Source organism: Pseudomonas sp. LFS044, assembly GCF_047978245.1.
Lineage (GTDB): Bacteria > Pseudomonadota > Gammaproteobacteria > Pseudomonadales > Pseudomonadaceae > Aquipseudomonas.
In genome coordinates this window covers 56,938-112,505 of record NZ_JBFPFX010000014.1, presented here as the reverse complement: position 1 = coordinate 112,505, position 55,568 = coordinate 56,938, and the positions used below count along the sequence as shown (strand labels likewise).

General features: G+C 63.8%; 54 protein-coding genes (2 of these 54 only partly in view). 24 read left to right on the top strand and 30 right to left on the bottom strand.

Annotation, left to right across the window (positions count from 1 at the left end):
- The 6 genes from rpsF to ACNQPL_RS14085 form a co-directional block, all read left to right on the top strand.
- Positions 1–191 carry the 3' portion of a 30S ribosomal protein S6 gene (rpsF, locus tag ACNQPL_RS14110; protein ID WP_346614796.1) on the top strand. It extends 235 nt beyond the left edge of the window, so the window shows 191 of its 426 coding nt (coding positions 236–426); the start codon falls outside the window, past its left edge; it ends in the stop codon at positions 189–191.
- Positions 192–219: 28 nt separating this feature from the next.
- A complete protein-coding gene (gene rpsR / locus ACNQPL_RS14105; protein WP_003249563.1) occupies positions 220–450 on the top strand; it encodes a 30S ribosomal protein S18 in 231 nt (76 codons plus the stop codon).
- A gap of 33 nt (positions 451–483) precedes the next feature.
- Entirely contained in the window at positions 484–1,347 is an 864-nt protein-coding gene (locus ACNQPL_RS14100; RefSeq protein ID WP_346614795.1) for a hypothetical protein, read from the top strand.
- A 20-nt stretch (positions 1,348–1,367) separates the two neighbouring features.
- A complete protein-coding gene (rplI, locus tag ACNQPL_RS14095) occupies positions 1,368–1,814 on the top strand; it encodes a 50S ribosomal protein L9 (RefSeq protein WP_012316464.1) in 447 nt (148 codons plus the stop codon).
- A 113-nt stretch (positions 1,815–1,927) separates the two neighbouring features.
- Positions 1,928–3,325: a replicative DNA helicase gene (gene dnaB, locus ACNQPL_RS14090; RefSeq protein WP_346614794.1), complete on the top strand. Its 1,398-nt coding sequence runs from the start codon at positions 1,928–1,930 to the stop codon at positions 3,323–3,325.
- A gap of 108 nt (positions 3,326–3,433) precedes the next feature.
- Positions 3,434–5,737 (top strand): YgiQ family radical SAM protein, encoded by a 2,304-nt coding sequence (locus ACNQPL_RS14085; RefSeq protein WP_416467072.1) that lies wholly within the window; start codon positions 3,434–3,436, stop codon positions 5,735–5,737.
- Positions 5,738–5,855: 118 nt separating this feature from the next.
- Here the strand turns inward: ACNQPL_RS14085 and ACNQPL_RS14080 are convergent, their stop codons facing one another.
- Positions 5,856–6,443 (bottom strand): TIGR00730 family Rossman fold protein, encoded by a 588-nt coding sequence (locus tag ACNQPL_RS14080; protein WP_416467071.1) that lies wholly within the window; start codon positions 6,441–6,443, stop codon positions 5,856–5,858.
- 348 nt (positions 6,444–6,791) lie between these two features.
- Between ACNQPL_RS14080 and azu the strand changes: the two genes are divergently transcribed.
- Positions 6,792–7,241 carry an azurin gene (gene azu, locus ACNQPL_RS14075; RefSeq protein ID WP_346614840.1) on the top strand — a complete coding sequence of 150 codons (450 nt, stop codon included), beginning with the start codon at positions 6,792–6,794 and terminating at the stop codon, positions 7,239–7,241.
- A 119-nt stretch (positions 7,242–7,360) separates the two neighbouring features.
- Here the strand turns inward: azu and nadE are convergent, their stop codons facing one another.
- Both nadE and pncB read right to left on the bottom strand, forming a co-directional pair.
- Positions 7,361–8,188 (bottom strand): ammonia-dependent NAD(+) synthetase, encoded by an 828-nt coding sequence (nadE, locus tag ACNQPL_RS14070; protein ID WP_416467070.1) that lies wholly within the window; start codon positions 8,186–8,188, stop codon positions 7,361–7,363.
- Between the two features lie 3 nt (positions 8,189–8,191).
- Positions 8,192–9,400 (bottom strand): nicotinate phosphoribosyltransferase, encoded by a 1,209-nt coding sequence (gene pncB, locus ACNQPL_RS14065; protein WP_416467069.1) that lies wholly within the window; start codon positions 9,398–9,400, stop codon positions 8,192–8,194.
- A gap of 526 nt (positions 9,401–9,926) precedes the next feature.
- Between pncB and ACNQPL_RS14060 the strand changes: the two genes are divergently transcribed.
- From ACNQPL_RS14060 to ACNQPL_RS14035, 6 genes are all read left to right on the top strand, one after another.
- On the top strand, positions 9,927–11,063 hold the full coding sequence (locus ACNQPL_RS14060) for a branched-chain amino acid ABC transporter substrate-binding protein (RefSeq protein WP_346614789.1): 1,137 nt from the start codon (positions 9,927–9,929) through the stop codon (positions 11,061–11,063).
- Between the two features lie 154 nt (positions 11,064–11,217).
- The gene (locus ACNQPL_RS14055; protein WP_016501863.1) at positions 11,218–12,132 is read left to right on the top strand and encodes an ABC transporter permease subunit; all 915 of its coding nucleotides are present in this window, start codon (positions 11,218–11,220) and stop codon (positions 12,130–12,132) included.
- A gap of 2 nt (positions 12,133–12,134) precedes the next feature.
- Positions 12,135–13,436, top strand: coding sequence for a high-affinity branched-chain amino acid ABC transporter permease LivM (gene livM / locus ACNQPL_RS14050; protein ID WP_346614788.1), 1,302 nt, complete (start codon positions 12,135–12,137; stop codon positions 13,434–13,436).
- Entirely contained in the window at positions 13,433–14,308 is an 876-nt protein-coding gene (locus tag ACNQPL_RS14045; RefSeq protein ID WP_346614787.1) for an ABC transporter ATP-binding protein, read from the top strand. Before livM ends, ACNQPL_RS14045 begins: the two co-directional genes overlap by 4 nt.
- Entirely contained in the window at positions 14,305–15,021 is a 717-nt protein-coding gene (locus ACNQPL_RS14040; RefSeq protein WP_346614786.1) for an ABC transporter ATP-binding protein, read from the top strand. Before ACNQPL_RS14045 ends, ACNQPL_RS14040 begins: the two co-directional genes overlap by 4 nt.
- A gap of 605 nt (positions 15,022–15,626) precedes the next feature.
- A complete protein-coding gene (locus tag ACNQPL_RS14035; RefSeq protein WP_346614839.1) occupies positions 15,627–16,394 on the top strand; it encodes an SDR family oxidoreductase in 768 nt (255 codons plus the stop codon).
- A gap of 265 nt (positions 16,395–16,659) precedes the next feature.
- Here the strand turns inward: ACNQPL_RS14035 and ACNQPL_RS14030 are convergent, their stop codons facing one another.
- The 3 genes from ACNQPL_RS14030 to ACNQPL_RS14020 all read right to left on the bottom strand — a co-directional run bounded on the left by ACNQPL_RS14030 (position 16,660) and on the right by ACNQPL_RS14020 (position 19,060).
- Positions 16,660–17,757, bottom strand: coding sequence for an AGE family epimerase/isomerase (locus ACNQPL_RS14030; protein WP_416467068.1), 1,098 nt, complete (start codon positions 17,755–17,757; stop codon positions 16,660–16,662).
- A 50-nt stretch (positions 17,758–17,807) separates the two neighbouring features.
- Positions 17,808–18,440 carry a TetR family transcriptional regulator gene (locus ACNQPL_RS14025; protein WP_346614784.1) on the bottom strand — a complete coding sequence of 211 codons (633 nt, stop codon included), beginning with the start codon at positions 18,438–18,440 and terminating at the stop codon, positions 17,808–17,810.
- A gap of 122 nt (positions 18,441–18,562) precedes the next feature.
- Positions 18,563–19,060 carry a phage infection protein gene (locus ACNQPL_RS14020; protein ID WP_416467067.1) on the bottom strand — a complete coding sequence of 166 codons (498 nt, stop codon included), beginning with the start codon at positions 19,058–19,060 and terminating at the stop codon, positions 18,563–18,565.
- A 342-nt stretch (positions 19,061–19,402) separates the two neighbouring features.
- Between ACNQPL_RS14020 and ACNQPL_RS14015 the strand changes: the two genes are divergently transcribed.
- Entirely contained in the window at positions 19,403–21,469 is a 2,067-nt protein-coding gene (locus ACNQPL_RS14015) for an AsmA family protein (RefSeq protein ID WP_416467066.1), read from the top strand.
- 134 nt (positions 21,470–21,603) lie between these two features.
- Here ACNQPL_RS14015 and ACNQPL_RS14010 read toward each other — a convergent pair whose 3' ends face one another.
- Complete coding sequence (locus ACNQPL_RS14010; RefSeq protein WP_346614781.1) at positions 21,604–22,134, bottom strand: ferritin-like domain-containing protein; 531 nt, start codon at positions 22,132–22,134, stop codon at positions 21,604–21,606.
- Positions 22,135–22,182: 48 nt separating this feature from the next.
- Positions 22,183–22,524, bottom strand: coding sequence for an osmotically-inducible lipoprotein OsmE (gene osmE / locus ACNQPL_RS14005; protein ID WP_346614780.1), 342 nt, complete (start codon positions 22,522–22,524; stop codon positions 22,183–22,185).
- Positions 22,525–22,647: 123 nt separating this feature from the next.
- Here osmE and ACNQPL_RS14000 point away from each other — a divergent pair, with 123 nt between their 5' ends.
- On the top strand, positions 22,648–23,538 hold the full coding sequence (locus tag ACNQPL_RS14000) for an alpha/beta fold hydrolase (protein WP_416467065.1): 891 nt from the start codon (positions 22,648–22,650) through the stop codon (positions 23,536–23,538).
- Here ACNQPL_RS14000 and ACNQPL_RS13995 read toward each other — a convergent pair.
- Complete coding sequence (locus ACNQPL_RS13995; protein ID WP_416467064.1) at positions 23,519–24,412, bottom strand: DMT family transporter; 894 nt, start codon at positions 24,410–24,412, stop codon at positions 23,519–23,521. The genes ACNQPL_RS14000 and ACNQPL_RS13995 overlap by 20 nt on opposite strands.
- Positions 24,413–24,543: 131 nt before the next feature.
- Between ACNQPL_RS13995 and ACNQPL_RS13990 the strand changes: the two genes are divergently transcribed.
- The 3 genes from ACNQPL_RS13990 to ACNQPL_RS13980 all read left to right on the top strand — a co-directional run bounded on the left by ACNQPL_RS13990 (position 24,544) and on the right by ACNQPL_RS13980 (position 26,758).
- The gene (locus ACNQPL_RS13990; RefSeq protein WP_416467063.1) at positions 24,544–25,332 is read left to right on the top strand and encodes an AraC family transcriptional regulator; all 789 of its coding nucleotides are present in this window, start codon (positions 24,544–24,546) and stop codon (positions 25,330–25,332) included.
- 63 nt (positions 25,333–25,395) lie between these two features.
- Entirely contained in the window at positions 25,396–25,680 is a 285-nt protein-coding gene (locus tag ACNQPL_RS13985) for a PsiF family protein (RefSeq protein WP_416467062.1), read from the top strand.
- A gap of 70 nt (positions 25,681–25,750) precedes the next feature.
- Positions 25,751–26,758, top strand: coding sequence for a hypothetical protein (locus tag ACNQPL_RS13980; protein WP_346614775.1), 1,008 nt, complete (start codon positions 25,751–25,753; stop codon positions 26,756–26,758).
- Between the two features lie 112 nt (positions 26,759–26,870).
- Here the strand turns inward: ACNQPL_RS13980 and ACNQPL_RS13975 are convergent, their stop codons facing one another.
- On the bottom strand, positions 26,871–28,142 hold the full coding sequence (locus ACNQPL_RS13975; protein WP_416467061.1) for an Hsp70 family protein: 1,272 nt from the start codon (positions 28,140–28,142) through the stop codon (positions 26,871–26,873).
- 163 nt (positions 28,143–28,305) lie between these two features.
- Between ACNQPL_RS13975 and cbpA the strand changes: the two genes are divergently transcribed.
- Both cbpA and ACNQPL_RS13965 read left to right on the top strand, forming a co-directional pair.
- Complete coding sequence (cbpA, locus tag ACNQPL_RS13970; protein WP_346614773.1) at positions 28,306–29,268, top strand: curved DNA-binding protein; 963 nt, start codon at positions 28,306–28,308, stop codon at positions 29,266–29,268.
- A 2-nt stretch (positions 29,269–29,270) separates the two neighbouring features.
- Entirely contained in the window at positions 29,271–29,576 is a 306-nt protein-coding gene (locus ACNQPL_RS13965) for a chaperone modulator CbpM (protein WP_346614772.1), read from the top strand.
- A 114-nt stretch (positions 29,577–29,690) separates the two neighbouring features.
- On the opposite strand, the gene ACNQPL_RS13960 is transcribed toward ACNQPL_RS13965, so the two are convergent.
- The 17 genes from ACNQPL_RS13960 to cbiE all read right to left on the bottom strand — a co-directional run bounded on the left by ACNQPL_RS13960 (position 29,691) and on the right by cbiE (position 47,241).
- On the bottom strand, positions 29,691–30,206 hold the full coding sequence (locus ACNQPL_RS13960) for a GNAT family N-acetyltransferase (RefSeq protein WP_387522478.1): 516 nt from the start codon (positions 30,204–30,206) through the stop codon (positions 29,691–29,693).
- Between the two features lie 31 nt (positions 30,207–30,237).
- Positions 30,238–30,936 (bottom strand): urea ABC transporter ATP-binding subunit UrtE, encoded by a 699-nt coding sequence (gene urtE / locus ACNQPL_RS13955; protein ID WP_387522476.1) that lies wholly within the window; start codon positions 30,934–30,936, stop codon positions 30,238–30,240.
- 18 nt (positions 30,937–30,954) lie between these two features.
- The gene (gene urtD / locus ACNQPL_RS13950; RefSeq protein WP_416467060.1) at positions 30,955–31,812 is read right to left on the bottom strand and encodes an urea ABC transporter ATP-binding protein UrtD; all 858 of its coding nucleotides are present in this window, start codon (positions 31,810–31,812) and stop codon (positions 30,955–30,957) included.
- Positions 31,809–32,888: an urea ABC transporter permease subunit UrtC gene (gene urtC / locus ACNQPL_RS13945; protein ID WP_416467059.1), complete on the bottom strand. Its 1,080-nt coding sequence runs from the start codon at positions 32,886–32,888 to the stop codon at positions 31,809–31,811. The genes urtD and urtC overlap by 4 nt, the downstream gene beginning before the upstream one ends.
- Positions 32,888–34,375 (bottom strand): urea ABC transporter permease subunit UrtB, encoded by a 1,488-nt coding sequence (gene urtB, locus ACNQPL_RS13940; RefSeq protein ID WP_416467058.1) that lies wholly within the window; start codon positions 34,373–34,375, stop codon positions 32,888–32,890. Before urtB ends, urtC begins: the two co-directional genes overlap by 1 nt.
- 111 nt (positions 34,376–34,486) lie before the next feature.
- Complete coding sequence (gene urtA, locus ACNQPL_RS13935; RefSeq protein WP_346614766.1) at positions 34,487–35,752, bottom strand: urea ABC transporter substrate-binding protein; 1,266 nt, start codon at positions 35,750–35,752, stop codon at positions 34,487–34,489.
- 287 nt (positions 35,753–36,039) lie between these two features.
- Complete coding sequence (gene cycA, locus ACNQPL_RS13930; RefSeq protein WP_416467057.1) at positions 36,040–37,446, bottom strand: D-serine/D-alanine/glycine transporter; 1,407 nt, start codon at positions 37,444–37,446, stop codon at positions 36,040–36,042.
- Between the two features lie 212 nt (positions 37,447–37,658).
- The gene (locus tag ACNQPL_RS13925; protein ID WP_346614764.1) at positions 37,659–39,026 is read right to left on the bottom strand and encodes a PepSY domain-containing protein; all 1,368 of its coding nucleotides are present in this window, start codon (positions 39,024–39,026) and stop codon (positions 37,659–37,661) included.
- A 58-nt stretch (positions 39,027–39,084) separates the two neighbouring features.
- Positions 39,085–41,151 carry a TonB-dependent copper receptor gene (locus ACNQPL_RS13920; RefSeq protein WP_416467056.1) on the bottom strand — a complete coding sequence of 689 codons (2,067 nt, stop codon included), beginning with the start codon at positions 41,149–41,151 and terminating at the stop codon, positions 39,085–39,087.
- A 66-nt stretch (positions 41,152–41,217) separates the two neighbouring features.
- Positions 41,218–41,646 (bottom strand): DUF2946 domain-containing protein, encoded by a 429-nt coding sequence (locus tag ACNQPL_RS13915; RefSeq protein WP_416467055.1) that lies wholly within the window; start codon positions 41,644–41,646, stop codon positions 41,218–41,220.
- Between the two features lie 26 nt (positions 41,647–41,672).
- Positions 41,673–42,158 (bottom strand): copper chaperone PCu(A)C, encoded by a 486-nt coding sequence (locus ACNQPL_RS13910; protein WP_346614761.1) that lies wholly within the window; start codon positions 42,156–42,158, stop codon positions 41,673–41,675.
- A 48-nt stretch (positions 42,159–42,206) separates the two neighbouring features.
- Entirely contained in the window at positions 42,207–42,596 is a 390-nt protein-coding gene (locus tag ACNQPL_RS13905) for a DUF2946 domain-containing protein (RefSeq protein ID WP_416467054.1), read from the bottom strand.
- A gap of 122 nt (positions 42,597–42,718) precedes the next feature.
- Positions 42,719–43,573 (bottom strand): SPFH domain-containing protein, encoded by an 855-nt coding sequence (locus ACNQPL_RS13900; RefSeq protein WP_346614759.1) that lies wholly within the window; start codon positions 43,571–43,573, stop codon positions 42,719–42,721.
- Positions 43,574–43,612: 39 nt separating this feature from the next.
- A complete protein-coding gene (locus ACNQPL_RS13895; protein ID WP_346614758.1) occupies positions 43,613–44,050 on the bottom strand; it encodes an NfeD family protein in 438 nt (145 codons plus the stop codon).
- Positions 44,051–44,217: 167 nt separating this feature from the next.
- Entirely contained in the window at positions 44,218–44,946 is a 729-nt protein-coding gene (locus ACNQPL_RS13890; RefSeq protein ID WP_346614757.1) for a cobalt-precorrin-6A reductase, read from the bottom strand.
- Entirely contained in the window at positions 44,943–46,037 is a 1,095-nt protein-coding gene (locus ACNQPL_RS13885; RefSeq protein ID WP_416467053.1) for a cobalt-precorrin-5B (C(1))-methyltransferase, read from the bottom strand. Before ACNQPL_RS13885 ends, ACNQPL_RS13890 begins: the two co-directional genes overlap by 4 nt.
- Entirely contained in the window at positions 46,030–47,241 is a 1,212-nt protein-coding gene (cbiE, locus tag ACNQPL_RS13880) for a precorrin-6y C5,15-methyltransferase (decarboxylating) subunit CbiE (RefSeq protein WP_416467052.1), read from the bottom strand. Before cbiE ends, ACNQPL_RS13885 begins: the two co-directional genes overlap by 8 nt.
- A gap of 142 nt (positions 47,242–47,383) precedes the next feature.
- Between cbiE and cobG the strand changes: the two genes are divergently transcribed.
- From cobG to cobJ, 4 genes are read left to right on the top strand one after another with little or no spacing between them, the layout of a single operon-like run.
- Complete coding sequence (gene cobG / locus ACNQPL_RS13875; RefSeq protein WP_416467051.1) at positions 47,384–48,715, top strand: precorrin-3B synthase; 1,332 nt, start codon at positions 47,384–47,386, stop codon at positions 48,713–48,715.
- Positions 48,708–49,334: a precorrin-8X methylmutase gene (locus tag ACNQPL_RS13870; RefSeq protein ID WP_346614753.1), complete on the top strand. Its 627-nt coding sequence runs from the start codon at positions 48,708–48,710 to the stop codon at positions 49,332–49,334. The genes cobG and ACNQPL_RS13870 overlap by 8 nt, the downstream gene beginning before the upstream one ends.
- Entirely contained in the window at positions 49,331–50,065 is a 735-nt protein-coding gene (locus tag ACNQPL_RS13865; protein ID WP_416467050.1) for a precorrin-2 C(20)-methyltransferase, read from the top strand. Before ACNQPL_RS13870 ends, ACNQPL_RS13865 begins: the two co-directional genes overlap by 4 nt.
- Entirely contained in the window at positions 50,053–51,759 is a 1,707-nt protein-coding gene (cobJ, locus tag ACNQPL_RS13860; protein WP_416467049.1) for a precorrin-3B C(17)-methyltransferase, read from the top strand. The genes ACNQPL_RS13865 and cobJ overlap by 13 nt, the downstream gene beginning before the upstream one ends.
- 9 nt (positions 51,760–51,768) lie before the next feature.
- Here the strand turns inward: cobJ and ACNQPL_RS13855 are convergent, their stop codons facing one another.
- From ACNQPL_RS13855 to purD, 3 genes are all read right to left on the bottom strand, one after another.
- Positions 51,769–52,365, bottom strand: a complete 597-nt coding sequence (locus ACNQPL_RS13855; RefSeq protein ID WP_346614750.1) for a MarC family protein — start codon at positions 52,363–52,365, stop codon at positions 51,769–51,771.
- A 29-nt stretch (positions 52,366–52,394) separates the two neighbouring features.
- Entirely contained in the window at positions 52,395–55,166 is a 2,772-nt protein-coding gene (locus ACNQPL_RS13850; protein WP_416467048.1) for a response regulator, read from the bottom strand.
- Positions 55,167–55,301: 135 nt separating this feature from the next.
- On the bottom strand, positions 55,302–55,568 hold the 3' portion of the coding sequence (purD, locus tag ACNQPL_RS13845) for a phosphoribosylamine--glycine ligase (protein WP_346614748.1). Its footprint extends 1,029 nt past the window's final position; only the last 267 of its 1,296 coding nucleotides appear in the window; its start codon lies off the right edge, out of view — the gene reads right to left on this strand; it ends in the stop codon at positions 55,302–55,304.

Genomic DNA, 55,568 nt, shown 5'->3' with positions numbered 1-55,568 from the left:
GCTACAACGATGCCGTGATCCGTAACCTGGTCATCCGTCGCGACGAAGCCGTAACCGGTCAGTCCGAGATGCTCAAGGCAGAAGAGAACCGCAGCGAGCGCCGTGAGCGTCGTGAGCGTCCTGAGCATTCTGACTCCGCCGACGGCGATGACAGCAATGACAGCGACTCCAGCGATAACGCTGACGAGTAATCCACGGACCTTTTGAGGAGCCTATTACATGGCACGTTTCTTCCGTCGTCGTAAATTCTGCCGCTTCACTGCTGAAGACGTGAAAGAGATCGACTTCAAAGATCTCAACACCCTGAAAGCTTACGTATCCGAAACCGGCAAGATCGTTCCAAGCCGTATCACCGGTACCAAAGCTCGTTATCAGCGTCAGCTGGCTACCGCTATCAAGCGCGCCCGCTTCCTGGCCCTGCTGCCCTACACCGACAGCCACGGCCGCTGAGACCGGGCCGTCGACAAGAAGTAAGGGATAAGCATGCGAGCGTTGGCTGATTTCATCATGCGCGGTCGTGTGCAGGCCACCCTGGTGGTGGTCGTGAGTGCGGTATTACCGCTGCTGTTCTGGTTGAGTGCCGCTGCCGGCAGCCTTGTGCTGCTGCGGCGCGGGTTCAAGGATGCTTCAACGGTCATCGCGTTCGGCCTTGTGCCGGCGGTGGCCATCTGGGCCTTCGGTGATCCAAGTACCTTGCTGGTGCTGTTGGGAACACTGGGGCTGGCCGCTTTGTTGCGTGCCGGGCATTCCTGGAGCCGGGTGTTGTTGTCCAGTGTTGTGCTGGGGCTGGTCTACAGCCTCATCCTGGACGCGGTACTGCGCGAAACCTTCGCCGTGTTGGCCAAGGCGCTTTCCGAAGCGCTGCCGCAAGTCGAAGGCAAGCCAGTGATTCCCGGTGAGCTGATCGGCCCTGTGCTGGTCGCTTCCACAGCGGTGATGCTGCAGTTGTTCAGCGTGCTGGCTTTGATGCTGGCGCGTTATTGGCAAGCAGCGTTGTACAACCCTGGAGGCTTCGGTCGCGAATTTCGCGCGCTGAAGTTGCCGCGGGCAGTCATGCTGGCTCTGGTTGCCGCGATGGTGTTGGGCCCGTTCATCGGCCCGCAGTTCATCGTCCTGGCTTCCGCGTCCAGCCTGGTGCTCGTCCTGGCCGGCATCGCCTTGATGCATGGGCTGGTGGCGCAGGGGCGACTGGCCGGTTTCTGGCTGGTTGGCATGTACGTGACGTTGCCGCTGATCATGCAGCTGATTTATCCGTTGCTCGTGGTTCTGGCCATTGTCGACAGCCTGATTGATTTTCGCGGTCGCAAGTCCCCTCAGGGGGATGATTCCGCGAACGGTGAAGGTTAAAAGTTAAGAGGTTTTACCAAATGGAACTGATCCTGCTGGAAAAAGTCGCTAACCTGGGCAACCTGGGCGACAAAGTAAAAGTTAAGGCTGGTTACGGCCGTAACTTCCTGCTGCCATTCGGCAAGGCCACCGTTGCCAACGCCGCCAACCTGGCTGCGTTCGAAGAGCGTCGCGCCGAGCTGGAAAAAGCAGCAGCTGACCGTAAATCGTCGGCTGAAAGCCGCGCTGCCCAACTGGCCGAGCTGGAAGTGACCATCACTGCCACCGCTGGCGACGAAGGCAAGCTGTTCGGTTCGATCGGCACCCACGACATCGCTGACGCCCTGACCGCCTCCGGCGTTGAAGTGGCCAAAGCTGAAGTTCGTCTGCCGAACGGCACCATCCGTCAGGTTGGCGAATACGACGTAGCCGTGCACCTGCACAGCGACGTTGAAGCCACCGTACGTGTGGTCGTCGTAGCTGCCTAAGCTGCGCTGACTGGCTGGCCCCTGGCGGGCTTGCCGGTTAACATCGGGCACGGTCCTGTTCTTTACAGGCCGTGCCCTTTGTCTTTTTCATCCTCCAGAATTCTTTCGTGGCCATGAACGAGATCACCAATCCCGACCAGCTAGACCTGCAAACCGCTGCCCTCAAGGTGCCGCCGCATTCCATCGAGGCCGAACAGGCCGTGCTCGGTGGCCTGATGCTGGACAACAACGCCTGGGAGCGGGTGCTGGATCAGGTTTCGGATGGCGATTTCTATCGGCATGACCACCGCCTTATCTTCCGTGCCGTGCACAAGCTGGCGGACGCCAACCAGCCGTTCGACGTCGTCACCCTGCACGAGCAACTGGACAAGGAAGGCCTGTCGACCCAGGTCGGCGGCCTGGCGTACCTGGCCGAGCTGGCCAAGAACACGCCATCGGTGGCCAACATCAAGGCGTACGCCGCGATCATTCGCGAGCGGGCCACGTTGCGCCAGCTGATCAGCATCAGTACCGACATCGCCGACAACGCTTTCAACCCGCAGGGGCGCAACGCCGAAGAAATCCTCGACGACGCCGAGCGGCAGATCTTCCAGATCGCCGAGGCGCGGCCGAAGACCGGTGGCCCGGTGGGGGTCAACGAGCTGTTGACCAAGGCCATCGACCGGATCGACACGCTGTTCAACTCCGACAGCGATATCACCGGCGTCTCCACCGGCTACACCGACCTGGACGAGAAGACCAGCGGCCTGCAGGCGGCCGACCTGATCATCGTTGCTGGTCGTCCGTCGATGGGCAAGACCACCTTCGCCATGAACCTGGTGGAAAACGCCGTGCTGCGGACCGACAAGGCCGTGCTGGTGTTCTCCCTCGAGATGCCAGGTGAGTCGCTGATCATGCGTATGCTTTCGTCCCTGGGCCGTATCGACCAGACCAAGGTGCGTTCCGGCCAACTGGACGATGACGACTGGCCGCGCCTGACCTCGGCGGTCAACCTGCTCAACGACCGCAAGCTGTTCATCGACGATACCGCTGGCATCAGCCCGTCGGAGATGCGCGCGCGCACCCGCCGCCTGGCGCGTGAGCACGGCGAGATCGGCATGATCATGGTCGACTACCTGCAGCTGATGCAGATCCCAGGTTCGGCCGGTGACAACCGTACCAACGAAATTTCCGAGATCTCCCGCTCGCTCAAGGCCCTGGCCAAGGAATTCAACTGCCCGGTCATCGCCCTGTCGCAGCTCAACCGCTCCCTCGAGCAGCGGCCGAACAAGCGCCCGGTGAACTCCGACTTGCGTGAATCCGGTGCAATCGAGCAGGACGCCGACGTGATCATGTTCGTGTACCGGGATGAGGTGTACCACCCGGAGACCGAGCACAAGGGGATTGCCGAAATCATCATCGGCAAGCAGCGTAACGGCCCCATCGGCTTCATCCGCCTGGCGTTCATTGGCAAGTACACCCGCTTCGAGAACCTCGCGCCGGGTATGTACAACTTCGACGACGACGAATAATCCGGGCAGGCCTGATCCATGAATCCGACCTCTGTCGTCGGATTTGGTCAAAATTTGTGCTATATTCCGCGCCCGCGATTTCCCTGAACACCAAAACCGGTCACTGACATGCAAGCAGCCAAACCACTCTACGACTATCCCAAGTACTGGGCCGAATGCTTCGGGCCAGCACCTTTCCTGCCAATGAGCAGGGAGGAGATGGATCTGCTCGGCTGGGATTCCTGCGACATCATCATCGTGACCGGTGACGCCTACGTCGACCACGCGTCGTTCGGCATGGCCATCATCGGCCGCCTGCTGGAAGCCCAGGGCTTCCGTGTGGGCATCATTGCCCAGCCGAACTGGCAGTCGAAAGACGACTTCATGAAGCTTGGCGAGCCGAACCTGTTCTTCGGTGTCGCCGCGGGCAACATGGACTCGATGATCAACCGCTACACCGCGGACAAGAAAATCCGCTCCGATGACGCCTACACGCCTGGCGGCCTGGCCGGCAAACGCCCGGACCGCGCCAGCCTGGTGTACAGCCAGCGCTGCAAGGAAGCCTACAAGCACGTGCCGATCGTGCTGGGCGGCATCGAAGCGTCGCTGCGCCGCATCGCCCACTACGATTACTGGCAGGACAAGGTCCGCCACTCGATCCTGATCGACGCCAGCGCCGACATTCTGCTGTACGGCAACGCCGAGCGGGCGATCGTCGAGGTGGCCCAGCGCCTGTCCCAGGGCGAGAGCATCGAGCGCATCACCGATGTGCGCGGCACGGCATTCGTGCGCCGTGACACGCCAGAGGGCTGGTACGAGATCGACTCCACCCGCATCGACCGCCCAGGCCGCGTCGACAAGATCATCAACCCGTACGTCAACACCCAGGACACCCAGGCCTGCGCCATCGAGCAGGCCAAGGGCGACCAGGAAGACCCGAACGAAGCCAAGGTCGTGCAGATTCTCGACAGCCCGAGCGTGACCCGGGAAAAGTCGGTGATCCGCCTGCCTTCGTTCGAAAAGGTGCGTAACGACCCGGTACTCTATGCCCACGCCAACCGCGTGCTGCACCTGGAGACCAACCCGGGCAACGCCCGCGCCCTGGTGCAGAAGCATGGCGAAGTGGATGTGTGGTTCAACCCGCCACCCATCCCCATGACCACCGAAGAAATGGACTACGTGTTCGGCATGCCGTACGCCCGTGTGCCGCACCCGGCCTACGGCAAGGAGCGCATCCCGGCCTACGAAATGATCCGCTTCTCGGTGAACATCATGCGTGGCTGCTTTGGTGGCTGCACCTTCTGCTCGATCACCGAGCACGAAGGCCGCATCATCCAGAACCGCTCGCACGAGTCGATCCTGCACGAAATCGAAGAGATGCGTGACAAGGTGCCGGGCTTCACCGGGGTGGTCTCCGACCTTGGCGGCCCGACCGCCAACATGTACCGCATCGCCTGCAAGAGCCACGACATCGAGAAGCACTGCCGCAAGCCGTCGTGCGTGTTCCCGGGTATCTGCGAAAACCTCAACACCGACCACAGCTCGCTGATCGAGTTGTACCGCAAGGCACGTGCCTTGCCGGGTGTGAAGAAGATCCTGATTGCCTCGGGCCTGCGTTACGACCTGGCCGTGGAATCGCCGGAGTACGTCAAGGAACTGGTCACCCACCACGTGGGCGGCTACCTGAAGATTGCCCCCGAGCACACCGAGCGTGGCCCGCTCGACAAGATGATGAAGCCCGGCATCGGCACCTATGACCGCTTCAAGCGCATGTTCGAGAAGTTCTCGAAAGAGGCGGGCAAAGAGCAGTACCTGATTCCGTACTTCATCGCCGCGCACCCGGGCACCACCGACGAAGACATGATGAACCTGGCCCTGTGGCTCAAGGGCAACGGCTTCCGCGCCGACCAGGTGCAGGCGTTCTACCCGTCGCCCATGGCGTCGGCCACCGCCATGTACCACTCGGGCAAGAACCCGCTGCGCAAGGTGACATACAAGAGCGAAGGCGTGGAAATCGTCAAGAGCGAGGAGCAGCGCCGCCTGCACAAGGCGTTCCTGCGCTACCACGACCCGAAGGGCTGGCCGATGCTGCGTGAGGCGCTGGAGCGCATGGGGCGTGCCGACTTGATCGGCCCGGGCAAGCACCAGCTGATCCCGCTGCACCAGCCGCAGACCGACAGCTACCAGAGTGCCCGGCGCAAAAACTCGACGCCGGCCGGTAGCCACAAGGTGGCCAAGGAGCAGAAGATCCTCACCCAGCACACCGGCTTGCCACCGCGTGGCAGCGATGGCAGCCAGCCGTGGGACAAGCGCGAGAAGGCCAAGGCCGAAGCGTTCGCCCGCAATCAGCAGGCGGCCAAAGAGCGCAAGGAAGCGGCCAAAGGTGGCGGCGGCAAGGGTAAGAAGCCGCGTCAGCCGGTCATCCCGCGCTGATAGTGGGGGCCGCTTTGCGGCCCATCGCAGGCAAGCCAGCTCCCACAGGCACAGCGCAAGCCCTGTAGGAGCTGGCTTGCCTGCGATGGACCGCAAAGCGGTCCCGGGATATCAGCCTTCAATCAGGTTGCTTGTCGACCCACTTGGGCAGCACCGGCGCCTCGAACCGCTCCATCCCGTTCAGCAGCGCATCGGCCTGCTGTTCAAGCAGCAACATAGCCCGATGCTGCGGCCGCACGAAGCCCTCTTCAACGATATGGTCGAGGAACCCGCCCAGCTTCTCGTAGAAGCCATTCACATCCAGTAAGCCCAGCGGCTTGGCGTGATACCCCAGCTGGCCCCAGGTCCACACCTCGAACAACTCCTCCAGCGTGCCCAGGCCCCCTGGCAGGGCGATGAAGGCGTCGCTCAGCTCGGCCATGCGTGCCTTGCGCGCGTGCATGCCGTCCACGACCTCCAGGCGGGTCAGGCCACGGTGGCCGATTTCGGCGTTCATCAGGCTTTGGGGGATGATCCCGATCACTTCGCCACCCGCCGCCATGGCCGCGTCGGCAACGGTGCCCATCAGGCCGACAGCGCCACCGCCATACACCAGCGTCAGGCCGCGGCGGGCGATGGCCTGGCCGAGGGCGATGGCCGCTTCTCGGTAGGCGGGGTTGGCGCCGATGCTGGCACCGCAGAACACACAAACGGAACGTACAGGCATTGCTCATCTCCAGTCACATGCGTGCACAGGGTAAGGCCGATGCCTGCCGGTTCCAAGGCCGGCTTCACTCGGGGCGCGAGAACTCGCAGATCGCGCCACTGGCGCCGTGGGCGTACGCGGCAAGCAGGCTGTTCATGAAACTTGAGAGGGACATTGCGGTTGCTCCTAAATGAGAGGTTGTCCCATCGTCTATTAAAAGGGCATGATGTGCCCTTAGATTGGTTGTATACAATCCATTGAACAATTCAACTGGCTGGCCACTTGACACCCCTTTGATGCACATCAGCAAGGGGGGCAGGGGTTTCAGGCAGTCTCGCAATTGATAAAACCCTGCCAAGGAGATTCATGATGTTTGCGAAAGCTGTAGCGGTATCCCTGCTGACCCTCGCCAGCGCCTCTGTCTTCGCAGCCGAGTGCTCGGTAACGGTCGAATCGACGGACCAGATGTCCTATACCACCAAGGAATTCACCGTCGACAAGAGCTGCAAGGAATTCACCGTCAAACTGACCCACTCCGGCAACCTGCCGAAGAACGTGATGGGCCACAACCTGGTGATCAGCAAGACTGCCGACATGCAGGCCATTGCCACTGAAGGCATGACCCAGGGCATCGACAAAGGCTACTTGAAGGAAGACAACGCCAACATCATCGCCCACACCGCGATGATCGGCGCGCCAGAGAAAGAAACCGAAGTGAAGTTCGACACTTCCAAGCTGGAAGCGGGTGGCGATTACAGCTTCTTCTGCACCTTCCCGGGCCACATCTCGATGATGAAAGGCAAGGTTGTCGTCAAGTAATGACTTGATGCAGGGGAGGGCTTAGCCCTCCATTCGCGGGACAAGCGCGCTCACACAGGTACGCCACTCATCGATATCAAGTGGGGTACCTGTGGGAGCGGGCTTGTCCCGCGAAGCTTTTACGGGGCGAACGGCAGTTCGCGCTTGTGCTGGGTCTTGCGGTAGGTAGCCACGATGATATCGAACGCCGCCTGATCCACCGGCTGCCCCTGCAGGAAGGCATCGATCTGCTGGTAGGTCACGCCATGCGAGGCCTCGTCTGGCTTGCCCGGCTCCAGGTCTTCGAGGTCCGCTGTCGGCACTTTCTCCACCAGCGCTTCGGGTGCGCCAAAGCTGCGCGCAATCGCTCGTACCTGGTTTTTCACCAAGCCGCTCAGCGGCGCCAGGTCGCAGGCTCCGTCACCAAACTTGGTAAAGAAGCCCATCACGGCCTCGGCGGCGTGGTCGGTACCGATCACCAGGCCCGCGCGGGCGCCGGCGATGGTGTACTGGGCAACCATTCGGGTACGTGCCTTGACGTTGCCCACCACAAAGTCCACCAACGTCGGCGAGCCGTTCTTCAACGCCTCCACTTCAGCCGCCAATGCCCGCACCGCCGGGGCGATATCAACGGTGTGCACTTCATCGGCCTTGATCACGTCCAGGCACGCCTGGGCGTCATGCTCGTCATGCTGCACCTGATACGGCAGGCGCACGGCGATGAAGGTGTACGCCTTGTCACCGGTCTCTGCGCGCAGTTCGTTGATGGCGCGCTGGGCGAGCAGGGCGGCGGTCAGTGAGTCGACACCACCGCTGATGCCCAGCACCAGGGTCTTGAGCCGGGCATTGGCCAGGCAGTCCTTGATGAACGCCACGCGCCGGGCGACTTCGGCGTCGAGCGCAGCAGCGTCGGCGAACGGCGGCTGCACCTTGAGCGCCTGGGCAATCTCTTGCTGAACGGCTTGCATCGGTTACTCCTTGCTGCTGGGGATTTTGAATACGTGACGCATGTAGGCGACGAAGTTCTCATCGCGGCACTGTGTCTTGGCGGCTTCGTCGGAGATCTTCGCCACCGGCGAGCCGTTGCAGTCGGTCATTTTAAGCACGATGTTCATCGGCGCCACGCCAGGGATATCACAGGTCAGGTTGGTGCCGATGCCAAAGCTGACGTTGATGCGCCCGCGCAGGGCACGGAAGATTTCCAGCGAACGGGTCAGGTTCAAGCCATCGGAGAACACCAGGGTCTTGGTCATCGGGTCGATGCCCAGCTTCTGGTAATGGGCGATGGCCTTTTCCGCCCAGGCTACCGGCTCGCCCGAGTCATGGCGCAGGCCGTCGAACAGCTTGGCGAAGTACAAGTCGAAATCGCCCAGGAAGGCATCCATGGTGATGCAGTCGGTCAGGGCAATGCCGAGCAAACCGCGGTACTCGCGGACCCAGCAGTCGAGCGCGGCGATCTGGCTGTCGATCAGCCGCGGGCCCAGCTGCTGATGGGCCATGATCCATTCGTGGGCCATGGTGCCCAGCGGCTTGATATCCAGTTTCCATGCCAGGTCGACGTTGCTGGTGCCGACGAAACGTGCCGGGAAGTCGTCGCGTAGCACCCGCACCACGTCTTCCTGCACCCGGCCGGAAAAACGTCGACGGGTGCCAAAGTCAGCCACCTGCAGTTCATCCAGCTCGTCGGCGCTGGCATGGGCCTGCAGCCAGTCGAACTTGCGGTACAGATGGTCTCGAGCCTCGGCCAGGCGCATGCGCGGATGCAGGTGGCGGTTGCGCACTTCGCTGATGATCGCCAGCAGCGGCACTTCGAAGAGGATCACATGCAGCCAGGGGCCTTTCAGGCGCAGGCTGAGCTGGTCGTTCTCGATGCCGAGCTGTACATAGCGCAGGTTGAAGCGGAACAGGCGCAGAAAGCGCAGGAAGTCGGGCTTCAGGAAGCTGATGCGTTCGAGGAAGGCCAGCTGGCCATCATCGAGGGTGAGTTCGCTGAGCCGTTCGAGCTGGTTGCGGATTTCACCGAGGTAGGGGCGCAGGTCCTCGCCATTGCGGCAGCGAAATTCCCATTCCACGTCGGCGTCGGGGTAGTTGTGCAGCACGCCCTGCATCATGGTGAGCTTGTAGAAGTCGGTGTCGAGCAGGTTGTGCACGATGCGCTCGGCGAATGCGCTCTCGCTCATCAAGGGTGGCTCCGGAAGCGGCGAATGGCGGCCATTGTGCCAGCCTTTTCGATGTTGATGTGTCTGTACCGGCCCCATTGCCGGCAAGCCGACTCACTCGGCTACGTCTGAACCTTTGAGTCATGCAGGCATCCTGTGGGAGCCGGCTTGCCGGCGATGGGGCCATAACAGGCAAAACAGGTGTTTTTTCGTGCACCAGCTAGCCTTGAAACAGTGCTGCCTGTAGCAGTCGCGCACCAGCGGTGTGCACTTCGGTGACGTCGGCTGTTACAGGGAGGTTGCACGTAAACACTTGCCAGGGTTGCAATGATGGCACAGGGCGGTTGCTCCTTGTCTGTACGTGTGGTGGCGCCTGCCGCGTGGCAGACGGTTGCACGCTCAATAAAGGAAAGGGCTGTCGGTCGCCTCGCTGCCCCCCGCACAGTGTGTTTTCCCGGAAGACAAAACCTATGGCACGGCCCTTGCTCGGAGCACAGGGCTGAGAAGTTGTAGTGCCAACCAAAAAAAACTCTAGGAGCACCACCTCATGTCGCAGACGTTTTACAAGAAAGGTTTCCTGGCACTGGCCGTGGCAACGGCACTGGGTGTTTCTTCGTATGTTCAGGCCGACGTCAAGATCGGTGTCGCGGGCCCCATGACCGGGGCGAACGCAGCGTTTGGCGAGCAGTACATGAAAGGTGCGCAGGCAGCGGCCGACAAGATCAACGCCGCCGGCGGCGTCAACGGCGAGAAAATCGTCCTGGTGGCAGGCGATGACGCCTGCGAACCGAAGCAGGCCGTGGCCGTGGCCAACCGGTTGGCCGACCAGGACAAGGTGATCGGCGTGGTGGGGCATTTCTGTTCTTCCAACACCATTCCGGCGTCCGAGGTGTATGACGAAGCGGGCATCATCGCCATTACCCCGGGCTCGACCAACCCACAAGTGACCGAACGCGGCCTGAGCGCCATGTTCCGCATGTGCGGGCGTGACGACCAGCAGGGCATCGTGGCCGGTGACTACATCGTCGACGTGCTCAAGGGCAAGAAGGTCGCGGTGCTGCACGACAAGGACACCTACGGCCAGGGCCTCGCCGATGCGACCAAGGCGCAGCTCGAGAAGCGCGGCGTCAAGCCGGTGCTGTATGAGGGCCTGACCCGTGGCGAGAAAGACTTCAGCGCCGTGGTTACCAAAATCCGCTCCACCGGTGCCGACGTGGTCTACTTCGGCGGCCTGCACCCGGAAGCCGGCCCGCTGGTCCGCCAGCTGCGCGAGCAGGGCCTCAAAGACGTCAAGTTCATGTCCGATGACGGCATCGTCACCGACGAGCTGGTGTCCACCGCCGGCGGCAAGCAGTACGTCGATGGCGTGTACATGACCTTCGGCGCCGACCCACGCCTGCTGCCAGACAGCAAGGCCGTGGTGGAAGAGTTCCGCAAAGGCGGTACCGAGCCTGAGGGCTACACCTTGTATGCGTACGCTTCGGTACAAGCGCTGGCCGCAGCCTTCAATGGCTCCAAATCCAACAAAGGCGAAGACGCCGCCAAGTGGCTGAAGGCCAACCCGGTGCAGACCGTGATGGGCGAGAAGAAGTGGGACAGCAAGGGCGACCTGACCGTGTCCGACTACGTGGTCTACCAGTGGGACAAGGACGGCAAGTACCACCAGCTGGAAAAACAAAAATAACAACGGCAGCCCGCCCGGGCGCAGGCCCGGGCCAATGCCCCTGCGGTACCTGTCTTTATTCGGAGATCTGCACGGTTCTGCACTGCGGGGGCCGCTTTATCCGTGGCCTGCCGTGGTCGTCGCCTGTGCAGTCTCACTCAGGTGAGATTGCGTTATGGATGGTATTTTCCTGCAGCAACTGGTCAACGGCCTTACCCTCGGGTCGGTCTATGGCCTGATCGCCATCGGCTACACAATGGTCTATGGCATCATCGGCATGATCAACTTCGCGCACGGCGAGGTGTATATGATTTCCGCGTACCTCGCGGCAATCAGCCTGGCACTGCTGGCCTATTTCGGCGTCGAATCGTTCCCGCTGCTTATGCTGGGGACGCTGTTGTTCACCGTCGTCGTCACGGGCGTCTATGGCTTCACCATCGAACGCATCGCCTACAAACCCCTGCGCAACTCCACCCGCCTGGCGCCGCTGATCAGTGCCATCGGCATCTCGTTGATCCTGCAGAACTACGCGCAGATCAGCCAGGGCGCCCGCCAGCAAGGCGTACCGACCCTGCTCGAAGGGGCCTGGCGCGTCGAAGTGGGCACCGGCTTCGTGCAATTGACCTACACCAAGATCTTCATCCTGATCGCCGCATTCGTCGGCATGGGCCTGCTGACCTATGTGATCAAGTACACCAAGCTCGGCCGCATGTGCCGTGCCACACAGCAAGACCGCAAGATGGCATCGATCCTCGGCATCAACACCGACCGGGTGATTTCCTACGTGTTCGTCATCGGTGCGGTGATGGCCGCGCTGGCCGGCGTGCTGATCACCATGAACTACGGCACCTTCGACTTCTATGCCGGCTTCATCATCGGCATCAAGGCATTTACCGCCGCAGTGCTCGGCGGTATCGGCTCACTACCTGGCGCCATGCTTGGCGGGATCATCCTGGGTATTTCCGAGTCGCTGTTCTCTGGCCTGATCAACTCCGACTACAAGGACGTGTTCAGCTTCTCGCTGCTGGTGATGATCCTTATCTTCCGCCCACAAGGCCTGCTGGGTCGCCCGCTCGTGGCTAAGGTGTGAACATGTCCACTGCCAAAACTGCTCCTGTTGCCGAAACCAACGGTTTCGATCTCAAACGCAGCCTGCTGGAGACGATCGTCGCCGGCCTGCTGGCACTTATCGTGTTTGGCCCGGTCGTCGGCGTGGTGCTCGATGGCTACACCTTCAATGCCGAACCGCGCCGCGTGGCGTGGTTGGTTGGCGGGGTGATGGTCGGGCGTTTTCTGCTCAGCCTGTATTTTCAGAGCGCAGCGGGCAAACGCATGCTGCAAGGCTTCGACAGCGGTGGCTCGGGCGTGCATGTCAACGCGCCGGACTACAAGTCGCGGCTGCGCTACATCATTCCGGCGCTGGTGGTGATTGCCATCGTCTTCCCGATCTTCGCCAACAAGTACCTTTTGACTGTCGTCATACTCGGCCTGATCTACGTGCTGCTGGGCCTTGGGCTGAACATCGTGGTCGGCCTGGCCGGCCTGCTCGACCTGGGCTACGTGGCGTTCTACGCCATCGGCGCCTACGGCCTGGCGCTGGGTTACCAGTACCTTGGCCTGGGGTTCTGGAGCGTGCTGCCACTGGCGGCCATCGCTGCGGCGCTGGCGGGGTGCATACTCGGCTTCCCGGTGCTGCGCATGCACGGTGACTACCTGGCGATTGTGACGCTGGGCTTTGGCGAGATCATCCGCCTGGTGCTGAACAACTGGTTGTCGTTCACCGGCGGGCCGAACGGCATGCCGGCACCGTCGCCGACCTTCTTCGGCCTGGAGTTTGGCCGCCGGGCCAAGGATGGCGGGGTGCCGATCCACGAGTTCCTCGGCATCGATTACAACGCCAACCTGAAGTTCGTGTTCATCTACGCCGTGCTGTTCCTGGTGGTACTGGCAGTGCTGTACATCAAGCACCGGCTCACCCGCATGCCAGTCGGGCGCGCCTGGGAAGCGCTGCGCGAAGACGAAATCGCCTGCCGCTCGATGGGCCTGAACCATGTGCTGGTCAAGCTTTCGGCCTTCACCCTCGGTGCCTCCACCGCCGGCCTGGCCGGGGTGTTCTTTGCCACCTACCAGGGCTTCGTCAACCCGTCCTCGTTCACCTTCTTCGAGTCGGCGCTGATCCTCGCCATCGTCGTGCTCGGGGGTATGGGCTCGACGGTGGGTGTGGTGATTGCCGCATTCGTGCTGACCGTGGCGCCCGAGCTGCTGCGCAGCTTCTCCGAGTACCGCGTGCTGCTGTTCGGCGTGCTGATGGTGCTGATGATGATCTGGCGACCGCGTGGGCTGATCCGCATCAGCCGTACCGGTGTGGTCCCGCGTAAAGGAGTGGCGCCATGAGCGACGAAATCATTCTCTCGGTCGACAACCTGATGATGCAGTTTGGTGGCATCAAGGCGCTCAGCGATGTCAGCCTCAAGGTCAAGCGCAACCAGATCTTCGCCCTGATCGGCCCCAACGGTGCCGGCAAGACCACGGTGTTCAACTGCCTAACCGGGTTCTACAAGGCCAGCGGCGGGCGCATTGAGCTGAACGTGCGCGGCAACCACACCAACGTCATCCAGCTGCTCGGCGAGCGCTTCCGGGCTGCCGACTTCGTGTCGCCGGCGCGCTTTGCCAACCGCATGTACTACAAGATGTTCGGCGGTACCCACCTGGTCAACCGCGCCGGGCTGGCGCGCACGTTCCAGAACATTCGCCTGTTCAAGGAAATGTCGGTGGTGGAAAACCTGCTGGTGGCCCAGCACATGTGGGTCAACCGCAACCTGCTGGCAGGTGTGCTCAACACCAAGGGCTACCGCAAGGCCGAAAGTGACGCCTTGGACCACGCCTTCTACTGGCTTGAAGTGGTTGACCTGGTCGACTGCGCCAACCGCCTGGCCGGCGAGTTGTCGTACGGCCAGCAGCGCCGCCTGGAAATTGCCCGGGCCATGTGCACGCGGCCGAAGATCATCTGCCTGGACGAGCCGGCTGCCGGCCTCAACCCGCAGGAGACCGAGGCCTTGAGCCGCATGATCCGCGTGCTGCGTGACGAGCACGACATCACCGTGGTGCTGATCGAACACGACATGGGCATGGTCATGAGTATCTCCGACCACATTGTCGTGCTCGACCACGGCAACGTGATCGCCGAAGGCGCGCCGCAGGATATCCGCCACAACCCGACGGTGATCGCCGCCTACCTGGGTGCTGACGAAGAGGAACTGGTATGACTGCACCCATTCTCGAACTGCAGGACCTGGACGTGTTCTACGGGCCGATCCAGGCGCTGAAAAAGGTTTCGATGCACATCAACGAAGGGGAGACGGTCAGCCTGATCGGCGCCAACGGCGCTGGCAAGTCGACGCTGTTGATGTCGATTTTCGGCCAGCCGCGCGCGTCCTCTGGGCATATCGTCTACCGAGGCACCGACATCACCCGCAAGTCATCGCACTACATCGCCTCCAACGGCATCGCCCAGTCGCCGGAAGGCCGCCGAGTGTTCCCCGACATGACCGTCGAGGAAAACCTGATGATGGGCACCATCCCCATCGGCGACAAATATGCCAACGAGGATATGCAGCGCATGTTCGAGCTGTTCCCGCGGCTGAAGGAGCGCCGCAACCAGCGCGCCATGACCATGTCCGGCGGTGAGCAGCAGATGCTGGCCATCGCCCGCGCACTGATGAGCCGGCCCAAGCTGCTGCTGCTCGACGAGCCGTCGCTGGGGCTGGCGCCGATCGTGGTCAAGCAGATCTTCGCCACCCTGCGCGAACTGGCGAAGACGGGGATGACCATTTTCCTGGTGGAACAGAACGCCAACCATGCCTTGAAGCTGTCGGACCGGGCTTATGTGATGGTCAACGGGCAAATCCGCATGACCGGCACAGGGCAGGAGTTGCTGGTAAACGAAGAGGTGCGCAACGCTTACCTCGGCGGGCACTGAGTTATACCCAGGGGAGCGCAGGCTGCTCCCCTGGCGTCGATGCACATGTGGACAACTTGTCGCACATCTTTCCCGAAGCTCTCCACATTCCCCTCGCAAGCCATTGTTTCCACAGGCTGTGCTTTTCCACGGATAATGTGGAGCCGCCTGTGGAAAACATGGTGGCATGTCGCTGCATCCCTTTGAATTCAATAGCTGCAGGGGTTTGATCATAATTTGATCATGAGGCCCTTGTGGATGATTTTCTGAGTGTTTTCTATACAGCAAGGATCGCCTGGCACCGCGCCGTACTCCTGTGGATAACTCTGTGAAAAACCCTTGGACAGACCGCTGCAGGCGGCATGCTTGAAAGCCTTGCGCCATCAGTTCAAAGGTTGGGGGAGACCGCAATACGCTGAAAGGGTTCCGCTACCAGGACAAGTTGCCCCCAATCCGTGGGGAAAGCCTTGTGGATAACATGCGCATAGCTACCGCCAAGGCCTCTGCCACGGGGCTTTGCGGATAATGTACAAAAAATGACCATATCATTGAGCGGCTTGCTGACAGCGCCGGGCGCGGGCATGCTGCAAACCCTGCCGACGACAATCCACTGCGAGGAACAGAGCATGACGTCCACCGTATTCATCACTGGCGCGACTTCCGGTTTTGGCGAGGCGACCGCTCGCCTGTTCGCCGACGCCGGCTGGAAGCTGGTCCTCACCGGTCGCCGCAAGGAGCGCCTGGACGCCCTGTGCGCCGAACTGTCGGCCAAGACCGAGGTGCATGGCCTGGTGCTCGATGTGCGTGACCGCAAGGCCATGGAGCAGGCCATCGCCAACCTGCCGGCCGGCTTCGACAAGCTGCGCGGCCTGGTCAACAACGCAGGCCTGGCGCTGGGCGTGGATGCGGCGCAGAACTGCAGCCTGGACGACTGGGAAACCATGGTCGACACCAACATCAAGGGCCTGATGTACACCACCCGCCTGCTGCTGCCACGCCTGATCGCACACGGCCGTGGGGCGTCGATCCTCAATGTGGGTTCGGTGGCGGGCAATTACCCGTACCCAGGCAGCAATGTGTACGGCGGCACCAAGGCATTCGTCGGCCAGTTCTCGCTGAGCTTGCGCTGCGACCTGCGCGGTACTGGCGTACGCGTCAGCAACATCGAGCCGGGGCTGTGCGAGAGCGAATTCTCGCTGGTACGTTTCGGTGGGGACCAGGCCAAGTACGACGCGACCTACGCGGGTGCCGAGCCGATCCAGCCGCAGGACATTGCCGAGACCATCTTCTGGATCATGAACCAGCCGGCGCACATCAACATCAACAGCCTCGAGTTGATGCCGGTGAGCCAGGACTGGGCTGGGTTCTCGATCGACCGCTCGGCCAAGGGCTGATCTGAAAGCTGCTGGCACTCGTGGAGCGGCCTCGCCGCGGCGTCGGACCGGTCGGAAAGGGCTGCAGAGCGGCCCAATCGCCGGCAAGCCGGCTCCCACAGAACAAACGCTAACTTACTGATTTGGCGGGGCTCCTGTAGGAGCGGCTTCAGCCGCGAACACCGGCGAAGCCGGTGCCATCCACCGCCTGCTTCGCGGCTGAAGCCGCTCCCAAAGAGTAAGCGGCGCCGCAACTCCTGTGGGAGCCGGCTTGCCGGCGAATGCGTCAGGCCAAGCGCTGCAAGCCTTCCAGGCAGGTCGCCAGGTGATAAGGCGTAGTCGAAGGCATGTCATGCCGGCTGACGGCGCCCTCACCATCCCGGCATTCATACCAGCCACCCTCATGCAGGAACCGTTGTTCCATTGCCTGCAACTGCTCAGCAAGCTTCGCTTCGCTTCCCGGGCGCAACGCCAGCGCTCGAAGGTACTCAGCCTGCGCCCAGACCCGCTGGGTGGCGTCGATCACCGTGCCATCCACATCCAGCATCGCCAGCACGGCGGCATGCTTCACACCGTACCGTTGCGCATAGCCGAATGCCCGGTCGATGGACGCATGCAGCGGCGTACCGCGCAGCAGCGTCGAGGTTTCGAGCAGGTAGAACCACTCGAACTGATGCCCCGGCTCGAACCAGTTATCCACAGCGCCACGCGGTTTTTCCAGCATCAGCCCATGTTGCGGTTCGATGAAGTGCGCCTGCAGGGCTTCGCACAGCGCCAGCAACGCCTGTTGCACGCCCTCATCCTCACGCACGGCGATGACCTGCAGAAAGGCTTCTGCCAAATGCATCTGCGGGTTCTGCAAGGGCCCGCTGCCGAGGTCTGACCAGTCTTCACCCAGGCTCGCCTCGTAAAGGCCATCATCGCGGGCGAACTGCTCGCTGACGATCTCCAACGCTGCATTCAGCGCCGATTCCACCAACCCTTCTCGTACCTTGCCCCAGTAATGCGCGCAGGCAAACACGATGAACGCGTGGGTATAGAGGTCCTTGCGCCGGTCCAGCGGTTTGCCGTCGGCATCGATGCTGTAGAACCAGCCGCCGTGTTCGGCGTCGTGGAAGTGCTGCTGCAGGGAGCGGAACAGCGCCGCTGCCCGCTCTGCCGCGCCCGGTTGCTCGATGCGGCTGCTGAACAGGTACAACTGGCGTGCGCAGGCCATCGCCCGGTAACGCTGCACGGGCAGTGGCCGGTGCTGGGCATCCAGCGCCTCGTAGGGCAGGGCCATTTCGGCGTTCCAGCCCGGGCCTTGCCACAGCGGCACGATGCGCTCGGCGAAGTGCTGGTTGAAGCGGGCCAGTTCGGGCGGAGTGGGGCGGGGGTCGGACATGAATGCGCTCGTCACAATCGGGCAGTGCGCCATGGTAGCAGAACTGCGCTTCAGCCCGGGTTGCCCAGGCCCTGCCAATGCCGCGCACCGACGAAGATGAAGCGCAGTTGCTGGGTGATCTTCTCGCGCGCGCTCAGTGCCTGTGGATAACCTTGCTGCGGGTCATCGATCAATTCAGGCAGGGTGGCAAATACCGTCTTCACCACCAGGTCGGCCATCACCGCCAAGGCCGCGTTGTCCAGGTGCTGCCAGCGTTTCATGCGCGCAAGGTCTGTGGACAGGTCGTTGCTGATGCCCTGGCGCAGGCGGGCAATGGCCTGGCGTACCGCCTGCGAACCACCGTACTGCTCGCGGGCGAGGAAGAGGAACTGCGCGCGGTGGGCGGCGACCACGTCGAGGAAGATACGCACCGAGGCATCGGTAATGCCGCCCAGTTCGAATTCGTTGTGCCGCACCAGGCGGATGGTCTGACGGAAGGTGTCATCGACTTCGGCCACCAGGGCCAGGCCCAGTGCGTCCATGTCGGGGAAATGCCGGTAGAAACCGGTGGGCACGATGCCGGCGGCCTTGGCCACTTCGCGCAGGCTGATGCTGCCGAAGCCGCGGCCGCTCTCCATGAGCTGGCAAGCCGCATCGAGCAGGGCCTGGCGGGTCTGTAGCTTCTGTTCGGCGCGCGGCAGCATGGTGCAGGATTCTGTGACAGTGAAGCTGGGCACTCTAGTTAAAAAAACAAAGCCCGGTCAATGGACCGGGCTTGGAGGGGAACAGGCGCAAAGCTGCAAGTTGTTCTTTTCGGCCATGGTGATCAGCTCACACGGCTGATTTCGACCAGGCGATCCGAGCCACCTTCAGCAACGCGGCCACTTTGTTCGATCAGGCGATCCGAACCACCTTCAGCAACGCGGCCCCTTTGTTCGATCAGGCGATCCGAACCACCTTCGGCAACGCGGCCACTTTGTTCGATCAGGCGATCCGAACCACCTTCGGCAACGCGGCCACTTTGTTCGATCAGGCGATCCGAACCGCCTTCAGCAACGCGGCCACTTTGTTCGATCAGGCGATCCGAGCCGCCTTCGGCAACGCGGCCACTTTGTTCGATCAGGCGATCCGAGCCACCTTCGGCAACACGGCCAGCGCGTTCCTGCAGGCGCTCGGCGCCACCTTCGGCAACGGTTTTCAGCGGTTGGGCGATTTCAGCGGCGCTGGAGCGCGATTCCGCAGTCAGGTGTTGGTCGGCAGCTGGCAAGGCGAAGGCGTTGGCAGCAAGAAGGGACAGGGTCAGGGTCAGCAGGTGGCGTTTCATGATTTCGGTGCTCCTCTCGGGGGCTGGAAAGTGGGTACGAAGCCAATGCTACGCCCGGTAACGCCAGAGAGAAGTTCATACGGGTAATGGTAACAATCGACGTTATTGATAGCGCACCGCGAGCGCTCTAGGCTGCAGATTTCGGGATGGTAAGTGGCTGTTTGCCAGCAGTGTTTCCCTGGTGGGCGATGCGGCTGTCCTTAGCGAGAGCCGAACCGGAAGCCAGGAAAAACTTCGCTATCATGGCCGCAATCGATAAAACCCAGAGGGTTTTCATCAGTCCGAAACAATGAGTGCCCTTGTTGCGCCCGTTTTGCGCCAAGCCGTCAGGAGAATCACGCAATGACGCGTCCCGCCAGAATCCTCGTCTGGACCTTAACCAGCCTGCTGACCCTGCTGGCAATATTGGTGGTGGTAATCGCCACTTTCGACTGGAACCGCGTCAAGCCGTTGCTCAACGAGAAGGTCTCCGAAGCCTTGCACCGGCCCTTCGCGATCAATGGCAACCTCGCCGTGCACTGGCGTACCGAGCCCGAAGAGGGCGGCTGGCGCGCTTGGGTGCCGTGGCCGCATTTCATTGCTGAAGACCTTACCCTGGGCAACCCTGAGTGGCTCAAGGAGCCGAAGATGGTCGGCCTGGAGCGTGTGGAGTTCCGCCTGGCGCCGCTGCCGCTGGTGTTCCAGCAGATCGTCATCCCCCGCATCGACCTGGTGAAACCCACTGCCAGCCTCACTCGCCTGGCTGATGGGCGCGCCAACTGGACCTTCGATTTCGGCCCCAAGGACGAGAACGCGGAACCCTCCAAATGGCAACTGGACATCGGCGCCATCGGCTTTGACCAGGGTAATGTCAGCTTCGACGACCAGACGCTGAAAACCAGCATGAAGGTGCAGATCGACCCGCTGGGCAAACCGATCCCGTTCAGCGATATCGTCGGTAAGGCTCGTGCGGAAAAGGCCAGCGGTACCCAGGACTACGCCTTCGGGTTAAAGGCCCAGGGCCGCTACAAGGGCCAGGCGGTTTCCGGCACGGGCAAGATCGGCGGCCTGCTGGCGCTGCAGGATGCCAGCCAGCCGTTTCCCTTGCAGGCCGACGTGCGGATTGCCGATACCCACGTAGTGCTCGCGGGCACCCTGACCGACCCGCGCAACTTTGGCGCCCTGGACCTTCGCCTGCGCCTTTCCGGCGCTAGCCTGGGCAACCTCTACCCATTGACGGGCGTGACGCTGCCAGACACCCCAGCCTATGAAACCGACGGCCACCTCACCGCCAACCTGCATGCGGCCGAAGGCGCCACCTTCAATTACCAGGGCTTCAACGGCAAGATCGGCGACAGCGATATTCACGGTGACCTGGCCTTTGTCGCCAGCCAGCCACGGCCCAAGCTTTCCGGCAAGCTAGTCTCCAACCAGCTGCTGTTCAAGGACCTGGCGCCGCTGATCGGCGCTGACTCCAATGCCGAACAGAAGGCCCGCGGCGGTGCCAGCAAACAGCCGGCAGACAAGGTGCTGCCCGTGGAGGAGTTCCGCACCGAACGCTGGCGCGCCATGGACGCCGACGTCGAGTTTGCCGGCAAGCGCATCGTCCACAGTGAACAGTTGCCGTTCAACGACTTGTCGGCCCACGTGATTCTCGAAGACGGCCTGTTGCGCCTGGAGCCACTGCGCTTTGGCGTGGCCGGGGGCAACCTGGCGTCGAGGATCCGCCTGGATGGGCGCAGTGTGCCGTTGCAAGGCAGGGCGCGACTGACTGCGCGTGGGTTCAAGCTCAAGCAACTGTTCCCAACCTTTGCGCCGATGCAGACCAGCTTTGGCGAGCTCAACGGCGATGCTGACATCAGTGGCCGCGGCAACTCGGTGGCCGCCCTGCTGGGCACGGCCAATGGCGACCTGCGCATGCTGATCAACGATGGTGCGGTCAGCCGCGGCCTGATGGAGATCGCCGGGTTGAACGTGGGCAACTATGTGGTCGGCAAGCTGTTCGGCGACGAAGATGTGCAGATCAACTGCGCGGCGGCGGATGTCGGGATCAAGGACGGGCTGGCGACAACCCGTCTGTTCATCTTCGATACCGAGAACGCGATCATTTACATCAATGGCACGGCCAACTTTGCCAGTGAACAACTCGACCTGAAGATCACCCCGGAGTCGAAAGGGGTGCGGCTGTTCTCGCTGCGCTCGCCGCTTTATGTGCGCGGGCCATTTGCCAAGCCGAGTGCCGGTGTGCAGGCACTGCCGCTGGCGCTGCGCGGCGCGGGGATGGTGGCGCTTGGGGTAGTTGCGGGCCCGGCGGCGGGGCTGCTGGCGCTGGTGGCGCCGAGCAGTGGCGATGAGCCTAACCAGTGCACGCCGTTGCTGCAGCAGATGAAAGCGGGCAAAGCGCCGGCTACGGTGAAGAGCAAGAAATAGTGCAAGGGGGGGCCGCTTTGCGGCCCATTCGCGGCACAAGGCCGCTCCCACAGGTACTCCGCAAACTTTGAACTGAGCGGAGAACCTGTGGGAGCGGCCTTGTGTCGCGAAGGGGCGCAGCGCGCCCCCGAAAATTACAACCCTTGCAGCAGGTCGGCCATATCGTCCGCGTGCTCTTCTTCCTGCGCCAGAATGTCTTCAAAGATGCGCCGCGTGGTCGGGTCGCTGTCACCAATGTATTGGATGATCTCGCGGTAGCTGTCGATCGCAATGCGCTCGGCCACCAGGTCCTCCAGCACCATTTCCCTGAGATTGCTCCCCGCCACGTACTGGGCATGGGAATTCTTGGTCAGGTTGTCCGGGTTGAAGTCCGGCTCGCCACCCAGCTGCACGATGCGCTCGGCCAGCTTGTCGGCATGCTCGTTTTCCTGGTTGGCATGCTCGAGGAACTCTTCGGCAGCAGCGCTCGCCTTGATACCGCTGGCCATGAAGTAGTGGCGCTTGTAGCGCAGCACGCAGACCAGCTCAGTGGCCAGCGACTCGTTGAGCAGGCGCAGGATTTCATCGCGGTTGGCATGGTAACCCTCGGTCACCGCGCCTTGCTCTACGTGCTGGCGGGCACGATTGCGCAGGGTTTGCACATCGGTCAGTTCAACGTTGCTCATGGTTATCTCCAAAAGATCAGGGACGGGTGGTCAAGGTGTGGCGTAGGCTCACGCGCCGTGTACGGCTTCGCTGTCCTCTTCTCGTTGCTTGCAGGTCTTGAAGCCCTTCGCATCGACATGGCCGGTGGCGTCGAAGCGCACGTAGTAAGCCTGCTGGTGGCCGTCGCGGTTGAGGATGTAGTCGTTGCAGGTGCCCCCGTGTGGCAGGTCGATCACGTTCGACGGGCTACCGCCAATGGCGATGACCTTCTGCATGGTCATGCCGTTCTCCACTTGCTTGACCAGCGGTTGGTCGCGGTAGGTGGCGTAGTCCACCGGGTTTTCCGGGTGGCTGCCGCAGGCGGCCAGGGTGGCGCTGGCCAGAAGGATTGCCAGGGTCTGCTTGTACATGGTCCCGCTCCTTGCTCAGGGTCTGTCTGGTTTGGAACCACGCGGCGCGTCAGGAGTTCGATTGCGATGGTCATCAAAGCCCCTGTAGTGTTCACCGGTCGTCCACGGAAAGGGGCTGGGGCTATGCAGCGGGAATTGGCCACGCGGTATCCATTGGTGCTGGTGCCGGGCATGCTCGGTTTTGTCCGGGTGCTGCTTTACCCGTACTGGTTCGGCATCGTGGCAGCCCTGCGCAAGGGCGGGGCACAGGTGTTCCCTGTGCAGGTTTCGCCGCTGCATTGCAGCGAAGTGCGCGGTGAGCAACTGTTGGCGATCATCGAAGACATCTGCCAGCGCACCGGTGCCGACAAGGTCAACCTGATCGGCCATAGCCAGGGCGCCCTGGACGCGCGCTATGCCGCTGCCCGGCGGCCTGACCGGGTGGCGTCGGTAACGTCGGTGGCAGGGCCCAACCATGGCTCGGAACTGGCCGACCACCTGGAGCGTACGGCACCGGGCGACTCACCCCAGGGGCGCATCCTCAAGGCCGTGTTGCACGGCCTGGCGGTGCTGTTGGTGTGGCTTGAAACCGGCTGGCGGCGCGACCCGTTGCCGATCGACGTGCACGCCTCGCACCAGGCGCTGACCAGCGCCGGGGTGGCGCTGTTCAACCAGGCTTATCCACAGGGGTTGCCCGAAACCTGGGGCGGTCAAGGGCCGGCCCAGGTCAACGGCGTGCGCTACTACTCCTGGTCAGGCACTTTGCAGCCCGGCCTGACCGACCAGGGCCGTAACCGCTTCGACGGCAGCAACCGCTTTTGCCGCCTGTTCGCTCGCAGTTTCGTCAAGGAAAAGGGCCATTGCGACGGTATGGTCGGCCGCTTCAGTTCGCATCTGGGGCAGGTGATCGGTGACAACTACCCGCTCGATCACCTGGACATCGTCAACCAGTCACTGGGCGCGGTGGGCAAGGGCGCCGAGCCGGTGCGCCTGTTTACCGAACATGCCGCTCGGCTCAAAGCTGCGGGGCTGTAGTTTTGCCCAGCACGGGGGTGGTCCAGCGCTCGGCTAGGATTACCCCGACCAGTGTCAGCAGGCCGCCGGCCAGGTGGTAGCTGGCCAGTTGTTCGTCGAGTACCGCAGCGGCGATCAGTGCGGTCACCAGTGGCAGCAGGTTGAAGAACAGCGTCGTGCGGCTGGGGCCCAGGCGGTGCACGGCCTGCATCCACACCAGCGGCGCGATCATCGAGGCCAGTACACAGGCGTACAGCACCAGGCCGGCGTTGTGAACGTTCAGGCCGGTCTTCTCAGACAGCAGGTACAGCGGCAACAACACGATGATCGCCACCAGCACCTGCAGGTACAGCAGCTGCAAAGGCGGCAAGCGCAACTGCCATTTTTTCAGCAGGAAGCTGTAAAGCGCGTAAGCCAGGGTGGCCACCAGCATCAGCAGGTCGCCGCTGTTCAGGCCTTGGTCCAGCAGGATGCCCGGCTGGCCTGCGGAGACGACTTCCAGCACACCCACGAACGAGACCACGGCGCCGGCCAGCGCGCCATAGCTCAGGCGCTGCCCCAGCCAGGCGATGGACAGTGCCAGTGACATCAATGGCATCAGCGACAGAATGATGCCCATGTTGGTGGCGCTGGTGATGCTGGCGGCGAAGTACGCAAGGCTCTGGTAGATCGCCATGCCTAGCACGCCAAGCACGGCAATCTTGCCCAAGTGCGGGCGGATGGCCGCGCGGTTGCGCCACACGGCCGGCAGCAGGAACGGGGTGAACAGCAGCCCGGCCAGCAGCCACCGGTAAAAGCCGATCTCGGCAGGGTGGATGGCACCGGCGGACAGCTTGGTGACCACGGTATTGCCGGCCCAGATGAGGATCGCGGTGAGGGGGAAGAGGTAATTCATGTTCAGGTGATGCTCTGGGGAAGACAGTAATCCTGGGGCTGCGAAGCAGGACCCGATAGCACGCTATTATCCGCTGTCTGTCCGCACGCCTATACTCGTATCCAGACAACCTGCCCCTTGAAGCAGACAGCATGCCGCGTAAATACCTCGACATCCCCCAGTTCGACCAGCTCCCGGCCCCCGTGTACTTTCGCCATGACGAGTTCGGCGCCGACACCCATAGCGCACCTCATCGGCATGCCTGGGGCCAGCTCAACTACACGGCCCACGGCGTCATGCACCTGGATGTCGACGGCCAGCGCTTCCTCTCGCCGCCGCACTACGCCGTGTGGGTACCACCGGGCACCGAGCATGGCTGCTACAACCCCCAGGCCATCGTCTACCGCTCGGTCTACCTGGACCGCAGCCTGTGCACCGAGCTGCCGCAGCAGCCCTGCAGCCTGGTGATCAGCGATATCCTCAAGGCGATCCTCGGCGACTTCGCCCGGCGTGACCTGAAAGTGGCACAGGGCGAGCGCGACCAGCGCCTGGTGCAGGTGCTGCTCGACCAGCTGCTGCTGGCGCCGACACAGACCTGCTACCTGCCCTTCGCCCACAGCGAGGGCTTGCGCCAGGTGCTCGATGCCCTGGGTGCCGAGCCGGGCAACAACCGCCCGCTGGCCGAATGGGCAGCGCAGGTGCACGTCAGCGAGCGCACCCTGGCTCGGCAGTTTCTGCGTGAGCTGGGCATCAGTTTCGGCGAGTGGCGCTTGCGCCTGCGGTTTCTGCGGGCCATCGAAGCGCTGGAGGCGGGCGAGCCGATCCAGGCGATTGCCTTCGACCTCGGCTACAGCAGCGCCTCGGCCTTCATCGCCATGTTCCAGCGCCAGGCCCAGTGCACGCCGGAGCAGTACCGGCGCCAGGCCCGGGCGGGAATGTAAAAATTCTTGTCTACACTGACGTGCACTACCGTGCATCGGGCGCGGAGCCAAGGAGACCACTCCATGAAGATGCTGCAAATGCCATTGCTGGTGTTGGCTGTGTTGTTCAGCGCGCAGGGATTCGCCGCCACCGCGCAACAGGAAAAGATGACCTCGTGCAATGCCGACGCCTCGGCCAAGGCGCTCAAGGGCGACGAGCGCAAGGCGTTCATGAGCACCTGCCTGAAGAAGAGCGCGCCGGCCACCCAGCAGGAAAAGATGAAGACCTGCAACGCCGACGCTTCCACCAAGGCGCTCAAGGGCGACGAGCGCAAAGCCTTCATGAGCGACTGCCTGAAGAAGAAATGACCTGCGCCTATGCCTGTCGGTCGAAGGCTGGCAGACTGCGGGTCTTTCCGCTGTCTGCCGCCGAGGCTGTATGACTTTCACCCCCCGCCAGATTACCCTTGCCAGCCTGATCATCGTGATGGCCGGGCTGTTGCTGGCACTGCCCCTGAAGTTGCTTCCAAGCCTGCTGGCCGGGCTGCTGGTGTTCGAACTGGTCAACATGCTCACGCCGCGGCTGCAACCGCTGATCGCTGGCCAGCGAGCGCGCTGGCTGGCGGTGGCGCTGCTTGGCACGCTCGTGGTGATTACCCTGGCGCTGCTGATCGCCGGTGCGTTCAGTTTCCTGCTGCATGAAGCGGAAAACCCTGGCGCCTCGCTGGACAAGTTCATGGCCCTGGTCGAGCGTGCCCGTGGCCAGTTGCCGCCCTTCATCGAAGGCTACCTGCCGGCCAGCGCCGCCGAGTTCAAGGTGGCCATCGGTGACTGGATCAAGAGCCACCTGAGCGACCTGCAGCTGGTCGGCAAGGGCATGGCGCACATGTTCGTTACCCTGCTGATCGGCATGATCCTCGGGGCGATCATCGCCCTGCAGCGCATCCCCGACATTTCCCGCCGCAAGCCGCTGGCCGCAGCGCTGTTCGAGCGCCTGAGCCTGCTGGTTCAGGCATTTCGCAACATCGTTTTCGCGCAGATCAAGATCTCGCTGCTGAACACTGCGTTCACCGGTGTTTTCCTGGCCGTGGTGCTGCCGTCGTTCGGCGTGCACCTGCCGCTGACCAAGACGCTGATCGTGCTGACCTTCCTGCTGGGGCTGTTGCCGGTGATCGGCAACCTGATGTCCAACACGCTGATCACCATCGTCGGCCTGTCGTTGTCGATCTGGGTGGCGGCGGCGGCGCTGGGGTATCTGATCGTCATCCACAAGGTCGAGTACTTCCTCAACGCGCGGATCGTCGGCGGGCAGATCAGTGCCAAGGCCTGGGAGCTGTTGCTGGCGATGCTGGTGTTCGAGGCGGCGTTCGGTTTACCGGGGGTGGTGGCGGGGCCGGTCTACTATGCCTACCTGAAGAGTGAGTTGCGGCGGGCTGAGCTGGTCTGAGGTCAGGGGGCCAGTACCGGCCTCATCGCCGGCAAGCCGGCTCCTACAGGAATGACTCCGCCCTCAGGCTTGTGCTATCCCTGTGGGAGCCGGCGATGAAGCTGATGCAGATTCAGATCGTGCCGTAACGCTTGCGCGCCTCGATCGCCAACCCGCTGCCAATGCTGCCGAAGATGTTGCCTTCCACATGCCGCGCATTCGGCAGCATCGCCGCCACGCTGTTGCGCAGGGCGGGAATACCGCTCGAACCGCCGGTGAAGAACACCGTGTCGACCTGGCCTTCGCTCACGCCGGCTTTGGCCAGCAACTCGGTCACGCTGGCCCGCACCCGCTCCAGCAGCCCTTCGATGGCCCCTTCGAATACCGCACGGGTCAAGTCCACGCCCAGCTCACGCTCGACGCGGCCGAGGTCGATACGGCGGGTTTCGTGGTCGGTGAGCTCGATCTTGCTAGCCTCGACTTCCATCGCCAGCCAGTGGCCGGCACGCTGCTCGATCAGCTTGAACAGGCGGTCGATACCCAGGGTGTCCTCGATGTCATAGCGCATGTTGCCCAGGGCCAGCTGCGATTTCTGCGAGTACAGGGCGTTGATGGTGTGCCAGGTGGCCAGGTTGAGGTGGTAGCTGGTGGGCATCAGTGCGCCGCTCTTCATCCGGCTGCCATAGCCGAACAGCGGCATCACGCCCTGCAGGCTCAACTGCTTGTCGAAGTCGGTACCGCCGATGTGCACGCCGCCGGTGGCGAGGATGTCGCTCTGGCGCTCGGCCACATTGTGCCGCTCGGGGGAAAGGCGGATCAGGGTAAAGTCCGAGGTACCACCGCCGATATCGACAATGAGCACCAGCTCTTCACGGTTGATGCCGGACTCGTAGTCGAACGCCGCAGCGATCGGTTCGTACTGGAACGACACGTCCTTGAAACCGATCTTGCGCGCCACTTCGGCCAGGGTGTCTTCGGCCTCCTGGTCGGCAGCCGGGTCTTCGTCGACGAAGAACACCGGGCGGCCCAGTACTACCTGGTCGAAGCTGCGATCGGCGGCGGTTTCGGCGCGGTTCTTCAGCTCGCCGATGAACATGCCCAGCAGGTCTTTGAACGGCAGTGCGCTGCCCAGCACGCTGGTATCGTGCTTGATCAGCTTGGAGCCCAACAGGCTTTTGAGCGAGCGCATCAGGCGGCCTTCGTAGCCTTCGAGGTATTCGTGCAGCGCAAGCCGGCCGTACACCGGGCGGCGTTCTTCGATATTGAAGAAGACCACCGACGGCAGGGTGATCTTGCCGTTCTCCAGGGCGATCAGCGACTCGACGCCGGGGCGGTGCCAGCCGACCGTGGAGTTGGAGGTGCCGAAGTCGATGCCAAGGGCACGGGCCGGGGATACGTCAGACATGGAAAAGGGCTTCCGGAGGCAAAACGGCCGCGCAGTTTATGCCACTTGGCTCAAGAATCAAGACCGGCCGTCTGCCATGGAGCAAAGCCAAGCGCACCTTGAAAGGCTATGCTTGGACCCTATCTTCAGATGCAATACGCAAATTCACATTGGTGATCCATAGATGGACTTCAAAGACTACTACAAGATACTCGGCGTAGAGCCCACGGCGGACGAGAAGGCGATCAAGGCCGCGTACCGCAAACTGGCGCGCAAGTATCACCCTGACGTCAGCAAGGAGCGCGACGCCGAGGATAAATTCAAGGAGGCCAACGAGGCCTACGAGGTGCTTGGCGACGCCCAGAAGCGCGCCGAGTTCGACGAGATCCGCAAGTACGGCGGCCAGCACGGCCGGCCATTCCAGGCCCCGCCGGGTTGGCAGAGCCGTGGCGGTGCGGGTGGCGCGGGCGCGGGTTTCGAAGGTGGTGATTTCTCCGACTTCTTCAGCTCGATCTTCGGCGCGCGTGGCGGCAGCCCGTTTGGTGGCGCCCGGCAACAACGCAGTGCGGGCAGGCGAGGGCAGGACGTGGAACTGGAACTGGCGATCTTCCTTGAAGAAACCCTGAGCAAGGAATCCAAGCAGATCAGCTTCCAGGTGCCGCAGACCAACGCCGCTGGCCAGCGTACCGGGTTCACCACCAAGACCCTGAATGTGAAGATCCCGGCTGGGGTCAGCGATGGCGAGCGCATCCGCCTCAAAGGCCAGGGCGCGCCGGGCAGTGGTGGCGGGGCCAATGGCGACCTGTTCCTGACCATCCGCATGGCACCGCACCCGCTGTTCGATGTCGAAGGTCAAGACCTGATCATCACCGTGCCGCTGGCACCGTGGGAAGCGGCATTGGGCACCAAGGTGGCCGTGCCGACCCTGGACGGCAAGATCAACCTGACCATCCGCCCCGACAGCCAGAGCGGCCAGCGCCTGCGGGTGCCGGGCAAGGGCCTGGCGAACAAGCAGGGCGAGCGCGGCAACCTCTACGCGCAGTTGAAAGTGGTGATGCCGACGACATCCGACGAGTCTACCCGTGAACTGTGGGCCAAGCTTTCCGAGAAGGCCGCGTTCAACCCGAGGGCACAATGGAGTAAGTGATCATGAGCAGCACCCTGATCGTTCAACTGGACATGCGCACCCTTTGCCAGGAGGCCGACATCACGGCCGACTACGTGGTCGAGATCGTCGAGCACGGTATCGTTGAACCGAAAGGGCGAACGCCGGAGGATTGGCTGTTCGACGATCAGGCGCCGCTGCTGGCCAGGCGTGCGGCCAAGCTGCACCAGGAGCTGGAACTGGAATGGGAAGGGGTGGCGCTGGCGCTGGAGTTGTTACAGGAAGTGCAGCAGTTGCGCAGTGAGAACAGCATGCTGAAACAGCGGCTGGGGCGGTTTATCCAGCTGTGATGGTGCCCGCCCCGGCCCCCTCGCCGGCACGCCGGCCCCAATACGGACTGCCGGGCGGCAACTCCTGGGGGCCCCGGCTTGCCGGCGATGAGGCCCATGCAGGCACTCTGAAATTCAAGCGGGCTCAGCCCCTGGGTTGAGCACCAGCTGCATGAACGTCAGGTCCAGCCAGCGCCCGAACTTCACACCCACCTGCGGCATCTGCCCGGTCACCACGAACCCCAGCCGCTCATGCAGGCGCACCGACGCTGCATTGCCGCTCTCGATGGCGGCTACCATCACATGCTTGCCGCACCCCCGCGCCCGTTCGATCAGCGCCGCCATCAGCTGCGGCCCCAGGCCTTTGCCGCGCTGGTCGCCACGGATGTACACAGAATGCTCCACGGTATTGCGAAACCCTTCGAACGGTCGCCAGTCGCCAAACGAGGCATAGCCGAGCACCCCGGTGTCATCCGCCGCCACCAGGATCGGGTAGCCCTGTTGCGCACGGGCCTCGAACCAGGCCTGGCGGTTGCCGAGGTCAACCGGGGTTTCGTTCCAGATCGCCGTGGTGTTGCGCACCGCGTCGTTGTAGATGTCGAGGATGCCCGGCACGTCGGTGGGCAGGGCATCGCGAATTTCGTGGCTCATTGCAGCGTCTCACTGGGTCGATGGGCGCAGATTAAATGGTTACCAGCCCGCGTACACCCTCGGCTTGCATGTTTTCACCGCGCCCGCGCTGGATGATCTCGCCCCGGGCCATGACCAGGTACTGGTCGGCCAGCTCTTCGGCAAAGTCGTAGAACTGCTCGACCAGCAAGATGGCCATGTCGCCGCGCTCGGCCAGGCGGCGGATCACCGCGCCGATTTCCTTGATGACCGAAGGCTGGATGCCCTCGGTGGGCTCGTCGAGAATCAGCAGGCGCGGCCGGCTGGCCAGGGCGCGGCCGATGGCCAGCTGTTGCTGCTGGCCGCCGGACAGGTCGCCGCCACGGCGTTGCTTCATCTGCTCCAGCACCGGGAACAGCTCGTAGATGAAGGCCGGTACCTCCCGCGCCTCGCGGGCCGGAAAACGCGACAGGCCCATCAGCAGGTTTTCCTCGACGGTCAGGCGCGGGAAGATCTCGCGGCCCTGGGGCACGTAGGCGATACCGGCATGCACCCGTTGTTGTGGCTTGAGCGTGGTGATTGGCTTGCCTTCCCATTCCACGCTGCCTTCGCGGGCTTGTACCAGCCCCATCAGGCAGCGCAGCAGGGTGGTCTTGCCCACACCGTTGCGCCCGAGCAGGCAGGTGACTTCGCCGACCTTGGCCTCGAAGGACAGGCCACGCAGGATGTGGCTGCCGCCGTAGTACTGATGCAGGGTGTCGATTTTCAGCATGTCATGTCCTTGTAGTCATCAACGGCCCAGGTAAACCTCGACCACCCGCTCGTCTGCCTGCACCTGCTCCAGCGAGCCCTCTGCGAGCACACTGCCCTGGTGCAGCACGGTGACATGGTCGGCAATGCTGCCGACAAACCCCATGTCGTGTTCCACCACCATCAGCGAGTGCTTGCCGGCCAGGCCTTTGAACAGCTCGGCGGTGAACTCGGTCTCGGCGTCGGTCATGCCCGCCACCGGTTCGTCGAGCAGCAGCAGCTGTGGCTCCTGCACCAGCAACATGCCGATTTCCAGAAACTGCTTCTGCCCGTGGGACAGCAAGCCCGCCTGGCGCTGGGCCAGGGGCAGCAGGCGCAAGGTGGCCAACACCTCCTCGATGCGCTGGCGTTGCTCGCCACTCAGGCGCGCCGCCAGGCTGGCCCACACCGACTTGTCGGTCTTCAGCGCCAGTTCGAGGTTCTCGAACACGGTCAGCGCCTCGAACACTGTCGGCTTCTGGAACTTGCGGCCGATCCCGGCCTGGGCGATCTGGTATTCGCTCATGCGGGTCAGGTCGAGGGTGTCGCCAAAAAACGCGCTGCCGGTGTCGGGGCGGGTCTTGCCGGTGATCACGTCCATCATCGTGGTCTTGCCGGCGCCGTTGGGGCCGATGATGCAGCGCAGTTCACCGACCCCGATGTACAGGTTGAGCGCGTTGAGGGCCTTGAAACCATCTAAGCTGACGCTGATGTCTTCCAGGCTCAGCACGGTGCCGTGGCGGGTGTCCAGGCCCGCGGTACGGCGGCTGCCCAGGCCGATGGCGTCACGCCCGCTACCCAGGTTGTCGAACACGGGTTCAAGCATGAATTCCGGATGCACAGGGGGCACGCCTCTCATGGCTGGCTCCTTTTCTTCAGCAGGCCGACCACGCCCTTGGGCAGGTACAGGGTGACGAGGATGAACAATGCGCCGAGGAAGAACAGCCAGAATTCCGGGAAGGCCACGGTGAACCAACTCTTCATCCCGTTCACCAGGCCAGCGCCCAGCAGCGGGCCGATCAGCGTGCCGCGTCCACCCAATGCCACCCACACAGCGGCCTCGATGGAGTTGGTCGGCGACATCTCGCTGGGGTTGATGATGCCCACCTGTGGCACGTACAACGCGCCGGCCAGGCCACACAGAACGGCACTGAGCACCCACACCAGCAGCTTGAAGCCGCGGGGGTCGTAGCCGCAGAACATCAGGCGGTTTTCCGCATCACGTACGGCGGTGAGCAAGCGGCCGAACTTGCTCTGCGTCAGGCGCCAGCACAGGTACAGGCTGGCCACCAGCAGGCCCACGGTGAGCAGAAACAGCACCGCCCGTGTGCCTTGCGCGGCGATGTCGAAGCCAAGAATGGTGCGGAAGCTGGTGAAACCGTTATTGCCGCCAAAGCCTGTCTCGTTGCGAAAGAACAGCAGCATTCCGGCGAAGGTCAGGGCCTGGGTCATGATCGAGAAATACACGCCCTTGATCCGCGAGCGGAAGGCGAAGAAGCCGAACACCAGCGCCAGCAGGCCGGGCGCCAGCACCACCAGGCACAAGGCCCAGGCAAAATGCTGAGTACCGGCCCAGTACCAGGGCAGCTCGGTCCACGACAGAAAGGTCATGAACCCCGGCAGGCTGTCACCGGCCGCCTGGCGCATCAGGTACATGCCCATGGCGTAGCCACCCAGGGCAAAGAACAGCCCGTGGCCAAGCGACAGCAGCCCGGCGTAACCCCAGACCAGGTCAAGCGCCAGCGCGACGATGGCGTAGCAGAGGATCTTGCCGACCAGCGTCAGGGTGTACGCCGAAACCTGCAGCGCGTGGTCAGCCGGCAGTAACGAAAGCAACGGCAGGGCCAGCAACAGGAGGACGACGATGGCGCCAATGGCCAGCGACAGGCGCGGCCCGGCCTTTTGCGAAGCGGTGACTAGCAGTGGCTGGTTCATCAGTCGATTACCCGTCCCTTGAGGGCGAACAGGCCTTGCGGGCGCTTCTGGATGAACAGAATGACCAACGCAAGGATGAGGATCTTGCCAAGTACTGCGCCGATCTGCGGCTCCAGTAACTTGTTGGCTATCCCTAAGCCAAAGGCGGCCCAGAGGCTGCCGGCCAGTTGCCCGACACCGCCGAGCACCACTACCAGGAAAGAGTCGATGATGTAGCTCTGGCCCAGGTCCGGGCCGACGTTGCCGACTTGGCTCAGGGCCACGCCACCGAGCCCGGCGATGCCCGAGCCCAGGCCGAAGGCAAGCATGTCGACGCGGCCGGTGGACACGCCACAGCAGGCGGCCATGTTGCGGTTCTGGGTGACCGCCCGCACGTTCAGGCCCAGCCGCGTGCGGTTGAGCAGCAGCCAGGTCAGCACTACCACGGCCAGGGCGAAGCCGATGATCACCAGGCGGTTGTAGGGCAGCACCAGGTTGGGCAGCAGCTGGATGCCACCGGACAACCAGGCCGGGTTGCTGACCTCGACGTTCTGCGCGCCGAACAGCAGGCGTATGGCCTGGATCAGGATCAGGCTGATGCCCCAGGTCGCCAGCAGGGTTTCCAGCGGGCGGCCGTAGAGGTGGCGGATGATCGTACGCTCAAGCGCCATGCCGACCCCGGCACTGACGGTGAACGCTACCGGCAGGGCGATCAGCGGGTAGAACTCGATGGCGCCGGGTGCATAGCGCTGCAGCAGCACCTGGACCATGTAGGTGCTGTAGGCGCCGAGCATCAGCATCTCGCCGTGAGCCATGTTGATCACCCCGAGCAGGCCGAAGGTAATCGCCAGGCCCAGGGCCGCCAACAGCAGGATCGAACCGAGCGACAGGCCGCTGAAGGCTTGGCCGAGCAGTTCGCCGAAGAGGAGTTTGCGCTTGACCTGAGCCAGGCTGGTTTCGGCAGCGGTGCGCACCACCGCGTCGGTTTCCGCATCGGGCTGCAGCAACGCCTCCAGGCGCGTGCGCGCCACGGGGTCACCGGTTTCACCGAGCAGGCGCACGGCTGCCAGGCGCACCCGTGGTTCGCTGGCGCCCAGTTGCAGGTTGGCCAGCGCCAGGCCAAGGGCAGCGTGCACGGCGGTGTCGGGTTCGCTGGCGAAGCGCCGGTCGAGGAAGGCTATCTGCGCCGGTTGCGCGGTTTTCTGCAGTTGCTGGGCGGCGGCCAGGCGTGTCCCGGTGTCATCGCTGAGCAACTGATGGCTGGCCAGGGCGTTATCGATCAAGCCGCGCAGGCGGTTGTTCAGGCGCACCTTGCGCTTGTCGCCTTCGGCGATGCGGCCCTGGCGCAGGTTTTCCAGCAGCGGCAGGCGCGCGGCATCGGGCTGCGCCGCCCAGGTTTCGAGCAGGCGGGCCTGTTCGGCGGGCTTGGCGCTGAGGAAGAATTCGCCCTCGCTGGCCTGGGTTGCCAGGGGCAGCAACAGGAGGAGGGTGAGCAGGAATCTGAGCATATGGGCAGTCCTGGGAAATCGGCGGTGGATTCATCGCGGATAAATCCGCTCCTACACGGACCTGTAGGAGCGGATTTATCCGCGATAGGGCTGCGCGGCAGCCCAGTGCACTCAGTTACCTTTCACCGCATAGTCCGGCCGCTTGTCGTTGCCCGGAATGAACGGGCTCCAAGGCTGCGCCCGCAGCGGCTGCTCGGTTTCCCACACCACACTGAACTGCCCGTCATCCTGGATCTCGCCGATCATCACCGGCTTGTGCAGGTGGTGGTTGGTCTTGTCCATGGTCAGCGTGAAGCCGGACGGTGCCTTGAAGCTCTGCCCGGCCAAGGCCTCGCGAACCTTGTCGACATCGGTGGACTTGGCTTTTTCAGCGGCTTGCGCCCACATGTGGATGCCCACGTAAGTGGCTTCCATCGGGTCGTTGGTCACCGCCTTGTCGGCGCCTGGCAGGTTCTTGGCCTTGGCGTAGGCTTTCCAGTCGGCGACGAACTTCTGGTTGACCGGGTTATCCACCGACTCGAAGTAGTTCCATGCTGCCAGGTGGCCCACCAGCGGCTTGGTGTCGATGCCGCGCAGCTCCTCTTCACCCACCGAGAACGCCACCACCGGCACGTCGGTAGCCTTCAGGCCCTGGTTGGCCAGTTCCTTGTAGAACGGCACGTTCGAGTCGCCGTTGACGGTGGAGATGACCGCCGTCTTGCCGCCTGCGGAGAACTTCTTGATGTTGGCGACGATGGTCTGGTAATCGCTGTGGCCGAACGGCGTGTACACCTCTTCGATGTCTTTGTCGGCCACGCCCTTGCTGTGCAGGAACGCGCGCAGGATCTTGTTGGTGGTGCGCGGGTAGACGTAGTCGGTGCCCAGCAGGAAGAAGCGTTTGGCGCTGCCGCCGTCTTCGCTCATCAGGTATTCCACAGCAGGAATGGCCTGCTGGTTGGGGGCGGCGCCGGTGTAGAACACGTTCGGCGACATCTCTTCGCCCTCGTACTGCACTGGGTAGAACAGCAGGCCGTTGAGCTCTTCGAACACTGGCAGCACCGACTTGCGCGACACCGAGGTCCAGCAGCCAAACACCACCGCGACCTTGTCCTGGGTCAGCAGCTGGCGGCTTTTCTCGGCGAACAGCGGCCAGTTCGAGGCTGGGTCGACCACAACGGGTTCGAGCATCTTGCCGTTTACGCCGCCCTTGGCGTTGATCTCGTCAATGGTCATCAGCGCCATGTCCTTGAGCGAGGTCTCGGAAATCGCCATGGTCCCGGACAGCGAATGCAGGATGCCGACCTTGATGGTCTCGGCGGCCTGGATGCTCCAGCTAAGACCCATCGCCGCAATCGATGCGCTGAGGGTAAAGGCCTTGATCAGACTGCGACGCTTCATGTGCTCTCTCCGCTGAGTTTTTGTGGTGTTGGCCAAGCGGGGAGGGGCGTTGCAAGGGGTGTGCCGAGTGGCTGAAGGTGCGTGTTAGAAGGGTTGTGCGAGGTGTTGGGGCGCGGGGCAGGTCCAGGATGGTGCCTGAATGTTTTGCGTGCACAGCATTGGGGCCGCTGTGCGGCCCATCGCCGGCAAGCCCGCGCCCACCCAGGGGTCATTTTTCTGTAGATCAAACCGGTTACAGTGGGGGCCGGCGTGCCGGCGATGGGCTGCAAAGCAGCCCCTCCTGCGACTCAGCTTTCGCGAACCGCGCTGCGCGGATGCCGCCTGCTGCGCACACCCTGGTAGGTGGCGGCCAGCAGCACGAACCAGATCGGCGTGACGATCAGCGCAGAGCGGGTGTCCGCTTCCAGGCTCAGCAACACCAGAATGAACGCGAAGAACGCCAGGCACACGTAGCACATGAAGCGCCCGCCCGGCATCTTGTAGGTTGACGCCTGGTGCAGCGCCGCACGGGTTTTGCGGTATTTCAGGTACGACAGCAGGATCAGCGTCCAGACGAACATGAACAGCACCGCCGAGACCGTGGTGACCAGCGTGAACGCCTCGACCACATTGGGCACCAGGTAGATCAGCACGGCGCCCAGCAGCAGGCAGGTGCAGGAGAAGTACAGGCCGTTGGCCGGCACGGCACGGCGTGACAGCTTCTCGAACGCGCGGGGGGCATCACCTTCCTGGGCCAGGCCGAACAGCATGCGGCTGGTGGAGAACACGCCGCTATTGGCCGACGAGGCTGCGGAGGTGAGCACCACGAAGTTGATGATGCTCGCCGCCGCCGGCAGGCCGGCCAGCACGAACAGCTCGACGAACGGGCTCTTGCCCGGCACCACGTCACGCCATGGCGTCACCGCCATGATCGCGATCAGCGCCAGCACGTAGAACACGATGATACGGATCGGGATCGAGTTGATCGCCCGTGGCAGGGTGCGTTCGGGGTCTTTGGCTTCGGCGGCGGTGGTGCCGACCAGTTCGATACCGACAAAAGCGAACACGGCAATCTGGAAACCGGCGAAGAAGCCCATCAGGCCGTTGGGGAACATGCCGCCGTCGTTCCACAGGTTGGCCAGTTGGGCGGTGCGCCCGCTCGGCGATTCGAAGCCGGTGATGAGCATGTACAGGCCGGTGGCGACCAGGCCGAGGATGGCGACGATCTTGATCAGGGCGAACCAGAACTCGAGCTCGCCGAACATCTTCACCGTCACCAGGTTCAGCGCCAGCAGCACGCCCACACAGGTCAGCGCGGGTATCCATTGCGGCAGGTCGGGGAACCAGAACTGCGTGTAGGCGGCGATCGCGACCACATCGGCAATACCGGTGACCACCCAGCAGAACCAGTAGGTCCAGCCGGTGAAGTAGCCGGCCCAGGGCCCGAGCAGGTCGGCGGAGAAGTCGATGAACGACTTGTAGTTGAGGTTCGACAGCAGCAGTTCGCCCATGGCACGCATGACGAAGAACAGCATGAAGCCGATGATCATGTAGACGAAAATGATCGATGGCCCCGCCAGGCTGATGGTCTTGCCCGAGCCCATGAACAGGCCGGTGCCGATGGCGCCGCCAATGGCGATCAGCTGGATGTGGCGGTTGGTCAGATTGCGCTGCAGGTGCTGGTCTTCAGCAGGAGGGGAAGAGGTCCGGGTCATTGGCTGCATTCCATTGAGGGTCAGTCTTTTTGTGAAAGCCGAGTAGGCTAACACGGGCGTCCCAATTCGGGGCGCGACAGATCGACACGACCTTTGTGGCGCGCTTGCTGGCCTCTTCGCGGGACAAGCCCGCTCCCACAGAGCTCATAGCGCTACCGACTTTGTGGGAGCGGGCTTGCCCCGCGAAGAGGCTCGTGAGACCACTGCAAGGGTCAGGCGCTGGCCAGTACCCGACGGCGGCGCACCACCAGGCTATCCACCACCCACATCACCACCATCGACAGCCCCACCAGCGGGAACATCACCCCCAGCAGCACCATCACCCCGACCGCCGCCTTCCAGCGCGGCAGGTCATGGCGCAGCGGCGGCACCCCCAACCCTCCAGCCGGCCGGCGCTTCCACCACATCACCAAGCCGCTCACCGAACCCAGCAGGATCATCAGGCACACCAGCAAAATGATGATCTGGTTCAGCGCGCCGAACATCTTGCCCTCATGCAGCATCACGCCCAGCTCGGTGGCGCGGGCTACCGGGCTGTAGTCCTGCCAGCGCACGTCGGCCAGCACCTTGCCGGTGTATTGGTCGACATGCAGGGTGGCATCGTTGCGCGGGTCGTCGGCGAACACCGCGATGGTGAAGACGCCGTCTGCCGTGGTCGGCAGGGTGATGCTGTAGCCCGGCTCGACCTGACGCGCCGTGGCGATGTCCTCGACCTGCTGTACGCTGACCAGCGGTGCCGCCGGGGCGTTCGACATCATGTGATGCCCGGCGTGTTCTGCATGCGCGCCGGATTGCGGCATCGGTGTGTTTTCCATGGCCCAAGGCACCGTCTGGCGGTGGGCATGGTTCAGTTCACCAGCCTGTTGATCGGACTTGGGTACGTCGTTCCACATGGCGGCTGGAAAGCGGTTCCACAAATCGGCGTACTGCTTGCCCCACAGGCCGGTCCAGGTCATGCCGCTAAGCAACATCAGCAACAGCAACGCCGATCCCCAGAACCCGGTCACCGCATGCAGGTCGCGCCACAACAGCCGACCGCGTGCGCTCAGGCGTGGCCAGAGCACGCCAGCGCCATTGCGCCCCCGCGGCCACCACAGGTACAGGCCGGACACCACCAGCACGATGCCCCAGCCGGCAGCCAGCTCAACCAGGCGGTCGCCCAGCGTGCCGACCATCAGCTCGCCATGCAGGGCGCGGGCGACGGCCTGCAGGTTTTGCTTGGCGTCCTGCTCGCCGAGGATCTTGCCGCTGTAGGGGTCAACGAACACATTCAGCTCGCGGCCGCTGTCGTGCACCACGAACTGCGCGCTGCGCTCGGCATCGATAGGCGGCAGATACTGGCCGACATGGCCCTTGGGGTAGGCCTGGCGCACCTCGGCCAGCATCAGGTCGGCGCCCTGCCGGTGATGGCCGGCCTCGACCACCATCAGGTCACGGTACAGCAGCGGGTCCAGCTGCGGTTTGAACAGGTAGATGATCCCGGTGATCGCCAGCAGGATCATGAACGGTGCCACGAACAGCCCCGCATAGAAGTGCCAACGCCAGGCCAGGTTATAGAAATTGACGCGTGTTCCTCTCATGGGAACCTCCTGTTTGACCAGCAGATGGGCGCAACCGAAGCTGCGCCCGTTGTTGTTGTCAGAAGCTGAAATCGACCTTGGTCCAGAACGTCCTGCCTGGCTCGTTCACCGGCTGTGGATCGTTGGCTGGGTAGCCGAACCCGGCATTCCCTGCCAGGTTCAGGTGCTCGGCGTAGGTTTTCTCGAACAGGTTGTCGACCCCTGCGCTGAGCTTGAGGTTTTTGTTCACCTTGTAGGCACCGTTGAGCGAGAACACGCCGAAGCCTGCGCTTTTCTCGTAGTCCTTGCCCACCACGTTGCCCTGGTTCTCGGCGATGCGGTTTTGCGCCGACACCAGCCGCCACAATGCCCCGGCACTCCAGGTGTCACGGCTGTAGGTCAGGCCAAGGCGGCTTTCCAGGGGCGGCATCTGCGGCAGCGCCTTGCCGTCACTGCTGTTCTTGCCCCAGGCGTAGGCCAGCGTGGCATCGGCTTTCCAGTTTTCCGTCAGTTTGTAGGCGGCGCCCAGCTCGCCGCCCATGATGCGGGCGTCGATGTTCTGCGCCTGGGAGGTGCTCATGCCCATCATGCCGGTGCGGTAGTCGAACAGGATGTAATCGCGAATCTGCCCGACATAGCCCGAGGCCCAGGCCTCCAGGCGTTCATCGCGGTACTGGATGCCGAAATCGAGCTGGGTGGTCTTCTCGGGCTTGATACCGTCGAAGGCGTTGGCCGCACCAGGCGGCGCCAGCTTGGGCGAGAACAGCTCCCAGTAGTCCGGGAAGCGCTGCGCGTGGCCAAGGCCGATGTAAGTGGTGGCCGGGACAGCCGCCAGGTCGTGCTCGTAACGCACGAAGCCGCTGGGCAGGGTGTCGGCGCGGGTATCGCCTGCGGTGGCGCTACCCGTGCGCAGGTCGCGGGCCGAGGCGCGGTCCAGGCGGGCGCCGCTGATCAGCCGGTCAACACCTGTGGCGTACCAGGTGAGTTCGCCGAAGGCACCGTAGTTGTGGAAGTCGGCGTCCTTGGTCCAGGGTTGGCCCTTGTGCGCATCGACGCCCATGCCACCACGCTGGCGGTGTTCGTTGGTTTGCGCGTCGATGCCGCTGATCAGTTGCACGTCTGCCCAGCGCCAGGTTGCCTTGACCCGTGCACCCATGGTGCGGCGGTCGACGTTGCTGACCATGGGCATGCCCATCATGCCGCTGCCCGATGGCGTGCGCAGGCTGTAGTTATCCATCACGTGGTCGGCGTAGTTGTAGTAAACCTGCGCCTCGACCTTGTCGAGTACCTCGCCGAGGTTGGACTTTTCAAAGCGCAGGCCCAGGCTTTCGCGCTTGAACTGCGAGCCGTCCATGCCACGCCCGGCATAGCGGGCTTCGCCGTCGCCCTTGCCGGCAGTGAGTTCCAGCAGAGTGTCCTGGTCTGGCGTCCAGCCCAGGGTCACATCGCCGTTCCATTTGTCCCAGCGCGAGGGCACGGTGTCGCCGTTGCCATCGTGGTAGTCGTCAGCGCGCGACTGGTTGCCGACGAAGCGCGCGTAGGCCTGGCTGTTGCCAGCGGCGGCGTCGAGCACTTTGTCGAAGCGGCCGTTGGAGCCGGCCAGGAGGCTGGCGTTGACGCGGCTACCAAGGGTGCCGAACTTCTCCGGCTCACGTTCGAAGAGGATGGTACCCGCCGAGCCGCCCGGGCCCCAGATCACACTTTGCGGGCCCTTGATGACGGTGAGGCGGTCGTACGTTTCGGGTGCGATGTACGAGGTCGGTGCGTCCATGCGGTTGGGGCAGGCCCCGAGCATCACGCCGCCGTTGGTGAGAATGTTCAGGCGCGAGCCGAACATGCCGCGCAGCACCGGGTCACCGTTGGTGCCCCCGGCACGGATGGCCGAAAAGCCTGGGATGGTCTTGAGGTAATCGGCGCCATCGCTGGCCGGTACGGGCTGGCGTGGGTCTTTCGGGTTGGTGACCACGGTCAGCGGCGAGCTTGGCGCAATGGCGGTGATCACCGTCGGGCTCAGCTCGGGCAGCGTTTGCTCGTGGCCTTCGTGGCCAGGGTCGGCGGCGATGGCCATGGGCGCGAGCAGCGAGCCGCACAACGCGGCGAATGTCCCGCGCAGGGCGGGGGCGAAAACAGGGGTGCAGCCGGACATAGTGATTCCAGTCGATCAGTCATGAGTCGGCGCGAAGCTCCAGGCTTCGTGCGGCGAAAGGTGATGTCAGATGCTGATCGAAAGCGGCGGCGCGCGGCTGCGCGCACCGGGGAAGACGGCCTGCCGGGCATGGCCTTGGTGCGTGGGCGTGGCGGTGAGGGTGGTCGGGGCGACGTGACCGGCGCTGAGCGGGCTGAGGGTTTGTGGTAACGCGGGGCAGTTGAACAGCAGGCTGCAGTAGCCGCACTTTTCCCACATCACATGCAGCTGGCCATCATCGCCGTGGCCGTTATGCGCGTCGCCATGCTGATGCTCCATGGACATGCTCATGTCCATCGGCATGCTCATGCCCGCGTGGTGCTCCATCGGCATCGACTGGGAAACCAGCGGGCCGATGAAAATCATCCACATGGCGAACAGGCTCAGCCAGCCGCCACCGACGCGCCTGCGTTCAGGGCGGGTGGTACGGCTGCGGCCGTTGCGGGGCAGGCTCATGTTGGCGAGCGCCTGTCAGCTAGCGGTCAGTGCGCGTGTTCGTGGCCTTGCGGCTGGTCCGCCGGCGGCTGCTTCTGCACAGCCACGTCGACGGTGATGTCGCCGGCCTTTTCGAAGTGCAGTGTCAACGGAAAGCGCTTGCCGTCGACCAGCAGGCTGCGGTCCTTGGGCTGCATCAGCATCACATGGTAGGCGCTGGGGGCGAAGACCAGGTCCTTGCCGGCCGGCACGGTCACGTTGGGCACCTGCTGCATCTTCATGGCGCCGCTGGCGCTCATCGTATGCTCGTGCAGTTGTGCATCTGCAGTGATCGGGCTGTCGACGCTCAGCAGACGGTCATCTGCCTTGCCGTTGTTGTGCACGATGAAATAGGCCGCGACGTTGGGCGCATTCGGTGGCAACGCCAGCGACCACGGGTGGGCGATGTGCAGGTCGCCCACGGTGTATTCATGGGCATTGGCGAAGGCGCCGGGCAGCAGCAAGGCGGCCACGATGAGAGCTTGCTTGAGCATGGTGTGAGTCTCCGTTCTGTTCAGGTTCAGGCAGACAGCGTGATGAACTCAGACCAGGGGAGGGGCACGGGGGTTGAGCGCAGGCCATAGCTGGCGCGGCGTCGGTTGGTAGGTAGCGAGCGGCGGTGGATACCCGGCCAGCAGCGTGGGCGGGTTGTGCAGCTGCGGCGGATAGCCTGGCAGCGCCAGCAGCGGTGCGGCGCCAGAGCAGCACCAGCAGTGCTGCATGCTGGAATGCTGGTCGCTTTGGGTGCCGAGGTCGATCTTGGCCAAGGCCTGGACATCGACCTTGGCCTTGCCGGCCAGGCTGGAACAGAAAGCCCCCCACAGCAGCTGTTCGGCCGGGCCCTTGGGCGCGGCAGAGGACAGCGGCATGGCCAGCAGGTTGAACAGCACTGCTAGGCAGGCTATCCAGGCAATGTGCCGACGTGGGGGCATGGAGAGATCCGGTCAGGAATCGTGGCGGGTATTGTAAGGCGGAGTATAGGTAAAAATGGCGGGGTGCGGTGAAGTGACGCAGGTGGTGTGACATCTGGGGCTGCACAGCGGCCCCGGTGATATCAAGCCTTGTTGCGGCCCATCAGGCCACGGACGGTCTCCTGCAGGTCCGCCGGCAGCACCACAACCTTGGCGTTGTTGCTGTTTGCCAGGTTCTCCATGGCGCCGATGTAGCGCTCGCCCAGCAGGTACATGGCCGGTACCGTCTCGTTGCCCACGGCTTCCTTGACCAGCGAGATCGCCCGCGCCGAAGCCTCGGCCAGGTTGATCTGCGCCTCGGCATCCAGCTTGGCCGACTGCAGCCGTGCTTGCGCTTCGAGAATCGCCGCCTGCTTGGCACCTTCGGCACGGGTCACGTCGGCTTTACGCTCACGTTCCGCGGCGGCCTGGCGCTCCATGGCCAGCTGCATGTTTTCGGACGGCTTGATGTCCTGGATTTCCACCGAACGCACCGTGACGCCCCAGTCTTCGGTCTGTTCGGACATCGCTTCGCGCAGGCGCGCCTTGATCTGCTCGCGGCTCGACAGCGCTTCGTCCAGGTCCATGGCGCCGACGATGGCGCGCAGCGAGGTCATGGTCAGGCTGGTGACGGCAAACGAGAAGTCCTGCACGCCATAGGAAGCCTTCTGCGGGTCGACCACCTTGGCGAAGCACAGGGCATTGGCAACGATCACCGCGTTGTCGCGGGTGATGATTTCCTGTTGCTGCACGTCGAGGATGATGTCCTTGGTCGGCAGGCGGTAAGCGACAACGTCCATGTACGGGATGACGATGTTCAGGCCGGGCTTGAGCGTGCTGTGGTAGCGGCCCAGGCGCTCGACGATCCATTCTTCGCCCTGGGGCACGATGCGCACCCCTTTGAACACCGTGATCAGAACGAACACGGCAAGTGTGGCGACAACGATGAGGCTGGTCATGCTGCGAACTTCCTTTTAATGCAAGCTGTTGACAAGGCGTCAGGCCCGAATGACCCGGGCGGTATTGCCTTCGATGGCGACGAGGCGCACGCGCTCGCCGGACGGGATGTCGCTGTCGGCCACACAGATCCACTCCTCATTGCCCAGGATCGGCTTCTGGAAGCGCACACGGCCTTTCTGAAATTGCGAAACGCTGCTTATCAGCAGCCCGACTTCGCCGATCACGCTGTCGGCGGTCCAGCGCACATCCGGCTGCGTGCGCCGAAACAGCTTGAACCACAGGGCCGTGGTGGCAGAGGAGAACAGCACCCAAAAAAGCACCTGCATATCCAGTTGCAGGGTGGGGGCGGCCAGCGAAATGAGTGCGACCAGCACGGCACCGATGCCGAACCAGATGATGAAGAACGTGGGCAGGACCAGCTCGAGCAGGATCAGCGCGATGCCGAAGACCAGCCAGATCCACCATTGCATTTCCATATGTGTAAAGCCTTCCGGGGGAGGGGGGGTGATTTTAGGTTAATGGAGAGGCAGATGGCTAATCAGGCAAAAGAGCGATGTGTGTAGGGAAATGCTGATGCTTGTCGGGAGTTTGCCGGTGCTCGATCTTGGCCACGCTGCAAAATTCAAGGCAGGCGCCCTGAAGGTTAATCGCCAAAACCATTGAGAGCCGCCGTCAACGCATCCAGGGACGCATACTCACGGTCTACGCCAGGCAATGCGGGACGTTTCAGAATCACCACAGGAACCCCGAGCTCTCTCGCCACCTCAAGCTTCGGTTCGGTCGCCACGCTACCGCTGTTCTTGCTGACCAGCACATCGATATTACGCCGCGCAAACAGCGCCCGTTCCGCTTCAAGCTGAAACGGCCCACGCGCGCCGATCACTTCACAGCGATCATTGCCAACGCAGGCCTCCAGCGCCCGCAGCGTCCAGAACTGTTCCGGCGGAATGTCGTCAAGGTGTTGCAGCGGCTCGCGGCCGAGGGTGAACAGCGGCCGCCGGAACGGCCTGAGCGCTTCGATCAGCCCTGCCCAGTCTTCCACTTCGCGCCAGTCGTCACCCGGCTGTGCCTGCCAGGCCGGGCGGCGCAGGGCCCAGCAAGGAATGCCAGCGGCCTGCGCGGCAGCGGCGGCATTGCGGCTGATTTGCGCCGCGTAGGGGTGAGTGGCGTCGATCAGCAGCGTGATACCCGCCTCGCGCAGGTAGTTGGCCAGGCCTTCGGCGCCACCAAAGCCACCGACCCTGACCTGGCAGGTCAGGTCCTGTGGCACGCGACCGATGCCGGCCAGGCTGTAGACATGTTCGGGGCCTAGCTGGCGGGCGATGGCCAGCGCCTCGGTGACGCCGCCGAGCAACAGGATGCGCCGGTTCATTGCACACCTGCCTGGCCGACGATGCCGCCCTGGCGGTCGATGGCGAATACTTCCACCTGCACCTGTGCCGGTACGATGCTGCGGGCGAAGGCCAAGGCGTGGGCGCAGACCGCGTCGCCCAAGGCGATACCGGCGGCGTGCGCCAGGGCCAGGGCCTGCTGGCTGGTGTTGGCGGCGATGATCGCGGCCTGCAGGTCGGTATCGGCGCCAATGTCGGCGGCCCAGCCGGCCAGTTGTGGCAGGTCGATGCTCGAATGGCGGCTATGCAGATCCATGTGCCCGGCGGCCAGTTTGCTGATCTTGCCGAAACCTCCACACAGGGTCAGGCGGGGCACCGGCACCTTGCGCAGGTGCTTGAGCACCGCACCTACGAAGTCGCCCATCTCGATCAGGGCGATTTCCGGCAGGCCATAGACCCGGCGCATGGTGTCCTCGCTGGCGTTGCCGGTGCAGGCGGCGATATGCGTGTAGCCATTGGTGTGGGCTACGTCGATGCCTTGGTGGATCGAGGCGATGTAAGCCGCGCAGGAGAAGGGCCGGACGATGCCGCTGGTGCCCAGAATCGACAGCCCGCCGAGGATGCCCAGGCGCGGGTTCATGGTCTTCAAGGCCAGCGCCTCGCCGCCCTGCACATTCACCGTGACCTCGAAGCCACCGCGGTAATCGCACTCATCGGCCAACCGCTGCAAATGCTCGCTGATCATGCGACGCGGCACCGGGTTGATCGCCGGTTCACCTACCGCGAGCACCAGGCCGGGGCGGGTAACGGTACCGACACCTTGGCCCGCGACAAAGCGCACGCCCGGCTCATCCAGCAAGCGCACCTGGCTGTACAGCAGGGCGCCGTGGGTGACATCCGGGTCGTCGCCAGCATCCTTGAGCGTACCGGCTTCGGCGCGCGCGCCCTCGCAGCGGCAGAACTCCAGGCGCATTTGCACCACCTTGCCCTTGGGCAGCGTAATGCTGACTGCGTCGTCACGCAGGCCGGTGAGCAGCAGGCGGGCGGCGGCCAGGCTGGTGGCGGTTGCGCAGCTGCCGGTGGTCAGGCCGCTGCGCAGTGGCGCGGGTTGTTCGCGGGTTTCCTCACGCATCGAAGGGTTTCACCACGTCGAGCAGGGTGATCGGCAGCGCCTGGCGCCAGGTGTCGAAGGCCCCGAGCGGCTGGGCCTGGGCAACATGGATGCGGGTCAGTTCGCCGCCATGCTGTTGGCGAAAATGCGCCAGGGCCAGTTCGCTCTGCAGGGTTACCGCGTTGGCCACCAGCCGGCCACCGGGGCGCAGGCGCTCCCAGCACAGCGGCAGCACGCCTTCCCGGGTGACGCCGCCGCCGATGAAAATGGCATCCGGCCGCTCAAGTTCAACCAGCGCCTGCGGTGCTTTGCCGCGTATCAATTGCAGCCCGGGCACGCCGAGCGCATCACGGTTGTACTCGATGAAACCCTGGCGGCCTTCATCGGCCTCGATCGCCAGTGTTCGGCAAGCAGGGTGCACGCGCATCCACTCGATGCCGATCGAGCCGCAGCCCGCGCCCACGTCCCACATCAATTCGCCCGGCTGCGGGGCCAGCCGGGCCAGGGTGATGGCGCGTACGTCACGTTTGGTGAGTTGGCCGTCATGGCGGAATGCGTCGTCCGGCAGGCCTGGCGTACGCGAAAGCCGGGGAGCATCTGCGGTGGCCTGGCACTCGATGGCAACCAGGTTGAGTGCGGCTGCCTCAGCGTGCGCCCAGTCATCTGCGCTGCCCGTCAGGCGGCGCTCAGCTGGGCCACCGAGGTGTTCGAACACCTGCAGGCGGCTTGGCCCGAAGCCGCGCTCACGCAGCAAGGCGGCGATGGCGGCAGGGCTATCGCCGTCGTTGCTCAGCACCAGCAGGCGCATGCCGCTGTACAGGTGGGCGTTGAGAGTGGCCAGGGGGCGCGCGACAATCGACACCACCTGCACGTCCTGCAGCGGCCAGCCCAGGCGGGCGGCCGCCAGGGCGCAGGAGGAGGGCATCGACAGGACCTGCATTTCTTCGGCCGGGACCTGCCGCGCCAGGCTTGCGCCGACGCCGTAAAACATCGGGTCACCGCTGGCCAGTACGCACACGGGTTCACCGCGCAGGGCCAGTACCGGGGCCAGGGAGAACGGGCTCGGCCAATCCTGCCGGGCAGCGCTTATGCAGCGCGGCAGCAAGGCCAGCTGGCGTGGGCTGCCGATGATCCGCGAGGCGCCCAGCAGGGCGCGCCGGGCCTGTTTGCCCAGGCCGCTGAAGCCGTCTTCGCCGATGCCTACTACTGTCAGCCAGGGTGCCATGTGTTTCGTTCCGTGGTGTTGGGGCTGCAAAGCACCCTGTTTTTTGCCAAATCACTAATGATGCTCGACCACCGGCTTTTCATGCCGCCGGACAAAGCAGGCATAATACCGCGCCTTCTACACTCAAGCGCATTTTCAGCGATTGCCGGACGCCCCATTGAAGCAGGACCATGCCCCCACCGTATCGCCCCGTCCCTCGGCTTGCCCGGGGTTGTGGCGTATCGTCAGCGCCCTCGATGGCGGGATCTGCCGGGTCAAGCTGCCTGGCGGGCTGCTGCTCGCCGACCAGGCCGATGCGGTGGCGGAGGCTGCCGAGCGTTTCGCCACCGGCGTGATCGAGGCGACCAACCGCGCCAACCTGCAAATTCGCGGTATTGGCGATGACCACCGGAACCTGATCGACGGCCTGTTGGCAGCAGGCCTTGGCCCGCGTGATGCCGCCAGCGACGATGTGCGCAATCTCATGCTCAGCCCCCTGGCCGGGCATGACCCGTCGACGGTGCTGGATGTGCGGCCTTTGGCCGATCAGATTCTCGACCTGTTGCAAGGCACGCCGCGCTTTCACCAACTGTCGGCCAAGTTCGCCGTGCAGCTGGACGGCGGCGAAGGCCTGGCGATGCTCGAACACCCTCACGACCTGTGGCTGTCGGCCATGCGCCTTGAACAACGTACCTGGCTGGCGTTCGGCCTGGCCGGCTGCCCGGGCGATGGCCAGGTAGTCGGTGCGGTGCCGGTGGAGCAGGGGCTGGCGCTGGTGCGGGCCGTACTCGGGCGTTTCCTCGATCTGGCCCGCCCGGATCAGGCGCGCATGCGGCAGTTGCTGGAACATTGCACTGTGGACTGTTTCATCGACGGGCTTGGGCTGGATGTGCGCCGCGATGCTGCAGTGCTCGGCTGGCGGCGCGTGGCAGGCAACAGCGGGTGGCTCGGTGCAGTGCCCCAGCAGCAAGGCGTGGCGCTGGGCATCGCCCCACCGCTTGGCCGGCTGACCGCCGATATGCTGCGCGGCGCGGCCCATGTCGCCCGCCAGCACGGCGATGGCAGCCTGCGCCTGACCCCTTGGCAAAGCCTGATGCTGCCCAATATCGCCCCCACAAGCCTCACCCAGGCGCAACACACATTGTCGAGCCTGGGCCTGCTCTGCCACAGCGATGCACCCTTGGCCCGTTTGGTTGCCTGCACCGGCGCCAGCGGCTGCGCCAAGGCGCAGGGCGATACCAAAGCCGATGCCGTGCGCCTGGCTGCGCTGTTGCCCGCAGGCGCCCCTGCCAGCGTGCACCTCTCCGGCTGCCCCCGTTCCTGCGCCGTGGCCCATGTCGCCCCGGCCACGCTGCTGGCCCGTTCACCGGGCCGCTATGACCTCTATTTGCGTGACGCGCGCCTGCCGGGCTTTGGCGCCCTGCGCGGCACCGACCTCACCTTGAATGAAGCAGGCGCCATGCTCGCCCTGCCGACGGAGCACCTTGATGATTGATTACATCCGCGATGGTCAGGAGATCTATCGCAATTCCTTCCGGATCATCCGTGAGGAAGCCCGACTCGAGCGGATACCCGCAGACCTCGAGAAGCTCGCCGTGCGTGTGATCCACGCCTGCGGCATGGTCGAGGCCATCGATGGCCTGCAGTTCTCCGAAGGCGCCGGCCGCGCCGGGCGCGAAGCCCTGGCCAACGGCGCGCCGATCCTCTGTGACGCGCACATGGTCGCCGAAGGCATCACCCGTGCACGCCTGCCAGCGGACAACCCGGTGATCTGCACCCTGCGCGACCCGAGCGTTCCTGGCCTGGCCAAGGCTGCTGGCAACACCCGCTCGGCCGTGGCACTGGAACTGTGGCGGCCGTACCTGGAAGGCAGCGTGGTGGTGATCGGCAACGCCCCGACCGCATTGTTCTACCTGCTGGAAATGATCGACGCCGGGGCACCAAAGCCTGCGCTGATCCTCGGCTTCCCGGTCGGCTTCGTCGGCGCTGCGGAGTCCAAGGCCATGCTCGCCGCCGACAGCCGTGGCGTGCCCTTCGTGATCATGCAAGGCCGCCTGGGCGGCAGCGCGATGGCCGCCGCTGCAGTCAACGCCCTCGCCACGGAGGTGGAATGATGGCGCCGCGCGGACGTCTGCTGGGCTTGGGCGTAGGCCCTGGCGACCCTGAGCTGATCACCCTCAAGGCCCTGCGCTTGCTGCGCGAGGCCCCGGTGGTCGCCTACTTCGTGGCCAAGGGCAAGCGCGGCAACGCCTTCGGCATCATCGAGGCGCACCTGCAGCCTGCGCAAACGCTGCTGCCGCTGGTCTACCCGGTGACGACCGAAGCCCTGCCGGCACCGCTGTCTTACGAGCAGGTGATCAGCGACTTCTACGATGAAGCCAGCGTGCAGGTAGCCGAACACCTGGATGCCGGCCGTGATGTGGCGGTGATCTGCGAGGGCGACCCGTTCTTCTACGGCTCCTACATGTACCTGCATGACCGCCTGGCCCAGCGCTATGAAGCCCAGGTGATCCCTGGCGTCTGTTCGATGCTGGGTGGCGCTTCGGTACTGGGCGCACCGCTGGTCTACCGCAACCAGAGCCTGTCGGTGCTGTCGGGCGTGCTGCCAGCCGAGGAGCTCAAGCGCCGCCTGGCTGACGCCGATGCGGCCGTGATCATGAAGCTTGGCCGCAACTTCCCCAAGGTACGCCAAGTATTGGCTGACCTGGGCCTGGACGGGCGTGCGCTGTACGTCGAGCGGGCGACCATGGCCAACCAGAAGATCGTGGCGCTGGACGCGGTCGACCCACAGTCGTCGCCGTACTTCTCGCTGATCATCGTGCCGGGTGAAAAATGGCAGGGGTGAATATGCACAAGGCACCGGCAATCATCGTGCTTGGCGCTGGCAGCCTGGCTACCGCGCGGCGCATCCAGCAGCGGTATCCACAGGCGACGGTGCATGGCCTGGCCGGCCGGGTCGACCAGGCCGACCAGTATTACGACGGGTTCGGCGACACACTGCGCGCGCTGTACCAGCAGGACACGCCGATCATCGCCCTGTGTGCGGCGGGCATCGTCATCCGCAGTCTGGCGAGCCTGCTCAGCGAGAAGGGCGCCGAGCCGCCGGTGCTGGCGGTGGCCGAGGATGGCAGTGCGGTAGTGCCGCTGCTGGGCGGGCTGAGTGGCGTCAATGTCTTGGCCCGCGAGATCGGTGAGGCGCTGGGCGTGGCCGCGGCGATCACCACCAGTGGTGAACTGCGTTTCGGCACCTGCCTGCTGAACCCGCCCGAGGGCTATGCCCTGGCGGATATCGAGCAGGGCAAGCGCTTCGTCTCCGACCTGCTGGCTGGCGAGGCCGTGCGTATCGAGGGCGATGCACCGTGGCTGGCGCAGGCGCAGTTGCCGGCCAGTGAAGCTGCCCAGCGCACCATTCATGTCGGATGCACAGCCCGCCCGGCCAGCCGTGACGAGTTGCTGATCCACCCCCGTTCAGTGGTGGTTGCAGTGGGCGCGGGCGGCTCTGATCTGGTTGAGCGGATCAGCGGGGCGCTGCATGAAGCGGGCATCGCCCAACAGTCGCTGGCGTGCCTGCTGGCTGCTGAACAGGCCATGGCCGAACCGGCCTTGCAGGAAGCGGCCAGGGTGCTGGGTGTCCCGCTGCGTTTTGCCGCCAAAGAAAGCACCCTTGTCGACATGGCCGCCGAAGCACTGCCTGATGCGCGCCTGATCGAGCAGGCGGGCCTGGTCATTGCCGTTGCATCGGCGCCTGTCGACGCCAACCAGCTGGGCCGCAAGCGCGGTCGCCTGGCCGTCATCGGCCTTGGCCCTGGCGCTGCCGAACTGATGGTGCCGGCGGTCAAGGCCGAGCTGGCCCGCGCCGAGGACATTCTTGGCTACGAAACCTACGTGCGCATGGCTGGGCCGTTCCGCGACGACCAAGTGCAACATTGCACCGACAACCGCGAAGAAATGCAGCGCGCGCGGCACGCCTTCGAGCTCGCCGCGCAAGGCCGTTCAGTGGTGATGGTGTCGTCGGGCGACCCGGGTGTGTTCGCCATGGCCGCAGCCGTGCTGGAAGCCCTGCACGCGTCCACTGACCCCGCCTGGCAGCGTGTCGACCTGGAAATCCTGCCGGGGGTTTCGGCCTCGCTGGCCACCGCCGCTCAAGCGGGGGCGCCACTGGGGCATGACTTCTGCGTGATGTCGCTTTCCGACAACCTCAAGCCCTGGGCGACCATCGAGCAGCGGCTGGACCTGGCGGGCCAGGCCGACCTGGTGTTGGCCTTCTACAACCCGATCTCACGTTCGCGCCCTTGGCAGTTGGGGCGCGCGCTGGAAATCGTGCGCCAGCATCGGGCTGGGGCTACACCGGTAGTCCTGGGGCGTGATATCGGCAGGCCTGGGCAGACGCTGAACGTGGTCACCCTGGCTGAACTGACGCCGGAAATGGTCGACATGCGCACCATGGTACTGGTGGGTTCGTCCACCACCTGCACCTTCGCACGTGCCGATGGCCAGCAATGGGTGTACACACCGCGCTGGTACCCGGTTGCGCCGTGAGTCGCAGCGCTAACCGACCAGGTAGCCCCTGATCCCGGTAAAGATGATCTGCGCCGCCAAGGCGCAGACGAACAGCCCCATCAACCGGCTGACGATCTGCAGGCCCTGTTCGCCGAGTATCCGTTCGATCCCGTGCGAGAGGTACAGCACCAGGCCCACGGTGAAGCTGGCCAGCGCGATGCTGACGATGGCCAGGGCCTTGTCGTCCCAGTGCGGTTGGCTCACCCCCATCACCAGCAGCGCACCGATGGTGCCAGGGCCTACGGTGAGCGGTATGGTCAGCGGCACGATGGTCACGTCCTGCTGCACGTTGTCGGCCTGCACGGCGGGTTTGCCCTGGGCCATGCCCAGCGCCGAAATGAACAGCACGCTGCCGGCACCGATGCGAAAGGCGTCGGCGGTGATGCCGAAAATACCGAAAATCGCCCGCCCGAACAGGTACAGCAGCACGCTGGCGACCAGTGCGGCGAAGGCCACTTTCCAGGCCAGTTGCTTGCGCTCCTTGCTGGAGTGGCCACGGGTCAGGCTGATGAAGCACGACAGCACGAAAAACGGGCTGTAGAGCACCAGCATCTTCAGGTAGACACTGAACAACTCATGGAGCATGCGGTGTGTCCTTGTAGGGGCGGTATCGGCTACGAGGTATGCAGCGGATCGGCCTTGGCTTCGCGCTGGTTCGCCCAATACTGGATCAACTCGCGCAATTGCGACAGCTCCACCGGCTTGGCCATGTGCCCATCCATGCCGGCCAGCCGTGCGCGCTCCTTGTGCTCGGCAAGAATGTGCGCGGTCAGTGCCACCACCGGCGTTCGCTGGCGCTGGTTGTCGAGCTCCCAGGCGCGCAGTTGCTGGGTGGCGGAGAAGCCGTCGAGCACGGGCATTTCACAGTCCATCAGCACCAGGTCGTAGCGCCGAGCCTTCATCGCTTCCAAGGCTTCTTCGCCGTTGCTGGCGGTGTCCGGTTCGAGGTTGAGTTTGCCCAGCATGCCGCGGATCACCTTGGTCGAGATGCTGTTGTCCTCGGCGACCAGTACGCGGAAGTCGCCGGGCAACTCGTGCGCGGGCGGCGTGTTGGGCAATGGCATCGGCACGGTCTGTTCGCGGCCGCGCTGGGCCAGCTCTTCGGCCAGGGTGGTCTTGAGTGTGTAACCGGCGACAGGTTTGGCCAGGATGCGCTTGACCCCGGCATTGCGGGCGATGACCTTGCTCGGCGCATTGCTGATACCGGTCAGCATCACCACCAGAATGTCGTGGTTCAGGCTTGGATCTTCCTTGATCTTGGCCGCCAGTTGCATGCCGGTCATGCCCGGCATGTTCTGGTCCAGCAACACCGCATCGAAATAGTCGCGCAGGTGCGCCTTGGTCCGCAGCAGGGCCAGGGCCTCCTTGCCGGACGGCACTGCACTCACGTTCATGCCCCAGGCACTGCACTGCTGCACCAGGACCTTGCGGCAGGTGTCGTTGTCGTCTACCACCAGCACCCGCGCATCGCGCAGCGGGCCGTCGAGGTCGGCCGGGGGTTGTTCAAGCCGCGACGGGTCGAGCGGCAGGGTCAGCCACAGGGTGTTGCCCATGCTGGTGCTGCTTTTGATGCCGAATTCGCCCTGCATCAGGCCGATCAGCTGCTTGGCGATGATCAGCCCCAGGTGGCCACCGAGCTTGTTGCTGGAAAGAAACTGGTGGCTGTGCAGCTCTGCCTGCAGCAGGGCTTCGCGCTCGGCGGCGGGCAGCGGCTCGCCACTGTCCTGCACGGCGATGCGCAGGCGCGGTGTTTCGCCACGCTGGTCAAGCGCCACCACCAGCAGGATCTCGCCCTGGTCGGTGTTTTTCAGGGCGTTTTCCAGCAGGCTGGACAGTGCCTGACGCAGGCGTGTCGGGTCGCCGCTGATAACCCGCGGTACTTGTGGCTGGGTGAAGCTGATCAGCTCGATGTTCTGCTGCTCGGCCTTGGCCCGGAAGATGTTCAGGCAGTCTTCGATCAGGGCGTTGAGGTCGAACTGCACATCGTCCAGTTCTATCTGCCGCGATTCGAGCTTGGAGATGTCGAGAATTTCGTTGATCAGCGTGAGCAGTTCATTGCCCGCGCTGTGGATGGTCTGCACGTAGTCACGCTGCTTGACCGACAGCGGTGTGCCCAACAGCAGTTCGGTCATGCCCAGCACACCGTTCATGGGCGTGCGGATTTCGTGGCTGATCTTGGCCAGGAACTCGGCCTTGGCGTTGATTTCCGCGTCGCTGGCGGCCAGCGCGCGGCTGGCGCTGAAGCGCTCTTCGTTCATCCGCCGCAGGCGTTCGCTGACGGCGAGGTTGAGCAGCAGGCCGCTGGCAACCGCCAGGCCCAGCAGAATGCACAACAACCAGGGCGTGGAGGTGCGCGTCAGGCCAAGCAGGGCCGGCAGCAGCACCAGGCCACCGAGGTTGAACACCACCATGGCCAGGCAGAACAACCGCGCGGGCGCATAGCCCTTGTACCAGTGGTAGCTGCTGACCAGCAGCATGCTCACGCTGCCCAACGCCAGCAGGGCATAGGTCATCAGGTTGAGCGGCAGGGTGTCGACGAACAGCAGGACCAGGCCGCTGACCGCCGCCACCAGCATTTCGCCCTGCAGCAGGCGGTTTAACTGCGGTGAGTTGCGGGGGGCAAAAAAATGCTGGGTGAAGTACAGCCCCGCCATACCTGCCAGAACCAGGGTCAGGTAGGCGGCCGGGGTTTGTGCGCTGTGCCACAGGTGCCACCAAGGGCCGCTGAGGTTGAGCAGGATCAGCCCGCTGAGCAGCATCAGGCCGTGGTACAGGGCAAGAATCAGGGTAGTGGTGGAGCGGGTGTACAGGAAGCGGATCAGGTTGTGCAGGATGAGCATCACCAGGCCGCCGAACAGCATGCCGAACAGCAACGGTTGGTTGTGGTTCGACGCGGCTACGGCTGCGGGCTCAAGGCTGATGGCCGGGCGCAGCTGGTGCTCGGACACCAGGCGCAGGTAGATATCCAGTGCCTGCGGGCTGTTGGGCAAGGGCAATACATGGTCGCTGCCGCGCAGGGTCGGGCTGGCGTTGCCGGCCTGGCGCCCATGGTGCAGCTGGCGTAACAGCCTGTCGCCGTTGAGGGCGTAGAGGTCCAGCTGGGACAGGTCGGGAGCGAAGACCCGCAGCAGTTGCTCCTGATCGCCTGGTTCGAGGCGATAGTGCAGCCAAAGGGCCTGTTCCGCCGGCGCGGCATCCAGGTCACCGAGCGCTGTCGGGCTGAACTGGCTGCGATAGCGATCGGAGCGGACATCGCTTAGTTGCAGGCTGGCCTGTTCATCGAGCAAAACCGACCACCCTCCGCCTTGATCGGCCGAAACCGGGAGCAGGCAGAGCAAAGTCAGCAAGCTGACGATCAGAGCTGTGGCAATCCGAAGCCGACGCACTACGAGATCCCTTCCTAGCCGATGTGCCGTGTATTAACTATGCGCGGCGCGCCAAGTCGAAGGCAAGGCCCCACTGGGGCCCTGTCGACGAGCCGGATGCCGCAGGCGCCAGGCGCCGCGGCCATCCGGTAATACTTACTGCTGGTGCTCACCGCGTTCGCGGGCAATCGCCCGGTAGCCGATGTCGGTCCGGTAGAAGCTGCCGTTCCAGCTGACTTCCTTGGCCAGGCGGTAAGCCTGCTGCTGCGCGTCGGCAACGGTGCTGCCCATGGCAGTGGCGCACAGGACGCGGCCGCCGTTGGTGACCACTTGGCCGTCCTTGAGCGAAGTGCCGGCATGGAACACCTTGCCTTCGATCTTGGCTGCGGCGTCCAGGCCGCTGATCGCCTCACCCTTGGCGTA

Excerpts from the sequence above, each read along its gene's own strand:
- ACNQPL_RS14100 (WP_346614795.1), top strand. The coding sequence starts at position 484 with ATGCGAGCGTTGGCTGATTTCATCATGCGCGGTCGTGTGCAGGCCACC.
- cycA (WP_416467057.1), bottom strand. The coding sequence starts at position 37,446 with ATGACCCGGACCTCTTCCCCTCCTGCTGAAGACCAGCACCTGCAGCGC.
- pncB (WP_416467069.1), bottom strand. The coding sequence starts at position 9,400 with ATGAGCGAGAGCGCATTCGCCGAGCGCATCGTGCACAACCTGCTCGAC.
- cbpA (WP_346614773.1), top strand. The coding sequence starts at position 28,306 with ATGGACTTCAAAGACTACTACAAGATACTCGGCGTAGAGCCCACGGCG.
- ACNQPL_RS14025 (WP_346614784.1), bottom strand. The coding sequence starts at position 18,440 with ATGCTGCCGCGCGCCGAACAGAAGCTACAGACCCGCCAGGCCCTGCTC.
- ACNQPL_RS14080 (WP_416467071.1), bottom strand. The coding sequence starts at position 6,443 with ATGCCTGTACGTTCCGTTTGTGTGTTCTGCGGTGCCAGCATCGGCGCC.
- ACNQPL_RS14000 (WP_416467065.1), top strand. The coding sequence starts at position 22,648 with ATGCAGCGGGAATTGGCCACGCGGTATCCATTGGTGCTGGTGCCGGGC.
- ACNQPL_RS13995 (WP_416467064.1), bottom strand. The coding sequence starts at position 24,412 with ATGAATTACCTCTTCCCCCTCACCGCGATCCTCATCTGGGCCGGCAAT.
- rplI (WP_012316464.1), top strand. The coding sequence starts at position 1,368 with ATGGAACTGATCCTGCTGGAAAAAGTCGCTAACCTGGGCAACCTGGGC.
- urtC (WP_416467059.1), bottom strand. The coding sequence starts at position 32,888 with ATGAACCAGCCACTGCTAGTCACCGCTTCGCAAAAGGCCGGGCCGCGC.
- ACNQPL_RS14010 (WP_346614781.1), bottom strand. The coding sequence starts at position 22,134 with ATGAGCAACGTTGAACTGACCGATGTGCAAACCCTGCGCAATCGTGCC.
- urtE (WP_387522476.1), bottom strand. The coding sequence starts at position 30,936 with ATGCTGAAAATCGACACCCTGCATCAGTACTACGGCGGCAGCCACATC.
- ACNQPL_RS14055 (WP_016501863.1), top strand. The coding sequence starts at position 11,218 with ATGGATGGTATTTTCCTGCAGCAACTGGTCAACGGCCTTACCCTCGGG.
- urtB (WP_416467058.1), bottom strand. The coding sequence starts at position 34,375 with ATGCTCAGATTCCTGCTCACCCTCCTCCTGTTGCTGCCCCTGGCAACC.
- ACNQPL_RS14035 (WP_346614839.1), top strand. The coding sequence starts at position 15,627 with ATGACGTCCACCGTATTCATCACTGGCGCGACTTCCGGTTTTGGCGAG.
- ACNQPL_RS13925 (WP_346614764.1), bottom strand. The coding sequence starts at position 39,026 with ATGAGAGGAACACGCGTCAATTTCTATAACCTGGCCTGGCGTTGGCAC.
- ACNQPL_RS13905 (WP_416467054.1), bottom strand. The coding sequence starts at position 42,596 with ATGCCCCCACGTCGGCACATTGCCTGGATAGCCTGCCTAGCAGTGCTG.
- ACNQPL_RS13920 (WP_416467056.1), bottom strand. The coding sequence starts at position 41,151 with ATGTCCGGCTGCACCCCTGTTTTCGCCCCCGCCCTGCGCGGGACATTC.
- ACNQPL_RS14085 (WP_416467072.1), top strand. The coding sequence starts at position 3,434 with ATGCAAGCAGCCAAACCACTCTACGACTATCCCAAGTACTGGGCCGAA.
- ACNQPL_RS14015 (WP_416467066.1), top strand. The coding sequence starts at position 19,403 with ATGACGCGTCCCGCCAGAATCCTCGTCTGGACCTTAACCAGCCTGCTG.
- ACNQPL_RS13890 (WP_346614757.1), bottom strand. The coding sequence starts at position 44,946 with ATGAACCGGCGCATCCTGTTGCTCGGCGGCGTCACCGAGGCGCTGGCC.
- ACNQPL_RS13865 (WP_416467050.1), top strand. The coding sequence starts at position 49,331 with ATGATGGCGCCGCGCGGACGTCTGCTGGGCTTGGGCGTAGGCCCTGGC.
- ACNQPL_RS13975 (WP_416467061.1), bottom strand. The coding sequence starts at position 28,142 with ATGTCTGACGTATCCCCGGCCCGTGCCCTTGGCATCGACTTCGGCACC.
- ACNQPL_RS14060 (WP_346614789.1), top strand. The coding sequence starts at position 9,927 with ATGTCGCAGACGTTTTACAAGAAAGGTTTCCTGGCACTGGCCGTGGCA.
- ACNQPL_RS14040 (WP_346614786.1), top strand. The coding sequence starts at position 14,305 with ATGACTGCACCCATTCTCGAACTGCAGGACCTGGACGTGTTCTACGGG.
- livM (WP_346614788.1), top strand. The coding sequence starts at position 12,135 with ATGTCCACTGCCAAAACTGCTCCTGTTGCCGAAACCAACGGTTTCGAT.
- ACNQPL_RS13855 (WP_346614750.1), bottom strand. The coding sequence starts at position 52,365 with ATGCTCCATGAGTTGTTCAGTGTCTACCTGAAGATGCTGGTGCTCTAC.
- azu (WP_346614840.1), top strand. The coding sequence starts at position 6,792 with ATGTTTGCGAAAGCTGTAGCGGTATCCCTGCTGACCCTCGCCAGCGCC.
- ACNQPL_RS14030 (WP_416467068.1), bottom strand. The coding sequence starts at position 17,757 with ATGTCCGACCCCCGCCCCACTCCGCCCGAACTGGCCCGCTTCAACCAG.
- ACNQPL_RS13910 (WP_346614761.1), bottom strand. The coding sequence starts at position 42,158 with ATGCTCAAGCAAGCTCTCATCGTGGCCGCCTTGCTGCTGCCCGGCGCC.
- urtA (WP_346614766.1), bottom strand. The coding sequence starts at position 35,752 with ATGAAGCGTCGCAGTCTGATCAAGGCCTTTACCCTCAGCGCATCGATT.
- urtD (WP_416467060.1), bottom strand. The coding sequence starts at position 31,812 with ATGAGAGGCGTGCCCCCTGTGCATCCGGAATTCATGCTTGAACCCGTG.
- ACNQPL_RS13965 (WP_346614772.1), top strand. The coding sequence starts at position 29,271 with ATGAGCAGCACCCTGATCGTTCAACTGGACATGCGCACCCTTTGCCAG.
- ACNQPL_RS13985 (WP_416467062.1), top strand. The coding sequence starts at position 25,396 with ATGAAGATGCTGCAAATGCCATTGCTGGTGTTGGCTGTGTTGTTCAGC.
- ACNQPL_RS13900 (WP_346614759.1), bottom strand. The coding sequence starts at position 43,573 with ATGACCAGCCTCATCGTTGTCGCCACACTTGCCGTGTTCGTTCTGATC.
- ACNQPL_RS13895 (WP_346614758.1), bottom strand. The coding sequence starts at position 44,050 with ATGGAAATGCAATGGTGGATCTGGCTGGTCTTCGGCATCGCGCTGATC.
- dnaB (WP_346614794.1), top strand. The coding sequence starts at position 1,928 with ATGAACGAGATCACCAATCCCGACCAGCTAGACCTGCAAACCGCTGCC.
- nadE (WP_416467070.1), bottom strand. The coding sequence starts at position 8,188 with ATGCAAGCCGTTCAGCAAGAGATTGCCCAGGCGCTCAAGGTGCAGCCG.
- ACNQPL_RS13960 (WP_387522478.1), bottom strand. The coding sequence starts at position 30,206 with ATGAGCCACGAAATTCGCGATGCCCTGCCCACCGACGTGCCGGGCATC.
- ACNQPL_RS13980 (WP_346614775.1), top strand. The coding sequence starts at position 25,751 with ATGACTTTCACCCCCCGCCAGATTACCCTTGCCAGCCTGATCATCGTG.
- ACNQPL_RS13870 (WP_346614753.1), top strand. The coding sequence starts at position 48,708 with ATGATTGATTACATCCGCGATGGTCAGGAGATCTATCGCAATTCCTTC.
- ACNQPL_RS14045 (WP_346614787.1), top strand. The coding sequence starts at position 13,433 with ATGAGCGACGAAATCATTCTCTCGGTCGACAACCTGATGATGCAGTTT.
- ACNQPL_RS14020 (WP_416467067.1), bottom strand. The coding sequence starts at position 19,060 with ATGAAACGCCACCTGCTGACCCTGACCCTGTCCCTTCTTGCTGCCAAC.
- osmE (WP_346614780.1), bottom strand. The coding sequence starts at position 22,524 with ATGTACAAGCAGACCCTGGCAATCCTTCTGGCCAGCGCCACCCTGGCC.
- ACNQPL_RS13915 (WP_416467055.1), bottom strand. The coding sequence starts at position 41,646 with ATGAGCCTGCCCCGCAACGGCCGCAGCCGTACCACCCGCCCTGAACGC.
- ACNQPL_RS13990 (WP_416467063.1), top strand. The coding sequence starts at position 24,544 with ATGCCGCGTAAATACCTCGACATCCCCCAGTTCGACCAGCTCCCGGCC.
- cbiE (WP_416467052.1), bottom strand. The coding sequence starts at position 47,241 with ATGGCACCCTGGCTGACAGTAGTAGGCATCGGCGAAGACGGCTTCAGC.
- ACNQPL_RS13885 (WP_416467053.1), bottom strand. The coding sequence starts at position 46,037 with ATGCGTGAGGAAACCCGCGAACAACCCGCGCCACTGCGCAGCGGCCTG.
- rpsR (WP_003249563.1), top strand. The coding sequence starts at position 220 with ATGGCACGTTTCTTCCGTCGTCGTAAATTCTGCCGCTTCACTGCTGAA.
- cobJ (WP_416467049.1), top strand. The coding sequence starts at position 50,053 with ATGGCAGGGGTGAATATGCACAAGGCACCGGCAATCATCGTGCTTGGC.